This is a genomic window from Sulfuricella sp., from assembly GCF_035531155.1.
GTDB lineage: Bacteria > Pseudomonadota > Gammaproteobacteria > Burkholderiales > Sulfuricellaceae > Sulfuricella.
In genome coordinates, this window is the sequence record NZ_DATKTK010000055.1 from 1 (window position 1) to 57,671 (window position 57,671).

Genomic DNA, 57,671 nt, shown 5'->3' on the forward strand with positions numbered 1-57,671 from the left:
CTTGCCGTCCACCAGACGCCCCAGCTTGCCGAGGATCTTGGTAACGCGCTCGCGCAGTTCAGCGGATTCAACCAGGTATTTGCGGATTTCCTTGTAGTTGCCGAAGGAGGTGCCGCAATGCACCAGCGGGAAGAAGTGACCCGCCTCAAAGCCATGCTGCTTGCCGGAAATATAGGCCTGGTGGAAGTTGCGCAGGAACACGGCCGCCAGGGATTCGACGTTGCCGATGCCGGACCCGTGGTAATTCCAGGCGGTGCAGGAAGTCTGGTCGGTTTCGTCGAGGTAGTCTTTACCGGGCTCGAAACTGAACTTGTTCATGAGCCACATCAGGGAGGTGGGATAGCCGGGAATATTGCCGCACTGTCCGCACGATTTGTGGTGCCACAGTTGATTGGTGGGGATGCGTTTGGTCCAGCCGAACAGGGTCTGTACCTCAACCGGTTTGTGCGCATCGGTAATGCGATGAACGATGATCTGTCCATCCTTCTCCAGTTCCCACATGTGATCGCGGATGTCGTCCATCCGCTCACCGAGATCAACGGTGCGCTTGTCCACATGCTTGCGCACCCACTCGGTGGCTTTCTCGGCATCGCCGCGGGATAATCCCGCGTCCTGGAAAAACGAGCCGTGACCAGCAATACCTTGATTTACCTCAGTTACATCGTTACGCGTTTCCATGGATCGATCTCCTTGAGATAAAGGCCACGCCGCTTAAGCACGGTCAGCGATTTGACCTGTTCCATCCCCATATTGGGAGCATCTCTGACATTGCTTGCCGAATCCGACCGCACTATCGACCCTGCAGCATGTCGCTGTCAAAAATATAAGATGTACTATAGATACATATTTAAAGAGAGTCAAGAAACCGCCCGTAGCTTCGGCGGGTAACCCACAATATAGCCTAAATAACGGGTAGGTCTAGATTTGATAACCAGTCATGATGTCGTATGCAAAACAAATGCAATAGTACCTGCGGGCGAAATCAGCAAAACCGCACCGTCGACATCAAAAAAGAGGGCGGATGGAATTCAGAGGGTTTGATACAAGGGGGCTTGAGTTGACCTATGCCGGTGATGCATACCGGCCAAGTGCTCACCAAGATGAAGAGAGTGGCCAGATGCCAGAGGCCATTCCCACCGGACCTTCGGTCCGCAAAATCTAAGGGATGCCAATCAATTCAGCGCTGAGCAGGCTAAAACCGGCACCCGCCCGAGCTTCACTGGACAGGATTTATTGTATGGGTTTGTCCAGGCTTGCGCGACGGATATCGATCTTGGCCTTGCTTTCCAGGCTAGTGAGATAATTGGCAAAATCGACTTGTGCTGCCAATTGCGCAAGTTGATCTTGCACGGCTTTGACCTTGGCGGTATCTGCTGTCGGGGGGGCAATTACCCGAGTCACGCGCACCAGGGTGTAGCTACCATCGGCGCCAGTGGCACCGACATACGCAGGGAAGTGCTGTGCATCTGCGCTAAACACGGGTTCAAGCAAACCCTGCGGCAATACAGCGGGTTGCTGGCGTGTAACCGCCTGGAACGTACTCCATTGCACGCCCGGTTCCTTGCCCGCACGCAATTGGGCCAAATCCTGCTTGCCCTGTTTTTCGGCCAGCGCTATCGCCTGGCTGCGTTTGAGTTGTTGTTCAATGGCAGCGCGTACCGTATCCAGCGGTTGCAGCGCAGCGGGTTTGTATTCGAGCAGACGTGCCGAAACCAGGGTGTTGGGAGCAGCTTCGATGGCTTCGGTATTGCGCTTGTTTTTCAGTACATCGTCAGAAAACAGCGCTTGCAGCATTTTCGGATTTGCCAGCAGGCTGCTGCCCCCCTCCTTACGGCTTAGCCAGCCCGAGTCTGTAACTTGCAATTTCAACGCATCGGCCACCGGCTTGAGGCTGTCGGATTGTTCGTACACTTTATTACTGAACGTTTCCGCCACATCTGCAAAGCGTTTGGCTGCTTGCTGTGCCTGCAAATCCCGCACGATATCAGCCTTGACCTCATCCAGACTGCGTGTGCGTGCAGGCTTGATTCCAGTCAATTCGATGATGTGGTAACCGAATTCACTCTGCACGGGCCGGCTGATGTCACCGCTATGCATTGCGAATACAGCATCTGCAAAAGGTTTAACCATTGCATTGCGCGGAAACCAGCCCAAATCGCCGCCTTGCAAGGCTGAACCGGTATCACTGGATTCATGTTTGGCGACTGCAGCAAAACTGGCCGGATTAGCTTTGACTTGCTGGTAAATAGTCTCGGCGCGGGCTTTGGCTGCCGCACGCTGTTGGGCATTATCGCCAGAGTTGACGGCAATCAGGATATGGCTGGCACGGCGCTGCTCGGGCTCGCTGTATTTGGCGCTGTTCTGATCGTAATACTGCTTGACCTCGGCGTCGCTGATCTTGACCTGGCTGGCCAGCGCATCCTGTGACAGCACCACGTACTGAAAGCGTGCCTGTTCCGGCAAGGTGTAATCAGCCTTATGTGCGTTGTACCAGTTTTGTACATCCGCAGCACTCACCTGGACCTGGCCCAGGAATTGTTCGGGCGTAAGTTTAGCGGTACTGATTTCGCGTTGCTGCTCGTATGCCTGCAAAAAAAGCGCAGCGACGTTGGACGGCACGATAGCTGAAGCCTGGAAAACAGAACGCATATCGTTAATCAGCAATTCCTGGCGCAACTGATTTTCAAACTCGCTGATGCTCATGCCTTGTTGGCGCAGCACCTGATCATAACGGGTTTGCGAGAACTGGCCGCTTTCCTGAAACGCGGGCAGGCTGGCAATAATTCTGGCCATTTCTGCATCACTGACCACCATGCCCGCTTTGGCGGCCGCATTGATAATCAGGCGCTGGTTGATGACGCCATCCAGAACCGATTTGCGGATTTTCGGATCATTAAACATGGCCGGATCATATGCCGCCCCCATGGATGCGCGCATTTCCTGCTGCTGCGCCTTGAGGGCATGGTCGAATTCCTGGCGCGTCACCTTGTCGCCATTCACACTGGCAAGGACATCACCATCACTGCTCTTGTTAAAATAAGATTCCACCCCCCACAGCATGAAAGGAATAGTAATCAACCCCAAAATAACTTTGGCAAGCCAACCTTGGGCACGTTCGCGAATTGCATCAAGCATAGTAGTTATGTATAGAGCTCAGGCAAACAAAAAAAGGCGAACTTGCGTTCGCCTTTCGTATTGGCGGAGTGGACGGGACTCGAACCCGCGACCCCCGGCGTGACAAGCCGGTATTCTAACCAACTGAACTACCACTCCAGATACCGGTGTTGTCATACTGGTGGGTGCTGAGGGGTTCGAACCCCCGACATTCGCCTTGTAAGGGCGACGCTCTACCAACTGAGCTAAGCACCCGGAAAGGCGCTAGTTTACTGCATCTTTGAGCGCTTTTCCAGCGCGGAATTTGGGAACTTTAGCCGCTTTGATTTTAATTTCAGCACCTGTACGTGGATTGCGACCGGTGCGGGCTGCGCGTTTACCAACATAGAAAGAACCAAAACCAACCAGCGTCACCATATCGCCTTTTTTCAGGGCGACTTTAACTGCATCCACAGCAGCGTCCAATGCGCGGCCTGCTGCTGCCTTGGAAATATCGGCAGATTCGGCGATAGCATCTATCAATTCGGATTTGTTCACGTGTGTCCCCTTTCTCGTAGAGTCAGCCACAGGAATACCCTGCATCCGCTTTATAACAAGCTGGAAAACCTTGTGTCAAGCGGCTTCCAGCAATTTAGCATAAAAAAACCGCCCCGTGGGGCGGCGATTTTCTGATTAGGCAAAAAACCCTGCTAATGCTTGGTGATTACAGCCACAGCGTCGGCTTCAACTGCTGCCACAGGGGCCCCCTCAACGGCAGGTGTCGGTTCCACTGGCAATGCTTCGGGCATCCGCTCCAGCGCCATTTTCAGCACCTGATCTATCCATTTTACCGGCTGGATATCGAGCTTATTTTTGATGTTTTCCGGAATCTCCACCAGGTCACGCACATTTTCTTCAGGAATCAATACGGTCTTGATCCCACCTCGATGCGCGGCCAGCAGTTTTTCTTTCAAGCCACCAATGGGCAGGACCTCGCCACGCAGCGTGATCTCGCCAGTCATTGCCACATCCGCGCGTACCGGGATGCCAGTCAACACCGACACCATTGCGGTACAGATACCTACACCTGCACTCGGTCCATCCTTGGGTGTGGCGCCTTCGGGCAAGTGAATGTGGATATCATTTTTCTGGTAAAAGTCCTGCGGAATACCCAATACTGCAGAGCGACTACGCACTACCGACATCGCGGCCTGGATGGACTCCTGCATCACCTCGCCAAGCTGGCCGGTGGTAATCATTTTTCCCTTGCCGGGCAATAGTACGCCCTCGATGGTGAGCAGTTCGCCGCCCACCTCCGTCCATGCCAGGCCGGTCACCTGGCCAATCTTATTATTCTTTTCGGCAACACCGTAGCTGAAGCGGCGCACACCCAGATACTTGTCCAGATTGCGGGCAGTCACACTAATCTTGCTGGCTTTGCTCTGCTTCATGAGCAAGGCCTTGACCGCTTTGCGGCAGATTTTGGCGATATCGCGGTCCAGGCTGCGCACCCCGGCTTCACGCGTGTAGTAACGCACGATGTCGCGCAATGCACTCTCGGAAATCGCGAATTCCTCGGGTTTGAGCCCGTTCGCCTTCATCTGCTTGGTTACCAGATAACGCTCAGCAATATTAACCTTTTCGTCCTCGGTATAACCCGACAAACGGATAATTTCCATCCGATCCAGCAGTGGTGCCGGAATATTCAGGGTATTCGCGGTAGCCACGAACATCACATCGGAAAGATCGAATTCCACCTCCACATAGTGGTCCGCAAACGTATGATTTTGCTCCGGATCCAGGACTTCAAGCAGTGCTGAGGATGGATCTCCGCGGAAATCCTGCCCCATCTTGTCCACTTCGTCGAGCAGAAACAGCGGGTTACGAACACCTACCTTGCTCATGCTTTGCAGGATTTTGCCTGGCATGGAACCAATATAGGTACGCCGGTGACCGCGAATCTCGGACTCGTCACGCACGCCTCCCAAGGCCATGCGGATAAACTTGCGATTAGTGGCCTTGGCGATTGATTGCCCGAGCGAAGTTTTGCCCACCCCGGGCGGACCCACCAGGCACAGGATCGGGCCCTTGAGCTTGTCCACACGCTGCTGCACCGCAAGGTACTCGACGATGCGTTCCTTTACTTTGTCCAAACCATAGTGATCGAGATCAAGAACCGCCTCGGCCTTTTTCAAGTCCTTGCTGATCTTGGTTTTTTTCTTCCAGGGCAATCCCACCAGGGTTTCAATGTAGCTGCGTACAACCGTTGCTTCTGCTGACATTGGTGACATCAATTTGAGTTTTTTCAGTTCGGCCTCGGCCTTGGCGAGTCCTTCCTTGGACATGTGCGCTTCCTGGATGCGCTTCTCGAGGTCTTCGAGGTCGGCGCCCTCTTCCATATCGCCGAGCTCTTTCTGGATCGCTTTGACCTGCTCATTCAGATAATACTCGCGCTGGCTTTTCTCCATCTGGCGCTTGACGCGGCCACGGATACGTTTTTCCACCTGCAGAATATCAATTTCGCCTTCCATCAGGCTCATCAGATGTTCGAGTCGAGCACGCACCGGGAACATTTCCAGGATTTCCTGTTTCTGTTCCAGCTTCAGCGGTAAATGCGCCGCTACGGTATCCGCGAGGCGCCCGGCTTCGTCGATACCAACCAGCGAGGTAAGTATTTCAGGTGGGATTTTTTTGTTGAGCTTCACATACTGGTCGAACTGCGCAACCAGCGCGCGGCGCATCGCCTCTGCCTCATTGTCGGCACTGGTGTCGTCGGCAGGTACCAGCTCGGCACGCCCGACAAAATGGCTATCCACATCTGAATATTCGATAACCTTGGCGCGCTGGTTGCCCTCAACCAGTACTTTTACCGTACCGTCCGGCAATTTGAGCATCTGCAATATCGTGGCGACGGTGCCGATGGTGTACAAATCTTCCGGCGATGGCTCATCTTTGGCAGCAGATTTTTGCGCTACCAACAGGATGCTCTTGCCGGATTCCATTGCGGTTTCCAGCGCCTTGATGGATTTTGGCCGCCCGACAAATAGAGGAATAACCATATGCGGGAACACGACAACATCGCGCAAAGGCAAAAGCGGGAGCGTTAATTCTTCGGAATCTTGGAGTAAGGCCATGATGGTGTTTAACCTTATGTCAGTAAAAAAAGACTAGGACACCAAATGCAGGGCGGCTCAAGCAAATTCAAGTCGCACCTGCACCAATGTGCCACAAGCGATTGAATCCAAGCGAAAACTTTTTTACTCGCGGGCAAAATCAACATGCCCGCGGTGTTTCAGGAAGCCACTTTTGGCTGGTCAGAATAAATGAGCAATGGTTTACCTTCACCGGTGATGACCGATTCATCCACCACTACTTTAGTGACATTGTCCATGGAAGGAAGTTCGAACATGGTATCAAGCAGGGCGTGCTCAATAATGGAACGCAGTCCGCGCGCACCGGTTTTGCGTTCCAGCGCGCGTTTGGCGATCGCTGCCAACGCGCTGTCGCGAAACTCGAGTTCCGCACCTTCCATCTCGAACAGCTTGGCGTATTGCTTGGTCAGTGCGTTTTTAGGTTCGGTGAGGATAGTCATCAGCGCCGCTTCGTCCAACTCTTCGAGTGTGGCAACGACCGGCAGGCGCCCTACGAATTCAGGAATCAGGCCGAACTTGATCAAATCTTCCGGTTCCACATCGCGTAGCAACTGCGAAATATTGCGGCTGTTGTCCTTGCTTTTCACTTCCGCGCCAAAACCGATACCGCCTTTACTGGAGCGATTCTGAACCACTTTTTCCAAGCCCGAGAACGCACCACCGCAGATGAATAGAATATTGCCGGTATCTACCTGAACAAATTCCTGATTCGGGTGTTTGCGTCCGCCTTGGGGAGGGATGGAGGCAATCGTGCCCTCAATCAGCTTCAACAGCGCCTGTTGCACACCCTCGCCGGATACGTCACGGGTAATCGATGGATTATCTGATTTGCGCGAAATCTTGTCTATTTCGTCAATATAAACAATGCCGTTTTTTGCTTTTTCGACATCGTAATCGCATTTTTGCAGCAGCTTCTGGATGATGTTTTCCACATCCTCGCCCACATAACCGGCTTCGGTCAGCGTGGTTGCGTCGGCGATGACGAAGGGCACGTTCAATAGGCGTGCAAGGGTTTGCGCAAGCAAGGTCTTGCCCGATCCGGTGGGGCCAATCAGCAAAATATTGCTCTTTGACAACTCCACGTCGTCCTTGCCGCCCTGATGGCGCAGGCGTTTATAGTGGTTATATACCGCGACCGAAAGGATACGCTTGGCAGTTTCCTGACCGATCACGTATTCCCCCAGAATTTCCTGGATTTCGCGTGGCGTAGGCAAATCGGACTTGCCGGACTTGCCACCCTGCCCCTGCTGCACTTCCTCACGGATGATGTCGTTGCACAGTTCAACGCATTCATCGCAAATGAATACAGAAGGCCCTGCAATCAGCTTGCGGACTTCATGCTGGCTTTTGCCGCAAAATGAGCAATAGAGCAGCTTTTCTCCGCTTCCTTTATCTGATGACATAAAACTCTCCGTTGGCTGAGGTGGTCGGCGTTAACCGACGTTGTCCATGCGGCTGGTGATCACCTTGTCTACCAGACCATATTTCACGGCTTCGTCCGCACTCATGAAATTATCACGATCCGTGTCTTTCTCAATGGTTTCCTTGGATTGGCCGGTGTGAAGCGCCATCATGTCATTGAGCCGCCCGCGCAGATAAATGATTTCCTTGGCGTGAATCTCGATATCCGAAGCCTGCCCCTGGAAACCGCCGCTGGGCTGATGAATCATCATGCGTGAATTGGGCAGGCAAAAACGCTTGCCTTTGGCACCCGCTGTAAGCAGGAATGCTCCCATGCTGGCTGCCTGCCCCATGCACAAGGTGCTCACGTCCGGCTTGATGAACTGCATGGTGTCATAAACCGACAACCCGGCAGACACCGATCCGCCCGGCGAGTTGATATATAGATAAATATCCTTGTCCGGGTTTTCCGATTCCAGGAACAGCAACTGCGCGACTACCAGATTGGCTGAGACTTCGTTCACGGGGCCTACCAAAAATACAACGCGCTCCTTGAGCAGCCGTGAATAAATATCATAGGCACGCTCACCGCGGCCGCTTTGTTCGACCACCATGGGTACCAGACCCAAGCCTTGCGGCTCCCAACTACGGTTATCCATCATTCTGTTACGCCTTCCCCATCAATTCGTCGAAACTGATCGACTGGTCTTCAACCTGAACCCGCTCCAGCGCCCATTCCACAACATTGTTTTCCAACGCCAGGGACTCGATTTCCTGCATGCGCTCGAGGTTTTGATGATGCCACTTTATCACTTCCTGTGGATCTTCGTAACTTTGCGCAAAATCCTGAATCAGGGCTTTGATCTGCTCAGGCTTGGCAGTTAGTTCGTTGACGCGCACTGCTTCGGCAAGAATCAGTCCCAGGCTGACCCGGCGCACTGCCTGCTCAGCAAATATATCGGCAGGTAACGGCACATCATTAACATTCATGCCGCGCGCCTGCATGTCTTTAAGTGCGTTCTCCATCAGACGCTGGGTTTCCATTTCCAGCAGCGACTTGGGCACATCAATTTTGGTGCTGTCCAAAAGCGCCTGCATGATTTGCTCTTTGAGCCTGGCATGAATGCGATTCTTGACTTCACGTTCCAGATTGGCCTGAATTTCAGCGCGCATTTTTTGCACGTCGCCATCGGTGATACCCAGACTCCTGGCGAACTCGGCATCCACCTCCGGCAGTTGCGGCGCAGCCACATCCGTGACTGACACCTCGAACGTAGCCGTTTTGCCAGCCAGTTCCTTGGCTTGGTAATCGCCCGGGAAGGTCACGTTAAACGACTTGTTTTCACCCGCCTTCACGTCAACCAGCGCCGTTTCAAACTCCGCCAGGGTGCGGCCTTCGCCCAGCACCACGCGGAAACCCCTGGCTTCTCCGCCGGCAAATACGGCACCATCAATCTTTCCCACATAATCCAGCGTGACCACATCGCCGGTCTGCGAGGCGCGGTCAACAGTATTGAACTGCACGCGCTGTTTACGCAATACCTCCAGGGTTTTGTCCACATCGGCATCGCTCACCGTGACCACCGGACGAGTGATTTTAGCGGAGCCAATCTCCCCCAACATAATTTCAGGGTAGACCTCGAACGTGGCGGAAAATTCGATGGCTTCCTTGTCCGTCGCATCGGTTCTGGGTTCAATGCGCGGATAGCCTGCCACTTTGAGCTGGTGAGCTTGCACAGCATCCATGAAGCTCTTTTGCACCGCATCGCCCAATACCTCCTGATGAATCTGGCCGCCGTATTGCTTGGTGACCAGGCTCAACGGCACCTTGCCACGGCGGAAACCATCCAGTTTGGTATTGCGGGCGATGTCGCGGAGGCGATTGTTGACCTCGGTTTCGATCTGCTGCATTGGCACAACCAGGTTGATACGACGTTCCAGGGTGCTAATTTGCTCGAGGTTGGCTTGCATGAGGAAAATCCTTACAGATGGGTAAGTTATAAAGTCTGGTGCGAAAGGGGGGACTCGAACCCCCACACCTTGCGGCGCTGGAACCTAAATCCAGTGCGTCTACCAATTCCGCCACTTTCGCAAAAACCTATAGTGTAATATATTCGATGATCGGCTGTCAGCTTCCTTTTCCGCGTGCCATCCTACCTGAAATCCCTATGCCTCAACACTATGAAAATTTTCCGGTGGCATCCGTCTTGCTGCCAAAACGGCTGCGCCGCCCGGTTGGCGTCATTTACGCTTTCGCCCGTGCGGCTGACGATTTCGCGGATGAAGGCGATCTCGACGATAATGAGCGACTGGCTCTGCTCGGCGGCTTTCGTGCCGAACTGGACAGAATCGGAGCCGGCCTGCCCCCTGCGACTCCACTGTTTCACGAGCTAAAAGAGATCATCGACCGCCATCGCCTGCCGCTGCAACCTTTTTACGACCTGCTCGACGCCTTTTCCCAGGATGTCATCAAAAAACGTTACGCCCACTTTGGCGAGGTGATGGATTACTGCCAGCGCTCCGCCAATCCGGTCGGCCTGCTGCTGCTCCACCTTTACGACGCGGCGACGGAACGCAACATCAGCTACTCGAACGCCATTTGCTCCAGCCTGCAGCTGATCAACTTCCTCCAGGATATCGCCATCGACTACCACGACAAGGACAGGATTTACCTGCCGCAGGATGAACTGGCAAAATACCGCATTACCGAAACGCAAATCGCGCGCGGAGACAGCAGCGGCCTGTGGAAGCCCTTCATGCAGTTCCAGATCGAGCGCACGCGCAAGCTGCTGCAGGCGGGTGCGCCGCTCGGCAGCGTGCTGCGCGGCAGGATCGGCCTGGAAATGCGCATGATCATCATGGGCGGCGAAACCATCCTGCGCAAACTGCACAAATCCGGCGGCGATATCTTCAATGACCGTCCGCTGATCAAGCCCGGCGACTGGGTATTCATGCTATACCGGGCCCTGCGAAAAAAATGAAAGCAAACACCTTGACCCCTGACCAATACTGCCAGGAACGGGCCGCAAAAAGCGGCTCCAGCTTCTATTACAGCTTTCTTTTCCTGCCGCCGCTCAAGCGCCGGGCCATCACCGCCCTCTATGCCTTCTGCCGCGAAGTGGACGATGTCGCCGACGAATGCCACGATGTGGTCATCGCCCGCACCAAGCTCGCCTGGTGGCGCAATGAAGTCTCCCATATCTTCGCCGGCAACCCCGAACACCCCGTGGGGCAGGCCCTGGCCCCGCTGGTTCGGGAATTCGGCCTGCCCGCTACTGAATTCGATGAAATCATCGCCGGCATGGAAATGGATCTGACCCAGAACCGCTATGCCGATTTCGACCAGCTCCAGCTCTACTGTCACCGTGTGGCTGGAGTGGTGGGACTGCTTTCCGCACGCATTTTCGGTTACCAGGATGCGCGCACCGAAGCCTACGCCCACGACCTCGGACTGGCTTTCCAGCTCACCAACATCATCCGCGATGTCGGCGAAGATGCCCGGCGCAACCGCATCTATCTGCCGCTGGACGAGCTGACCCGGTTCGGCGTCAGCGAAGCCGACATTCTGCATGGCCGGGAAACCGAGAATTTCAGCCAGCTGATGGCGTTCCAGGGCGAGCGGGCAAATCAATACTATGCCCAGGCGTTTGCCGAGTTGCCCGCGGCGGATCGCAAGAATCAGCGCACCGGCCTGATCATGGCGGCAATTTACCATGCCGTACTGGATGAAGTCAGACAAGACGGCTACCACGTCCTGAATCAGCGCATCTCGCTGACGCCACTGCGCAAACTGTGGATTGCGTGCAGCACCTGGCTCAAGGAATGAAAGTCGCGGTCATCGGCGCCGGCTACGCCGGCCTGACGGCGGCGGTGGAGCTGGCCGCGCAAGGGGTATCCGTCACCGTCTTCGAGGCAGCCAGGCAGCTGGGTGGGCGTGCACGACGGGTAGATTACCGCAGCGTGGCACTGGATAACGGCCAGCACATTCTCCTCGGCGCCTACCGCGAAACCCTGCGCCTGATGCGCATGACCGGCGCCGACCCTGCTGCGCTGCTGCTGCGGCTGCCATTGCAACTGATCATTCCTGGCCGCTTCAGCCTGCAAGCAGCTCGGCTACCAGCCCCGCTACACTTGGCGCTAGGCCTGCTCACGGCGCGCGGCCTGGCTTGGGGCGAACGTCTCTCCGCCGCGCGCTTCATGAGCGCGATGCGGCGCCGGGATTTCCGCCTTGGAGCCGATATCGGCGCCGGCAAGATGCTGACGATACATGGTCAGACTGGCAATCTGCGCCGCTATTTATGGGAGCCGCTCTGCGTCGCCGCGCTCAATACCCCGCTTGAGACCGCCTCGGCCCAGGTATTCCTCAACGTCCTGCGCGACAGCCTGGCCGGCAGCCGGGAAGACAGCGACATGCTGCTGCCACTGGCCAATCTGACCCATCTCTTTCCTGAACACGCTACCGCGTTCATCGAAAACCATGGCGGCAAAATCATCCATTCCCAAACAGTGCTTGCAGTCAAAGCCGAGGCTGCCGGCTTCTCCCTCGAAATGCGACCAGGGTCGGAAAAGTTCGACCAGGTCATTTGCGCGGTGGCGCCATATCGCTTGGCCGCGCTTACCGCCAACCTGCCTGAACTGGCGGAAGCAAGAGCACAGGTTGACCGCTTCAGTTACCAGCCGATCTACAGCGTGTTCCTGCAATATCCCGCAGCAACCTGCCTGCCCCGGCCCATGATCGGCCTGTACGGAGGAGTCACTCAATGGGTGTTCGACCACGGCCAGCTCAACCGCGAAGCCGGCCTGCTGTGTGCCGTAATCAGCGCGGAAGGACCGCACCAGGCACTTGATCACGACGACCTGGCACAGCGTGTGAATGACGAACTACGTGCGGTCCTTCCCGACCTGCCGCAAGCTCTGTGGCACAAGGTGATTGCGGAAAAACGCGCCACCTTTGCCTGTAGTCCGGACCTGGAACGCCCCGGCCAAGCCACCCCGCTGCCGAATTTCTACCTCGCCGGCGACTACACCGCCGGCGATTACCCCGCCACTCTCGAAAGCGCGGTACGAAGTGGGGTAAAATGCGCACAACTTATTCTGGAATCGCCATGAAAAACTACCAAGCACCGCAAGATCTACTGAAGGGCCGCGTCATTCTCGTCACAGGGGCGGGCCAAGGCATCGGCAAAACCGCAGCATTGACCTTCGCTGCCCACGGCGCCACGGTCATCCTGCATGGCCGCTCGGTAAAAAAACTGGAAGCGGTATACGATGAAATCGAGACGGCAGGCCACCCGCAGCCGGCGATTTTCCCGCTTGACCTGAGCAAGGCGGAAGACAAGGATTTCGCCGCAATGGCTGCCGGCATCGGCGGACAGCTCGGACGGCTCGACGGCATTCTGCACAACGCCGCCAAGGTTGACCGTCCGCAGCCGCTGGAAGACCAAACCCTGGAGCAGTGGCTGCCACTGCTGCGCGTCAATCTGGCCGCGCCCTTCGCCCTCACCCGCGCTTGCCTGCCACTGCTGAAAGCTTCGCCGGATGCTTCGATCCTGATGACCTCGGAAACCCACGGCCACACCCCAACGGCCTTCTGGGGTGGCTTTGCCGTCGCCAAGAGCGGCGTGGAAACGCTGGTGAAGATCTGGGCACAGGAACTGGAGGTCTACCCCACGCTACGCATCAATACGGTGGTGCCCGGCCCGGTGCAGTCGCCACAGCGTCTCCGCACCTATCCCGGTGAGCGCAAGGATAGCCTGCCCAAGCCTGAAACACTGATGCCGCTCTACCTCTATCTCATGGGGCCGGACAGCCATGGGACGAGTGGCCAAATTATCGAGGCGAACCACTAGCAGCCTGTCGGACTTAAAGGAAATCGGCTGCAAAATGACCTGGCCGGTGCATATTTCCCCGCTTTCCTGCGCCAATATGAATAACTATTGGCTTGAAAATCGTGAAAATCTGCCCTCGACCAGCTCATTTTTCGCTTCGATTCTTCAAGTCCGACAGGCTGCTAGCCACTACTTCAGGAAAAATTCAAACTTTTCCTGTCCGACCTCGATCACATCACCGTCCTGCAGGGTATGGGGCTCGCTGCCGATGGCCTGACCGTTAACCCGCGCGGTTTTATTCCCTTCCACGTGGGTGATGAAGTAGCCGGGCGGCCGCCGCATGATCACCGCAACTTGCCCCCCCGTCGTTCCGAAGGTTTTAAGCGGCCGCTCCAACTCGATTGTCTGACCGGCAAACTCGCCCTTGATGCCTATCACCTCGCCCAACGGAAAACCCGCCCGGAGCGACGACCGCGCAGTCGACACCGAAGCATAGCTGCCCGCCTCCGTTCCAGCGGACTGCGGCACTGCGCCGACCTCCCGATCGACGGTACGTATCATCAGGGTCCGGTCGTAATCCATTTCCGGGTTGGCTTTGATGTTGGCATACTTGATCTGATAAGCGCCGATGTCTATCACCTCGCCATTTTGCAGAATATGTTTGGTAATACAACCGCCGTTCATGGTCGAGCCGTTGGTGCTGCCCATATCCTCGAAAATATGATCGTTGCCCACAGTCTGAATGACTGCATGTTCCTTGCTCACCCCCGGATCGTCGAGGCAAATGTCGTTGCCGTACCGACGACCAATGGTGATCCGCCCCTTATCGATAAAATGATTTCCTACCATCGCGCCATTCAAAATCACAACCAGTTTCGCCATTTCCTTATCTCCTGAACCAGCCGAACAGACTCTCAAGCAGGCCGCGCCTGGCGAGTTGTACCTGCACCCGAGCCAGAACCACGGAAACATTGTCGTGCCCGCCATTGTCGTTCGCCATCTGGACCAATAAATTCGCCGCCAGCGGCAAATTTGCCTTGAGTTCGCACAAGGCCAGCTCGATGTCGCTATCCTCCACCATATCATTCAGGCCGTCGGAGCAAAGCAGGTAGACATCCCCCGGCAGCACGTCCGCTTCGCGCACATCCACTTCTACCTTTTCCTCTTTGCCCAAAGCGCGAGTAACCAGGTTGCGGTTGTGTGAAAGCTTGGCGTCCCCGGAATCGATCAATCCGGCTGCAACCTGACCCTGCAGCAATGAGTGGTCCATGGTGAGTTGTTCAAGCCGGTCATAGCGCAAGCGATAAAGGCGCGAATCCCCGACATGGGCGATGGAAATGCGATCTTCGTGGAACAGGGCGAGCGTCAGCGTCGTTCCCATCCCCTCGCACTGCGAATTTTTTCGCGCCACCCTCAAGATCATCTGGTTGGCCTTTTCTGCCGCCCGCTTCACAGCCAGCGTCTGGGGCAAGTCTCTTTTAGCCGTGTCGTTCTCCACAGGCGCCAGGTTCCCCAGTGCAGTGCCCAACTCTTCTTTAACGACCGAAATCGCCAAGGCGCTGGCCACATCACCGGCCATATAGCCGCCCATACCGTCAGCCAGCACCATCAGACCGATCTCGCTGTCGGTGGCAATGCTGTCTTCATTGAATTTGCGCACTACGCCGGTATCCGTGGCGCTGGCGAATTCAACCATGCTTTGTACTGTCATGCGTTCAGTTCCCCCTGAAAATCAGCCGTCTCTGGTCGCGCCATCATAGCAATAATGGTTGAGCGCGTTAACCACATTGATACCCTTAAATTTTAACCATCATTTTTACACCCCGCCTAGCTGGCGCGAAAGAGCCGCTTACCTGGTGAATTCGGCTTGACAGAGAGCAGCTAAAAATCTACTGTTACGGGTCTTCGATGGGCGTCTCTTCACAACAAATTCAGCATCATAAATTCAGCATCGGTTATTCATGGAAATCGAAAAACTGGGCCGTTACGAAATCCTGTCCGAGTTAGGGCAAGGCGCCATGGGCGTAGTCTACAAAGCAGTCGATCCGCTCATAGGCCGCACCGTCGCCATCAAGACCATCAATCTCAACCTGTCCAGAGATGAACTTGCGGATTTCGAGGAGCGCTTCAACCGCGAAGCCAAATCTGCCGGCCGCCTGAACCACCCCAACATTGTCACGATCTACGATGTAGGCAGAGCCGATCACGTCGCCTTCATGGCGATGGAATATCTGGAAGGCCGCGAACTGAAGGAGATCATCGCTTCCGACGAGGTGCTGCAACCGGACAGGGTCGCCGAGATCATCGCCCAGGTCGCCGATGGCCTGGCATTCGCCCACGACCATGGCATTGTCCACCGCGACATAAAACCTGCCAACATCATGGTACTGCGTAATGGCAGTGTGAAAATCACCGACTTCGGCATCGCCAAAATGTCGTCCGGATCCCGTACCCAAATCGGCATCATTCTCGGCTCGCCCAAGTACATGTCTCCTGAGCAGGTGGCCGGCAAACCCGTGGATGGCCGCTCCGATATTTTTTCCCTTGGAGCAGTACTCTACGAATTACTCACCGGCAAATCCGCTTTTGGGGGTGAGGAATGCACCCTGACCACCATCATGTACCGGGTGCTGAATGAAATGCCGGCGTCGCCGGCAGACGTCAATCCCTCCATTCCCGTGGCGTTCGATTACATTGTCGCCAGGGCGCTGGCCAAGGAGCCGAAAAACCGCTATCAATCCGCACGGGAAATGGCCAACGACCTCAGAAATTTCAAGAATCTGACCGCCACTTCGCCATTGACCTCCGCTGACTCATCCGGGAAAAGATCTGCCGCAAAGACTGGAAGCGACGGGGATGCCACCGTTATATTGAATTCAAGTCAAATTTCCACAGTTCCCGGTTGGCGGAGCAGGAAAAAGTGGGCAGGCTTTATCGCCGTTGCAATTTTTGCCGCAGCCACAGTACTGTTCATCAGTTCCAGTCGCGAGCCCGCAGTGACGACACTGCCGGCAGTGACAGCCGTTGATGATACAAAGCCGACTACGCCCCAGACAACTTTGGAGGCTGCCGTAAAACCGCCTCCCCCTGCGGCAACTGAAAGCAAAATGGCAAATGGGCAGCCGAGCATTGCCGCCCCCACCCAGGCCACTCTCGGTTTCTCGGTACTCCCGTGGGGAGAAATTTTAATCGACGGCAAAAGCCAGGGAGCCTCGCCGCCGCTCAGGGAAATCAGGCTACCCCCCGGCAAACACCAGATAGAGATCAAGAACACCGACCTCCCTCCCTATCGCCAGACCGTCGAGCTGGAGGCCGGGGCAAACAAGACAATCCGGCATAAATTCAAATAAATTAGGGTCATATTATGATGCGCTCCCGCCTGCTTATTCTGATATCCGCTCTGCTCCTGCTGCTCAACACAGGCTGCTCTTCCGGTCCAGCCAGGGAAGTCGGGCTCGACAAGCTCTCTCCGCGCAAGGCGGAACAGGAACTTTCGACCGGGATAATAAACTACGAAGACGGCAACTACAAAGCTGCGGCAAAGAGCCTGCAAAGCGCGCTGGATTCGGGCTTAACCTTCGGCAGCGATGCAGCGCGGGCGCATAAATACCTGGCATTCATTCACTGCCTTTCGAACCGGGAGAAGCAATGCCGCGATGAATTCAGGAAAGCGCTGGAGAAGGATAACAAATTCGAACTGGAGCCGGCGGAGGCAGGACATCCCATCTGGGGTCCGGTATTCCGCGCGGTAAAGGCAGAACACAGAAAATAGGCTATTTGAGCGAGGCGGAAACGCCTTGCCGGCCGCTCGCTGGCATTGCAGCCTGCCTTTTCAGATAAAACTCCAGCTTGATCCCGGCAATTTCGATAATGTCATTGTCTCCCAGCACATGGGGCTGGCCGCTAATGGCAATGCCATTCAACAGGGGAGTATGAGCACCTTCCAGATGAGTCAGGGTATAACCTTCCAGATGACGCGTGATGACCGCCACCTGTATGCCGGGCTTACCCAGCGTGGTCAGGGTTCGATCCAGATCCATTTCTTTGCCAGCGCCAACCCCACTTAGAATCTGGAGACCCGCCACTGGCAATTCTCCAGAGGGGGATCTCCCAGCCGGTCTGCTACCAGAATGAGTTTTTACCTGAGTAATGGAAGAAAAGCTCTGAGTCTGGAGCATCATGTCTTCATGGGTTGCCAAGGTGTCGTCGGCGCTCTGGATCAGATTCTCGAGGTGACGCAGCTTCTCCGAGCGGCGACTGCCATCATCTTCCGGCTTGAGTTCAAGAGGCTCAAACACATATTTCAGCACATGTTTCGCCACCTTGATTTCGTCGCCATCGCGCAGCAGGCATTTCTTGATGCTTTTGCCGTTGACCTTGGTACCGTTGGTACTGTTCAGGTCTTCCAGAAAGGAGTCGTTACGGATCGTAATGACCATGGCATGGCTGCCGCTCACCGCATTGTGAGCCAGCTGCAAATCGTTGTTAGGCTTGCGCCCGATCATGATGCGCTCGCGATCGAGCTGCTGCTCCCCAACCAGTTCTCCATCGAAATAGACCAGCAATTTTGACATCTTGTAGCTCCGCCCAACCCGCTCACAGAGGTTAGATTAGTGTTTTCTCCGCAGGGCTATCATGTCACTTAATTTTAGCCCCTGCAATATGCCACCGCATCCTCGAGTCGATCCACCGCCACCACCTCCATGCCGGCAATACGCTGCTTCGGATTGTTAGCCTTGGGGATGACCGCATGGGTGAAGCCCAGCTTGGCTGCCTCTTTCAAGCGCTCCTGGCCACGCTGTACCGGGCGGACTTCACCCGCCAGGCCGACTTCTCCGAACACCACCAGCTTGGCCGGCAGCGGTTTGTTGCGCAGTGATGAAACGATCGCCAGCAGCACCGCCAAGTCGGCCGCCGGTTCGGTAATTTTGACTCCGCCCACGGCATTGACGAACACATCCTGATCGAAGCAGGCGATGCCTGCATGGCGGTGCAACACTGCCAGCAGCATCGCCAGCCGGTTCTGTTCCAGGCCCACGGACAATCTTCTCGGATTGGGCGCATGCGCCTCATCCACCAAGGCCTGCACTTCCACCAGCAGCGGCCGCGTACCTTCCTGCGTCACCATCACGCACGAACCCGCCACTTCCTGGCCGTGATGCGACAGAAACAGCGCCGAGGGATTACTCACCTCGCGCAGCCCCTTCTCGGTCATGGCGAATACGCCCAGCTCGTTGACCGCGCCGAAGCGGTTCTTGAAAGCGCGGATCAGGCGAAAACTGGAATTGCTATCACCCTCGAAATACAGCACCGTATCGACGATATGCTCGAGCACGCGCGGCCCGGCCAAAGCGCCTTCCTTGGTCACGTGACCGACCAGGATCACGGTGATGCCGGTCTGCTTCGCCAGGCGTGTCAGCTGCGCCGCACACTCGCGCACCTGCGCCACGCTACCGGGAGCGGATTGCAGCGCCTCGGAATAAACGGTCTGGATCGAATCGATCACCGCCACATGGGGCTTCTGCGCCAGCAAGGTGGCACTGATCTTCTCCAGCTGAATTTCCGCTAGCAGCTGCACCGGCCCGGCGTCAAGCGCCAGCCTCTTGGCGCGGAGCGCAATCTGCTGCGCAGACTCCTCGCCGCTGACGTACAACACCTTATTGCTCGCTCCGAGATGACACAAGGCCTGCAGCAACAGAGTGGACTTGCCGATACCCGGATCGCCGCCGATCAGGACCACCCCGCCCGGCACCAGGCCGCCGCCTAGCACGCGGTCGAATTCGGCGATGCCGGTGGTCTGGCGCGGCGTTTCCAGCGCTTCCACGTCGGACAGGCGCTGCAGCTGGCTGGGCTGGGCCAGCGCACTGTAGCGGTTGGCGGCCGGCGCGGCCTCGGCCACGGTTTCCACCAGCGTGTTCCACGCCATGCAGTGCGGGCACTGCCCCTGCCACTTGGGCACTTGCCCGCCGCATTCGGTGCAGGTGTAGACGGATTTGGGTTTAGCCATGGGTTTCTGTGACCGGCACCCGCGGCGCCAGCGCGCACAGCAATTCATAGCTGATGGTGCCTGCCGCCGCCGCCACTTCATCCACCGGCAAACCCTTGCCCCACAAGGTCACCGGACTGCCGATGCCGGCGTCGGAAACGTTGGTGAGATCGACGCACAGCATATCCATCGACACCCGACCCAAGGTGCGGCAGCGCTGGCCATTGACCAGCACCGGCGTGCCGGTCGGGGCATGACGCGGATAGCCGTCGGCATAACCGCAGGCGACGATGCCGACAAGGGTGGGCTGCTCTGCACAAAATGTGGCGCCGTAACCGACCGCTTCCCCCGCCTGTAGTGCCTGCAACCCGATGATGGCACTGGTCAGAGTCATCACCGGCCTGAGATCAAGGCTTTCCGCGCTCGCATCGGCAAAAGGCGACGAACCGTAAAGCATGATACCGGGTCGCACCCAGTCGCCGTGGGCTTCCGGATAGCGCAGGATGGCCGCGGAATTGGCCAGGCAGCGCGGCGCGTCCAGACCCGCAGCAAGGCTGTCAAAACAGGCGAGTTGAACAGCGATGCCCTGCGCCTCGTCGGCGCAGGCAAAATGGGTCATCAGCGTGATCCTGCCCGCCGCGCGCGCGGTCTGGAGGCGGTGCAGCGCGGCGCCGAAGGCTTCGGGCCTGAAGCCGAGCCGGTTCATGCCGCTGTTGAGCTTGAGAAACACGTCGATCTTGACCGGCAATCCGGCCATTTCGAGCATTTCGATCTGTTCCGGGCAGTGGATGACGCTGGCCAGGCGGTATTCCGCCAAGGTCGGCAGCTCTTCCGCGCTGAAAAATCCTTCCAGCAGCAGGATCGTCTGGTTGAACCCGGCCTCGCGCAGTGCCACGGCCTCTCCCACATTGAGCACGGCGAAACCATCGGCCGTTTCAAGCGCGTGGGCCACCCGCAACATGCCATGGCCATAGCCGTTGGCTTTGATCACGGCAATAGTTCTGGCTTGCGGCGCATGGCCGCGAGCCACGCCAAGATTATGCCTGAGTGCCGAGAGATCGATTTGAGCCTGCAGCGGACGCATGAGTCTAGTAACTACCCCCATGAGCATAATTCTCGAATCGGGTGTATTCGCCAAGGAAGGTCATGCGCACCGTGCCGATCGGCCCGTTACGCTGCTTGCCGATAATGATCTCGGCGATGCCCTTGTCCTGGGTATCGGAGTTGTAGACTTCGTCGCGGTAGATGAACAAGATCAGGTCGGCGTCCTGCTCGATGGCGCCGGATTCGCGCAGGTCCGACATCACCGGGCGCTTGTTGGGACGCTGTTCCAGGCTGCGGTTGAGCTGGGAAAGTGCGATCACCGGCACGTCCAGTTCCTTGGCCAGCGCCTTGAGGCCGCGCGAAATCTCGGAAATCTCGGTTGCGCGATTTTCGTTGCCCCCACCCTTGCCGCTTCCGCTCATCAGTTGCAGGTAATCGATCACGATCAGTCCCAGCTTGCCGCACTGACGATGCAGGCGACGAGCCCGCGCGCGCAGGTCAAGCGAAGTCAGCGCGGCACTTTCATCAATAAAAATGGGCGCGTCATTGAGCTTGCCCACCGCATAAGTGAGTTTTTGCCAGTCCTCGTCCAGCAGGCGACCGGTACGTATCCGATGCTGGTCGAGGCGACCGATCGAGCCGATCATCCGGGTCACCAGTTGCGACCCGCCCATTTCCATACTGAAGACCGCTACCGGCAGGCCGGTTTGCATCGCGACGTTTTCCGCAATATTCAGGGAAAATGCGGTCTTGCCCATACTCGGTCGGCCTGCGACGATGATCAGGTCGCCCCCCTGCAGGCCGGATGTTTTCTCGTCCAGGTCGGTGAAGCCGGTCGGGATGCCGGTGACATCGCTCGAATTGTCGCGCTGGAACAGCATGTCGATGCGTTCCACCACCTGGGTCAGCAGCGGCTGGATCTCGACGAACCCCTGCTTGCCGCGTGCCCCTGCCTCGGCAATCTCGAACACCTTCGCCTCGGCCTCGTCGAGCAGTTGCGCCATCGAGCGACCGGAGGGATTAAGGGCATCCTCGGCAATGCCGCTGCCGACTTCGACCAGTTTGCGCAATACCGCACGCTCCCGCACGATTTCGGCATAGCGGCGGATATTGGCGGCGCTCGGCGTGTTCTGCGCCAGTGCGCCCAGATAGGCCAGTCCGCCTGCATCGACCAGTTTGGCGCTATTCTCCAGCGATTCCGCGATGGTGATCACATCCGCCGGCTTGTTGTGCTCCACCAGCTTGCTGATATGGCGGTAAATCAGGCGGTGGTCATGACGATAAAAATCCCCTTCGGTGACCAGGTCGGCAATCTTTTCCCAGGCGCTGTTATCGAGCAACAGGCCGCCCAGTACGGACTGCTCTGCCTCAACCGAATGGGGAGGCAATTTTAGATTGTCAAGCTGTTGATCATTCATGGGAATTTATATCTGAGGAACCTGATGGCAAGGAATAAAATCAAGTTGAAAGTATACCCAAATAACCTTGAAACAGACACAAAGAAAAAGGGGCTGCAAGCAGCCCCTTTTTGCCGGAACAACCTAAATCTCAGCTTTCACCAATCACGGTAACCGTGATGTTGGCAACCGCATCGTGATGCAGCGCAACAGCAATCGGGTAATCACCGATCTGCTTGAGGTGACCAGTAGGCATGCGGATATCCGCCTTGGCAACTTCGAAACCCATGGCTTTCAGCGCTTCGGCAATATCGGTGTTGGTAACAGAACCAAACAGCCTGCCATCCACACCGGCCTTCTGGGAAATCTTTACCAACTGACCCTCCAGCTTCTCGGCGCGGGACTGGGCATCGGCAAGAACTGCGGCTTGCTGTTTTTCCAGTTCGGCGCGACGCACCTCGAATTCAGCCTTATTTTTTTCCGTGGCGCGCTTGGCTTTACCTTGCGGGATCAGGAAATTGCGGCCATAGCCGTCCTTGACTTTGACGATGTCGCCCAGTTGACCGAGGTTGACAACCTTTTCCAATAAAATTAATTGCATCTGGTCTCTCCTTAGTGCTGGTCAGTGTAGGGAATCAGGGCCAGGAAACGGGCGCGCTTGATTGCCGTACCCAGCTGGCGCTGGTAGCGGGTTTTCGTGCCGGTAATACGGCACGGGATGATCTTGCCGTTTTCCGCGATGAAATCCTTCAGGATTTCGGTATCCTTGTAATCGACTTCCTTGATACCTTCAGCGGTAAATTTGCAAAACTTGCGACGCTTGAACATGCCGCCCCGATTGCTCGGCCGGGTCGGTTTTTTCGTGGTAGGACGTGCCATTTTTAACCTCTCTCAATCAATTCTATTCTATTCAAGTGCAACACCAGTTGCTGACTGTGCTGGCTCTTGCGTGCCAGGAAACCCGCTGCCTTGATACTGTCACCGGCTTTCCAGCCGGCAACGACCTGGGCGGGATCACCCATCGCGATCGCGGGTATTTCACATTCAACTTTGCGCTTGAACCCCGCCTCGATCTGCTCGGAAACATGACCTATTCTAAAGGCCATCAGGGGCAAACCGGCTGGGGTATAACGCAAGGCATCCATCTCGGCGATACGGCCAGTCAGGACAACCTGGTTGCAATCCACTTAGGCTGCAGCTTCCTGGGCGGCGGGCGCCTCGGCCGGGGTTTCCACGGCCACGGGAGCTACGGGAGCCACAGGAGTTTCCGTGAAACGGGCCCGGTCTTCCCTCATCATCGGCGAAGGCGTGGTTACGGCTTCCTTCACTTTGATGGTCAGGTGGCGCAGGACCGCATCGTTGAACTTGAAAGCATGATCGAGCTCGTCCAGGGTTTCCTGGTCACACTCGATGTTCATCAGCACGTAGTGCGCCTTGTGCATTTTCTGGATCGGGTAGGCCATCTGGCGGCGTCCCCAGTCTTCGAGACGGTGAATCTGGCCGCTCTTGGAGGTGATCAGGGTACGGTAGCGTTCGATCATGGCGGGCACCTGCTCGCTCTGATCGGGGTGAACGATGAAAACAATTTCGTAATGTCGCATGAATACTCCTTACGGGTTAAAGCCTCCCGCCATGCGGGACGGTGAGGCAAGGTGAAAAGCCGGCTAGTTTAATGAAAATCGGCTGAAAAATCAACTACGATTGCGCTGGCGTCGGGTTTCATACAGGCAAATACCGCTGGCCACCGAAACGTTCAGGCTTTCCACACTGCCGAACATCGGGATGCGCACCAACTGATCGCAGGTTTCGCGGGTGAGGCGGCGCAGGCCTTCATCCTCGGCGCCCAGAACCCAGGCGGTCGGGCCGTCGAGCTTGGCGGAAAACAGGTCGCTTTGCGCCTCCCCCGCCGCGCCGACCACCCAGACGCCCGCTTCCTTGATCTCGCGCAAACTGCGCGCGAGGTTGGTGACAGTAACCAGGGGCACGGTTTCTGCCGCGCCGCTGGCGACCTTGCGCACCGTGGCATTGAGCCCGGCGGCGCGGTCTTTCGGCACGACAACGGCATGCGCGCCCATCGCGTCCGCCACGCGCAAACAGGCACCCAGGTTGTGGGGGTCCTGCACGCCGTCCAGCACCAGCAACAACGCCGGCTCGCTCAAACCCTCCAGAATGTCGAACACGTCATGGTACTGGTGCACCGCTTCGACTTTGGCCACCACGCCCTGGTGCTTGTCGTTGCCGACCATGCCGTCAAGGCGATGACGTTCCATGAAAATGACGCGCACACCCTGTTCTTCGGCCAGTTGCAGCAGCTCGCGCGAACGCGGGTCTTGCCGCTCCCGGTGCAGATAGATTTCGGTGACGCCCTTCGGGGTTTGCCGAATGCGGCTGACCACGGCATGAAAGCCGTAAATAAAGCTGTCAGCCATCAGCCCCGGGCTTTCCGTTTACGGCTGGGCTTCTTGCCACTATCCGCTTCCTTGGGCGCGGGCCGCCTGCCGCCTTCTTTTGCCTTGGCAGGGCGGCGCTCGGCAGGCCCGGAGCGCTTAGGCTCCTTGGGTTCGGCCATCACGAAGTCGATCTTGATGGTTTCGAGATCGACCCGCGCCACCTTGACCTTCAGCCTGTCGCCCAGGCGGAAGCGCTGGCCGCTGCGCTCGCCCAGCAACTGGTGCTTGGCGGCATCGAAATGGAAATAATCGCTGCCCAGCTCGGTCACATGCACCAGGCCTTCCACATAGATATTGTCGAGCGCGACAAACACGCCGAAGCCGGTGACGCTGGCGACGGTGCCGTCGAAGGTTTCGCCCACCTTGTCCTGCATGTAGAAGCACTTGAGCCAGTCGTTGACATCGCGCGTCGCCTCGTCGGCACGGCGTTCGGTCTGGGAGCAGTGGATACCCAGCTCCGCCCATTTGCCAGGCGTGTATTTCACACCCTTCAGCACGGCCTTGATGGCACGGTGCACCAGCAAATCCGGGTAGCGGCGGATCGGAGAGGTGAAATGGGTGTAAGACTCATAGGCCAGACCGAAATGCCCAACGTTGTCAGGACTGTAAACTGCCTGGCGTAGCGAACGCAGCATGACCGTTTGCAGCAACTGCTCGTCCGGCCGCCCTTTAACCTTGGACAGCAGCTTGGCGTAGTCCTTGGCGTGGGGATCGTCGCCACCGGCCAGAGGCAGGCCGAACTCCTTGAGGAATTCGCGCAGCCCTTCCAGCTTCTCCGGCGTCGGCCCCTCGTGGATGCGGTACAGGGTAGGATGCTCGTTCATCTTCAGGAAATCCGAAGCACACACGTTGGCAGCCAGCATGCACTCCTCGATCACGCGGTGGGCATCGTTGCGGTACACCGGCACGATGCGCTCGATCTTGCCCTGGTCGTTGAAGAGCATCTGCGTCTCGATGGTCTCAAAATCGATTGCGCCGCGCTTCTCGCGCGCCTTGCCCAATACCTTGAACAGCTTGTGCAGCTCCTGGACATGAGGCAACTGATCCTTGTGTTCCTTGGCTTCCTTGCCCTTGGGGTCGGCCAGCATCGCCGCCACCGTGGTGTAGGTGAAGCGCATGTGGGAATTCATCACTGCGGGGTAGAAACGGTATTTCTTCACCTCTCCATTGCCGCTGATATCCATCTCGCACACCATGCACAGCCGCTCCACGTGCGGATTTAGCGAGCACAGGCCGTTGGACAACTCCTCCGGCAGCATCGGAATAACACGGCGCGGAAAGTACACCGAATTGCCGCGGTCGAACGCCTCCACATCCAGCGCATCCTTGGGCTCAACGTAATGGCTGACGTCGGCGATCGCCACGTACAGCTTCCAGCCGCCCTTGCTGAGTATCTTCCAGCCCTTGTCCAGCGGGCGGCAAAACACGGCATCGTCGAAATCTCGGGCGGTCTCGCCGTCAATGGTCACCAGCGGCAGCTCGCGCAAATCCTCTCGCCCTGCCAAATCCTTTTTCAACACTTTCGGCGAGAACTTCTTCGCCAGGCTTTCCACCTCGGGCGGAAACACATGCGGCAAATCGTGCTTGCGCAATGCGATTTCGATTTCCATGCCGGGGTCGGTGTAATTACCGAGGATCTCTACCACCGTCCCAACCGGCTTGGCATTCTTGCTCGGCTGCTCAATGATTTCTATCATCACCACCTGGCCGGGCTGGGCGCCCATGTCACCACCGGGTGGAATCAGGAAGTCCTGGCTGATACGCTTGTTTTCAGCCACCGCAAACAGAATGCCATGCTCGTTGAACAGACGGCCCACGATGCGTGTGTTGACGCGCTCCAGCACCTCGACGATGCTGCCTTCAGGACGGCCGCGCCTATCCTCGCCGATGATCCGTGCCATCACTCGGTCGCCGTGCAGCACTTTCTGCATCTGGCTCGGGCCCAGGAACAAATCCTCGCCACCATCGTCAGGCACCAGGAAGCCGAAACCGTCTTTGTGTCCCTGCACCTTGCCCTTGATCAGGTCAAGCTTGTCCACCACGCAAACTTCATGCTTGCGGTTGCGCATGATCTGGCCGTCACGTTCCATCGCCCTGAGACGACGACTGAAGACCTCCACCTCGTCTTCCTGGATTTCCAGGATCTTCGCCAGTTTATTCTCGGCGACAGGAACGCCCTGCTCGGTGAGGAGTTGCAGAATATATTCCCGGCTTGGCAACGGATGCTCATACTGAGCACGTTCACGCTCGAGGAAGGGGTCTTTGGATCTTATTTTCTTCGTTGACAAAATATCGCTTTCCTATTAAAGTTCGGGCTTCTTGATTTGCCCAGATGGCGGAATTGGTAGACGCGCACGGTTCAGGTCCGTGTGCCGCAAGGTGTGGAGGTTCGAGTCCTCTTCTGGGCACCAAATATAAAAGGGCGGGTTCTGCGAACCCGCCCTTTTTCTTTTACTCAAACGGATGACGCAGCACGATGGTCTCATCCCGATCCGGACCGGTCGAAATGATATCGATCGGTACGCCGCAGATTTCTTCCATGCGCTTGAGGTAGCTCTTCGCTGCGGCCGGCAGGCCGTCGTAGCTCTTCACGCCTACGGTGCTGTCCTTCCAGCCCGGCATCTCCTCGTAGATCGGCTCGCACCTGGCCAGCGTTTCGGCACCGGACGGCAGGATATCGAGTGTGCCTCCGTCCACCTTGTAGCCGACGCAGAGGCGCACGGCATCCATGCCATCCATCACATCCAGCTTGGTGACGCACAGCCCGCTCACGCCATTGATCTGGATCGAGCGTTTCAGCGCTGCCGCGTCGAACCAGCCGCAGCGCCGTGCACGACCTGTGGTGGAGCCGAACTCGTGCCCGCGTTCAGCCAGACCCTGACCAATCGGGTCAAGTTTGTCCACCGCGTCGTACAACTCGGTAGGAAACGGCCCTGCGCCAACGCGGGTGGTATAGGCCTTGGTGATGCCCAGCACGTAATGCAGCATCTGCGGCCCCACCCCACTGCCGGTGGCGGCATTGGAGGCGATGCAGTTGGAGGAGGTCACGAACGGGTAGGTGCCGTGGTCGATATCCAGCAGCGCGCCCTGCGCACCTTCGAACAGCAGGCTGCTTCCCCCCTTGTGGGCTTCGAACAGCAAGCGCGGCACGTCGGCAACCATCGGCTTGATGCGCTCCGCCACCTTCAGGGTCTCGTCCAGGGTTTTCTGGAAATCCACGATATCGGCGTGGAAGTAGTTCTTCAGCACGAAGTTGTGGTAGTCGAGAACCTCTCCCAGCTTGGCCGCCAGGCGTTCACGGTGGAACAGATCCTGGATGCGGATGCCGCGGCGCGACACCTTATCCTCGTAGGCCGGCCCGATTCCGCGACCGGTGGTGCCGATCTTGCCGGCGCCCTTGGCGATCTCGCGGGCTTGATCCAGCGCAACGTGATGGGGCATGATCACCGGGCAGGCTTCGGAGATTTTCAGCCGGTTGCGCACTGCCACGCCGGCAGCCTCCAGCATGTCCACCTCTTCCAGCAGCGCCTGGGGTGACACCACCACGCCGTTGCCGATGTAGCACAGCACGTTGCCGCGCAGGATGCCGGACGGAATCAGATGCAATACGGTTTTCTTGCCGTCGATCACCAGGGTGTGTCCCGCATTGTGGCCTCCCTGAAAACGCACCACGCCCTGGGCATGGTCGGTCAACCAGTCGACGATTTTGCCCTTGCCTTCATCCCCCCACTGGGTGCCGATTACTACCACATTCTTTGCCATGCTGACTCTATCCTTCAACGAATTTTTATTTAAACTTTGACTACGGCCCAGCCCACATCGCCCTGCACCAAAACGCGGTCGTAATTCAGATCTTCCCTGCTCATCTCGTGTCCAGGCAAATCCACTACCACCACTTCACCCTGAACGCGTAAAAGCGTGATTTTATCCTGTAACATGGGGTCCTGAACATAGGGCGCAAGAATCGCCTTGGGCAACGGCGGCGTCGGCTGCGCACCGAGCACGGCGCGCAAATCCATGCTAAAGCCGGTAGCCGGCCGGGAGCGGCCGAAGGTCTTGCCCACTTTGTCGTAGCGTCCGCCCAGTGCGACTGCGTTGGCCCAGCCTGAAGCATAGGCAGCGAACACCACTCCGCTGTGATAGTGATAGCCGCGCAGCTCGGCCAGGTCGTAACAGAGATTGGGGACACTGTCCTGTACCTGGCTACCGATGGTACGAAGATCGTCCAGCGCCTTGCCGATTTCCGGGTAGTCAGGCAGATGCCGCTGCGCAGCTTCCAGTGTCTCAGCGCCGCCATACAGCCGGGGCAACAATCGCAGCGCCTCCCTGGAAACCTCATCCAGGGAAGCGGTCAGCTCGGCGATTCCGGGAACGTCCTTGCCCTGCATGGCCTGAAACAACTCCACCTCCAGCTCCGGGGACACCGCTGCACGCTCGACCAGGCTGTGAAAAATCGCCACATGGCCGAGGTCGAGCTGTACCGATCCGACCCCGGCAAGCTGCAGTGCCTTGATCATCAGCAACTGGATCTCCACGTCGCTTTCGATACCGCCGTGGCCGAACAACTCGGCGCCGATCTGCAACGGTTCGCGGGTCTGCATCAGGCCATCGGGCAGTGCGTGCAGCACACTGCCGGCATAGCAAAGCCTGACCACACCCTGGCGATTCAACAGGTGGGCGTCGATCCGCGCCGCCTGCGGCGTGATATCGGCGCGCAGCCCCATCAGATGGCCGGAAAGCTGGTCCACCACCTTGAAGGTCTTGAGATCCATATCGCTACCCGTGCCGGAAAGCAGGGAAGGCAGATATTCCAGCAACGGCGGAACCACCAGTTGGTAGCCGCAGCCATGGAACCAGTCGAGCAACTGCCGCCGCACCCGTTCAAAACGCAGCGCCTGGGCCGGCAGCATGTCCTCAATATATTCGGGAAGTAACCAGTTATGCATGGATCAATTCATCAGATATAGCAGCAGCAAGCCGCCCAACATCGAAGTCAGCCCGACGAAGCGCAACTGCCCGTCGGACATTTCAGTCATTTTGCGAAAAGTTTCACGCCACAGGGCTGGCGCCAGAAAAGGCAAAACCCCTTCCAGCACGAACATCAGCGCCAAGGCCGCAAGCAGGCTGGTTTTCACAGCTCAAGCATCTTCTGGCGCTTTATTTGCCAGAAGACTTCAAGTATTTAAAGAACTCCGAACTGGGATCCAGCACCATCACGTCGCTCTTGCTCTTGAAACTCTGCCGGTAGGCTTCCATGCTCCGATAAAAGGCATAAAACTCGGGATTCTGGCCGAACGCTTCGGCATAGATCGCGGACGCCTTGGCATCGCCCTCGCCCTTGGTGCGCTGCGCATCGCGGTAGGCTTCGGCGAGGATGATCTCACGCTGGCGGTCGGCATCGGCCTTGATCTTTTCCGCCTCGCCGGCACCGGTTGAACGCAGTTCGTTGGCCACCCGCTTGCGTTCGGCCTCCATGCGCTGGTAGACCGACTCGCTCACTTCCTGCGGCAGGTCCACCCGTTTAATCCGCACGTCGAGCACCTGAACGCCGATTGTACGCGCATCGGCATCAGCCTTCTGACGCAAGATCTCCATGATCTGGTCGCGCTGCCCGGAAACCACGTCATGCACCGTGCGCTTGCCGAACTCGGCGCGCAGGCCGTCGTTGATGGTCTGCGACAGACGCAGGTGGGCGCGTGTCTCATCGCCGCCGACGCTGACGTAGTACTGCTTGACGTCAACCACGCGCCACTTGACGAAAGAATCCACCAGCACGTTCTTCTTCTCCGAGGTAATGAAGCGCTCCGGTTCGGACGAGGTCAGAGTGAGCACGCGGGTATCGAAATAGCGCACGTTTTGCAACAGCGGCACCTTGAAGTATAGGCCCGGCTGTTTTTTAACGTCGATAATCTCGCCCAGCTGAAAAACAATGGCATTCTGGCGCTGATCGACGGTGAACACGGTCAGGCTGAGCAGAATAAAGACTGCGATCAGTCCGGTCATGATGGCATTAAGATGTTTCATGGACGCACCTCCCGCTCACGGCTGCGGAATGCTTCGCGCGAGCGCGTCGTGCTTTCAGTTGCAGGCACGGCGGCCTCTGGCGCCCTGACCGGTGGTGCATCCGCCAATCCGGGCCCGGCCCCTGTGCTCTGGATCAGCTTGTCCAGCGGCAAATAGAGCAAGTTATTGCCCCCCTTCTGGTCCACCAGCACCTTGCTGGAATTGGTCATCATTTGCTGGATCGTGTCCAGATACATGCGGTCACGCGTCACTTTCGGCGCCTTACTGTACTCCACAAGGATCTGCTTGAAACGGCTGGCATCACCCTGAGCGTTGGCGATCACTCGCTGCTTGTAACCATCGGCTTCCTGCAACAGGCGCGAGGCGGCACCACGCGCTCTCGGAATCACATCGTTGGCGTAGGCCTGCCCTTCGTTCTTGGCGCGCTCCCGGTCCTGGCCCGCCTTTACCGCATCGTCGAACGACGCCTGCACTTGCTCCGGCGGTTGGGCATTCTGCATCGTCACCTTGCTGATATTGATGCCGGTCTTGTAGCGATCCAGAATATCCTGCATCAGTTTGGCAGCGCGAGTCGCGATTTCGGCGCGCCCTTCATACAACACAAAGTCCATTTTGCTCTTGCCCACAATTTCACGAATTGCTGTTTCCGCGGCCTGGTGCACCGCCTCATCGGGATGGCGGTTGTTGAACAGGAAATCTTCCGGGCTTTTCAGGATGTACTGCACGGCGAACTGGATGTCGATAATATTTTCGTCGTCAGTCAACATCAGCGACTCTTTCAGCATCTTGCTCTTGACGTTGGCGCGGTAGCCCACTTCGACTGTGCGCACCTGCTGCAGATTCACGATTTCGGCACTTTCAATCGGATAAGGCAGATGCCAGCGCGGACCCGGTTGCGTAGTCTCGAGAAATTTGCCGAAGCGTAACACCACGCCGCGTTCGCCTTCATTGACGATGTAAAAGCCGCTGCCCAGCCAGATCAGTATCACCAGCATCGGAACAAGCCCCAGCCCGGCAGCCATCTTGCCGCCCGACAGGGGGCTACCGCCGGTTGGACCACCGCTACCGCCCTTGCCACCGAACAGCGTATTCAGCTTCTGGTTGAAGCGACGCCACAATTCATCGAGGTCAGGTGGCCCGCCGCTGTTTTTCTTGCCCCAATCGGGATCATTCCATGCCATATTGTTTTTTCCAAAAAACTGATTCGTAAGGTCAAATTCCAGCGCCTGCGGCGGCCTGAGCCACTGCCCGTACTGCTTCAGCCTGGTGCTGGCGGCTGCATTCCGCCAGCGCCTCTCTCAACAGATCAAAGCCCTCGCCAGTGCGCGCACTGACCCAAATGCGGCCAATTCTACCATACTCATCCCGCTCAAGACCGGGTGCCAACCCGTTGACATCGATTTTATTCAGCACCATCAGCTGCGGAATGTGATCGGCGCCGATCTCCGCCAGGACCTTGTTCACCTCCTCGATTTGCTGGTCGCGGCTGGGGCTGGAAGCATCCACCACATGCAGCAGTAGATCGGCCGCCACCGCCTCTTCCAGAGTGGCACGAAAAGCCGCCACCAGGGTATGGGGCAAATGTTTGATGAAGCCGACCGTGTCGGACAGCACTACGGAGCCGCCGTCGGCGACGAAAAACTTGCGGCTGGTGGTATCGAGGGTAGCGAATAACTGATCCGCCACGTAGGCCTTGGCATGAGTGAGGCGGTTGAATAAAGTGGATTTGCCCGCGTTGGTATAGCCGACGATAGACACCGACAGCACGTTGGCGCGAACCCTGGCGCGGCGTTGCACACTGCGCTGGCGGCCCAGCTTGGCAAGTTTTTCCTTGAGCAGCTTGACCCGCTTGCCGAGCAGGCGGCGGTCAGTTTCGAGCTGGGTCTCGCCCGGTCCGCGCAGGCCGATACCCCCCTTTTGACGTTCAAGATGGGTCCAGCCGCGCACTAATCTGGTAGCCAGATGCTCCAGCTGCGCCAGTTCCACTTGCAGTTTGCCCTCGTGGCTTTGGGCGCGCTGCGCGAAAATGTCGAGAATCAGGCTGGTGCGGTCGATCACGCGGCAGTCTAGCCGCCGCTCCAGATTGCGCTGCTGCGCAGGGGAAAGTTCGTGGTTGAAAATCACCAGATTGGCTTCGTTGGCCACCACCGTCTCGGCGATCTCGTCCGCCTTGCCGGAACCGGCGAACAGCGCCGCATCGGGTCTGGAGCGTTTTCCCCGGACGATGGCCAGAATACCGACACCCGCGCTTTCGGTGAGGCGCTGCAGCTCTTCCAGACTTTCCTCGTAATCCGTGTCGCCAAAATCCAGGCTGACCAATACGGCCGCGTCACCGCTACCCGGGCGTTCAATCATTAAGCGTTCTAATCCTCAGCGGGAGGCTCAAAGGACATGCTCACGGGACGCACCGGCACTACCGTTGAAATCGCGTGTTTATAGACCATCTGGGTAATCGTATTTTTCAACAGCACGACGTACTGGTCGAATGACTCGATCTGGCCCTGAAGCTTGATACCGTTTACCAGATAGATGGAAACAGGCACATGCTCTTTACGCAAGGCATTTAAAAATGGGTCTTGTAATAGCTGCCCTTTCGCGCTCATGATTTCTCCAATACGTTGTTATGGTTGATTTTGGATGGCTACTTTACTTGATTTTTCAAAAGGCTGCCAGCAACATCCGCTTTATATTACTATATGGGAAAATCAGCGCATTTCAAGATGGCGGACCGCTTATATCTCGGGTCGGCCAAAATAATTGCCCTGCCCCCAGTCCACCCCCATGTCACGCAGCATATCTGCCGTTTCACGATCTTCGATACACTCCGCGATGGTGGTGATTTTCAATTTCTTCGATAGTACGATCGTGCTTTCCACCATCGCGCGCACCCGTTCGTTGCTGGTCATGTTGCGCACCATCCAGCCTTCGATCTTGAGGAAGCTGACCGGCAGTTCCGCCAGGTAGAGAAAAGAAGAATAGCCGCTACCAAAATCATCGAGCGCCAGGCGGAAGCCGAAATCGAGCAGGGGCTGCAATTCACTGCGTATACGCTCAAAATCCGTCAATAACTGGCGCTCGGTAATCTCGAACACCACCGGTTTGTAGCTGGGAAAATCGATATTGCAGGTGGCACAAAACTGCATGGCCCCGTCCAGAAGCTCATCCACATAATCCTTGCGCGCAAGAAACTGGGGCGAGAGGTTGATGAAATGAGCAAAACCGGGATCGTGGCCGGCCGTCAGGTTGACCGCGCAACGAGACATTGCATGACGGGTAATGTTGCGATCCACTTCGTGGATGAGGTTAATCCCTTCCGCCGCCTCGATGAATTCGCCGGCGGCAAGAACGGAACCATCGGGCTGGAGCATGCGTGCCAGCGCTTCATCTGCCACCGGCTTGCGGGTAGTCAGGTCCACCATGATCTGATAGGCGGCGACGATGCGCTCCTCCTTTAGTGCGCGCTGCAGCATACCGGCGCGCCACAGCGTGCCCGTACCTCCAGATTCGCTGGTGACCACGCAATCGCGGCCCTTGCGCTTGGCCTCGTAAAGGCAGCTATCCGATTCAGACAGCGCATGAGAGATACTCTCATCACCAGCCTGGCACACGCCAATGCCGAAGCTGGCGGTAATTTCGATACTACCCTGGCTGGTCTTCGGCGGATGATCCTTGATCGCCAAGCGGACCCGTTCCGCTGCAGTTACGGCATCGGCACTATCGGAATGATGCAGGAACAGAATAAATTCCTCTCCACCCCACCGCGCCAGCCAGTCACCCTCGCGCAACGTCTGACGCATGATGCGCGAAACCTGCTGCAGCACCTCATCGCCTACGCCATGCCCATAGTGGTCGTTGATCAACTTGAATCGATCCAGATCGCAGGTAGCGATGGAAAATCCGATGCCATCGCGCTTGGCACGCGCGATTTCTTCGTCGAAACGCAGTTCCGCAGCACGCCGGTTTGGCAATCCGGTGAGTTCGTCGGTGAGCGCCTGTGTTTCCAGCTTCTGTCGCTGCTTGAGCTGCAGCAACATCTGGCTGAACCAGGCCGCAAGCAACTCCATGAACGGCTCGTCACCCTGGGAAAATTTTCCCTCTGCTAACGGCTGCTTCCGCAAGAAAACCAAGGTTCCATAGAATTGCTCCCCGACCCAGAGCGGGATACCGGCGTAGGCATGAATGCCAAAACTGACCGCCTCCTCCACCAACTCCGGTCTTTCACTTACCCCCATGTCTGCGATGAAGAGGCCGCGATTCTCATCGGCGACATGCTGGCACAGCTTCCCCAGCGGACAAGCTTCCTCTGCCTTGAACATGCCAAGCGTGTCCACCAAATACGCCAGCACAAAATGCTCGCCGACCTTCTCGCTCAGCAGCGCCGCATCCATATCCAGAGTATCCATCCCCAGCCGGAGCATCATCCTGACCTTCTCGCCTTCGGAACGGGTGCGGCTGGTGGCGATCTGCCACAGCACCTGCAGGCGCGCGGATTGATCCCTAACCGTCATCAGCAGTCGTTCCCGCTCGCTCACATCGATCGCCAGGCCATGACGAATGACCTCGCCGGTTTCGTCCATCTGCTCGAATTCAGCGAGCGACAGCCACAGTGGCCGGCCCTTGCGATTTACGAATTTCCGAACCAGCTGTGCCACTTCGCTGATTTTGAGTTGCTGGGTGGTACCGGGAAGGGCTCCACGTTCCGCCAGAAGATTGCTCCAGGGATGGCCCACCACCTCGCCTTCCTCCATGCCCAGCATATCAAGGAAAGACCTGTCGGCCGCCATGACCACATGATCCCGCGCACGCACCGAATAGGTGCCCGCATGCGCCGCCGTCAACAGCAATCTTTCACGGTTCTGCGCTAAAGCCCCCAGCCTCTGCTGAGCATCAGACAGGGATGCGCACAAATTGTCGATCTCGCTCACGCCGCTGCTCGGCAGCTCTGTCTTCTTCTCAAGCCCCTCTCCACTCAAGCTCTGGCGTAACGCCAGCATGCGATGTGCGAAGCGCCGTGTCAGCCCTGCATAGATCAACCCACCCAGCACCATCAACCCGAGCAGCATATAAATCGGAGCCTGCACGCTGCGCCACCAAATCTGCCGATGCAGGTCCGTCGCCACGGAAATAAGTGCATACAGCGGATAATTATTCAAGTGGTGAACAGCACCAAACCGCTCCACGCCATCCATGCTGGCCCCGGTGAAATAACCCGCATTCACGCCGGACTGTAATAACTCAAGCAGATTCCCGTTGGGATGCCTGGTACTGTAAAGTCTGACTGGATCACCCATAGGCAACCTGCTGATCGGGTACCCGTCGTCACGCAGCAGGCTGATCACCACGCCATCAGGCAGATTCAGATTGGCCCATAAGGTCTGCTGTTTATCCAAAGGGATTGCGGCCTGCAGGACATACAGCACCTTGCCGCCACTGTCCCGTACGGTATAGCGCAGGGGAATGACCCAGGATTGGGTGGCATCACAGATCTGTGGACGATTAACACTGAGCCCTGTAATAGCCAGATTGAGTTGAAAGTCTTCGTACCAGGGAGAGTTGGACAGAGTCTGAGTAGGCTTTCCGACCCGTTTTTTCAGAGCCTCCGCTACCACTCTGCCGTCCGGCATCACCAAAGCCGCGCCGCCCAACTCCGGATATTTACCCATAAATTCCTGCAGCAACGGCAGAACAGTCTGTGGCTGGCGAACCACATCAACGTGACGCAGCTTGATGGCAAGTTCTTCCAGATGGTTACCGATAAAACCGAAATAGTTCTGCGCATGTCCCGCGGTGAGCGCAGCAGCCACGCGCAAACGCTGCAGGTGTGCCTGTTCGGATTCTTCCCAGGAATACCATAGCCACAGGCCGATCAACAGCAGATAGGAAGTCCCCAGGATGAGAAACACCCTGGCGCCGAGGCGCGCAAGGGAAGGAGCCTTGCGGGGGTTTGAACGGCCCGAAAAAAAAGTCATCGACGAGCCGTCGAACTAGTAATCATTTGCGTAGCATAGCAAATTTGCGGCAAACGCCCTAGCCAGACGTTGCGCCTGTTTCCCGTATCGATGCGGACATTTTCAGGCAACCTATCGCAAGCTGCTATTCTTCAGGCCAGTAATCGGTAGCAATACCCTCGCCCAGATCGGCTTCGATCAGGCGGCGCCGCACTTCGAGCAATCGTTCGATTAGCCTGGGCTCCCGCTTTTCGTAGCCTTCAGCATCGGCAACACGGTTAACCACTACGCCTAGCAGTTCGGTGATCGCGTTGCCAATCGAATTCTGGCTGATTGTAACGATCAGTTTGCCTTCGTCATTACGATAGATGAGTTGCTTGAACGCAGGCTGCCAGCGTATGGCATTGGCGTATTTTGCATCAACAATGCAGTGATCGCGCACCTTCTTCGCCGTCTTCAGAAAATCATTGTTGAACAGCAGCACGCTCTCGACTTCATCCGGGTAATAGACATCCGTCGGGACCGGCGCGTTACGAGTGGAGACCTGCGAAAAGAAGGTGCGGTAGAAATCGATAAACCCCTTCAGTACCTCATCGTACTCTTTCCAGAAACGCACATCTTTCAGCGCCGCCGCGCCACCCTGAATCTCCCAGCTGGGCAGACCCTGCGGGTAACCCGTCAGCGCGATGCATGCGTCAGCTTCGCTGGTGGGCTTGAGAATTTCCAGATCCAGCGCCTTGTCGAAAAACTCGCGATAAACATCATGCATATAGGCCTGAAAAAGGCTGTGCTGACCGCCATCGGTAAGATTGGGATTTTTCAGATCGGCCAGCTTGGCGTTGCGCAGTTCTTCCTTGGGAAAAACGATGAAGTGGTTGTGCAGCATGCGGATGCTGGGCACACCCGGCGAGGTCAGCGGCCAGGTGGCATCCAGACTCGCCTCGCCCGCCAGGATCAGCGCCTCATCCGGATCGGGATATTGCTCCAGCATGTAGTCGATGATGATCTGATTCATCCGGTTCCACACATGCTTCACATTGTCCGGCACCTGAGTGCGACGCACCGGTCGTCCCAGCGGGTTCAGGACGCATTGAGAGGTGTTGTAGATAATCGAGGTATCGAACTCGTTGCTGTGCCCCAAAGCCTTGCGATACAGCAGCAGATTTTCCTCGTTCATCAACAATCCATTGTTATGCATCAGATCGTTGAGATTTTCGGTACTGTTGAAAAATTCGTTGTGCTTCATCCCCTCCGGCACTTCCAGAGGGATGGGACGGAAGGGAGTGGTAATTTCGCGGGGGCCGGATTGCGTCATACTGGTTCCAGGTTTAGGTGCTGTAATGGGTAATGAGTGATGGGTGAGGCGAAAAAGCGAGGTTGGCGCGGTTTTGACTTTCCGCATCCCACATCACCCATCACCCATCACCCATCACCCTCAGCCGTACAGCTTCCGGCCGCGCCGGCGCTGGCGGTGGGCGCGCTTCTCATCGGCTTCGGTCTTGGGTGCAGGCACCCTGTCGGCAAAGGGGTTATGCCCCTGCTTGAACTGTACCCTGAGCGGCGTGCCCGTCAACTCGAACGCCTTGCGGAAGGTGCTTTCCAAATAGCGTTTGTAGCTGTCGGACAGACTCGCCAGCGAGGTGCCGTGAATAATCACCAGCGGCGGATTGGAGCCACCCTGGTGGGCGTAGCGCAGCTTGGGGCGGAACGGGCCGGACTTGGGCGGTTGGTGCTGAGTAGTGGCTTCGAGGAGGATGCGGGTCAATCTAGGCGTTGGCATCTTGATCATGGCCGACTCATAGGCTCCGTCGATGGACTTGAACAGGCCGCCCACGCCACTGCCCTGCAGGGCGGAAATATAGTGGAACTTGGCAAAATCAAGAAACTGCAGCTTGCGTGCGATGTCGTTCTTGACCACCTCGCGCCGGTCGGCGGAAAGATCGTCCCATTTGTTGACCGCCACCACCAGCGCACGGCCGCTTTCCAGAATGAAGCCGGCGATATGGGCATCCTGCTCGGACACGTCCTGGCGGGCGTCCAGCACCAGCACCACCACGTTGGCATCTTCCACCGCCTGCAGGGTTTTCACCACGGAAAACTTCTCGATTGCCTCGAACACCTTGCCGCGCTTGCGGATGCCGGCGGTATCGATCAGGGTGTAACGCTTGCTATCGCGCTCGAAATCGATGTAGATACTGTCGCGCGTCGTACCCGGCTGGTCGAAGGCGATGACCCGTTCCTCGCCGAGCAGGCTGTTGACCAGCGTAGACTTGCCCACGTTGGGGCGGCCGACGATGGCGATCTTGGGGTGATCGTCCTCCTCCTCGTCAACCTCATCCAGCGGGAAGCTCTCCAGCGCCAGCTCCACCAGGTCATGCACGCCTTCGCCATGCGCACCCGAGATCACCAGCGGGTCGCCCAGTCCGAGTTCGTAGAATTCGGCGGCAACTACATCGCGCCGCATGCCCTCAGCCTTGTTCACCGCCAGGAATAATGGCCGGCCCAGTTTTCGCAACTGGTCGGCGATGATCTTGTCCTGGGCGGTCAAGCCCTGGCGCGCATCGACCAGAAACACGATAGCATCGGCCTCGTCCACCGCCTGCAGGGTCTGCCGTGCCATTTCGTGAAGAATGCCGTCCTTCGCCACCGGCTCGAAACCGCCGGTATCCACCACCAGATAGGGCCTGTCTCCCACCCGGCCATGGCCGTAATGACGGTCGCGCGTCAACCCCGGCAGGTCCGCAACGAGCGCGTCGCGGCTTCGGGTTAACCGGTTGAACAAAGTGGATTTGCCGACATTGGGACGGCCGACCAGTACGAGTGTGGGTTTCATAATTCAGGTGTAATGGTTATGGGTGATGGGTGATGGGTTATTCGTGATGGGTTATGGGTGAGGAGGAAGGAGCAACAGCCAATGCCATTACCCATTACTCATTACCCATTACTCGTCGCTCATTACCCATCGCTCCTCACCCGTTACTGCACAGTTAACGCGTACAAACCGCCATTGCGAGTCTGCACCAGGAAACCTCGGCTCAGCGCCACGGGAGGTGCGCCGATCTGGCTGCCATCGGTGGCAATGCGTGCTGCAAAGCTGCCATCCTCCCGCGCCAGCAGATGGACATAGCCCTGTACATCGGCCACCGCGATGTAGCGTCCAAGAGCCAGTGGCGCAGTAGCTTGGCGGGCAAGCAGCTTGTCCTGCTTCCACAGGCTCGCACCGCTGTTCTTGTCGAGGGCATGGATCGCGCCGCGAGTATCGCTGACGTAAATGCTGCGATCATCCATCGCCAGACCGGCGGAACTGGAGACATCACGCGCCCAGAGCAGGTTGCCGCTGGCAATATCGAAGCAGGCTGTACGCCCCTGATAGGCGGTGGCGCAGATCATGCGGTCATCCACCACCGGCAGGCTGCTGACATCGGTCACACGCTCCAGCTCGGTGGCGCCACGCGGCAGAGCTACGGTCGCTTCCCAACCCATGTTGCCGTTCGCCAGGTTGAGCGCCACCAGCTTGCCACCAGCAAAACCGGCGAACACCGCACCGTGCGTCACCACCACGCCGGCATTGCTGCGCAGGGCAAGCGCCGGCATGGCGCGCTGGTATACCCACTTGCGCTTGCCATCCCTGGCATCCAGCCCGAAAATGCGGCCGTCGCCGGCGCGCACCACGACGATGTCATTGGCCACCTGCGGCGCACTCAATATTTCGCTCGAAAGACGTGCCTGCCAGAGCGGCTGGCCCTTGGCGTTGAAGGCCAGCACCTCGCCCTTGGCAGTTCCCACTGCCACCAGACCGCTGTCCGCACCGACGCCACCGGAAATCTTGCGCCCGGAATCGATGTTCCACTGTTGCTTGCCAGTCTCCGCACTAAAACGAACGATCTTCCCATCCATGCTCGCCGCGTAAACGCTGTCGCTCACCACAGCGGGAAACAACACCGTATCCCCGGCCCCACCGACGCGCTCCTGCCAACTCGACTTGAGTTCCACCGAAGGCTTGAATTCGACCAGCGTTGCCGGCTTCTCACCGGCATCCTTGCCACCCCAGAGACCAAAACCGGTAGTAACCTTCTCCCCCATGCCGCTGCAACCAGCCAGCTGGAAAATGGTTGCCAGCACTAGCAGCCATCTTATTGGCTCATTGCGCCTCATCCGCGTTCTCCCAGGCCATCCAGCTTCATTTCCACGACTTGGCGATAAGCGCTTTTTTCGTCGATTTTTTTCAGTGCGGCCTGGTAGGCAACACGGGCATCCGCCATCTTGCCCTGAGCCATCAGCACGTCTCCTTTAAGATCGGAAAAGAGGCCGTCAAACGCCTTTTCATGCGGCGCTTCCAGCGTTTTCATGGCTTCCTCGTAAGCTTTCTCATCCAGCAGGATACCGGCCAGGCGCAACCGGGCGATGTCGCGCGCACCCTCTTCCTTGGCATGTTCGATCACCCATTGCAGCTGTGCCTTGGCGCTCTTGGCATCGCCCGCTTCATAGTTAACCCCGGCCGCAAGCAGCGCGGCTCTCGAGGCATAAGGCGTGCCCGGATATTTTTCGATAAGCTGGCCAGCCGCATCACGGATGCGCTTGGTATCCTTGCTCTGCACCCCGCTTTGCACCGCTTCGTAAGCCAGCGCCGCCTGGCGCTGCTGGTTATTCTGGTAGACACGCCAACCCTGCATGCCGGCCGCCACCGCGGCGAACACCGCGACCGCCAGCATCACGGTCGTCCCGTTCTTTTTCCACCAGTCTTTCAGCTCGTCTACTTTTTCCTGTTCTTCAAGATCGTAAGCCATGTTTTTCCCCGTTTAAATAAAGTTAGCGCTGTCCAATACCGATCAGACTCGCCGCCGAATCCACCGTCATCCGCATCTGCTCTCCCAGATCGCGCAGCGGCTTGAGGCTGACTTCCCCTGCCCCAGCCTCATCGTCACCGACGATCAGCGCATAGCGCGCTCCGCTGGCATCTGCCTTTTTCATCTGCGACTTGAAGCTGCCGCCACCGCAATGCAGGAGCACGTGCAATCCCTGGTCGCGCAGCTGTTCAGCCGCCACCATGGCAAATTTGTTTGCCGCATCACCCTGGTGCACCAGATAAACATCGGGGGCGACCCGAGGCGCCTGAAATGCGTATTCCTCCAGCAGTGCCAGCAGCCTCTCTACGCCCATGGCGAAACCGCAAGCCGGTGCCGGTTTGCCGCCGATCTGCTCGATCAGACCGTCGTAACGTCCCCCCGCGCACACCGTACCCTGCGCGCCGAGTTTGGTGGTTACCCATTCGAATACAGTAAAGTTGTAATAATCCAGCCCACGCACCAGACGTGGGTTGATCTGGTATTCGATGCCGGCATCGCGCAGCATCACCTGTAAATCCTCGAAATGCTTGAGCGACGCTTCGTCAAGATCATCCAGCAGCCTCGGTGCCGCCTCGATGATCTCCTGCAGAGCCGGATTCTTGCTGTCAAGCACCCGTAGCGGGTTGGTGTGCAGGCGCCGGCGCGAATCCTCGTCGAGGATATCGACACGCTGCTCCAGGTAATGCACCAAGCGAGCACGGTGGCGCGCACGGTCTGCACTGTTGCCCAGCGTGTTGATCTGCAGGGCAATATCGGGCAGGCCGAGCCGCTTCCACAGCCGCGCCGTCATGATGATATGTTCGGCATCCATGTCCGGCCCGGCGTAGCCCAGCGACTCCACTCCGACCTGGTGAAACTGGCGGTAGCGTCCCTTCTGCGGGCGCTCGTGGCGGAACATCGGCCCGGTGTAATAAAGGCGTTGCGGGGCATTGTACAGCAGGTTGTGCTGGATCGCCGCGCGCACGCAAGAGGCGGTGCCTTCCGGTCGCAGCGTCAAGCTGTCGCCGTTGAGTGCATCGACGAAGGTGTACATTTCCTTCTCGACGATGTCCGTGACCTCGCCGATGGCGCGCTTGAACAGCGCGGTCTGCTCGACGATCGGCATGCGGATGCTGCGGTAGCCGTAGCTGCGCAGCCAATCCTCCACGGTTTCCTCGAAAAAGGTCCAAACATCGGAGTGTTCCGGCAGGATATCGTTCATCCCGCGTATGGCTTGAATTTGGCTCATTACTGTTGCGACTCTTGTTTCATCCGGGCGATACGTTCGCGAACCTGCCGCTCCAGTTGGTCCACGATCTCATTTTCCGTCACTTTGTAGGCAGGCTTGCCCTCAACATAGAGCATGTTGGGTGAGCCGCCGGCGATGCCGAAATCCGCCTCACGCGCTTCGCCCGGCCCGTTCACCACACAGCCCATCACCGCCACATCCATGTGCTCGAGCACATCCTCAAGGCGCGCTTCCAGCGCGTTGACGGTCTTGATCACGTCGAACTCCTGGCGCGAGCAGGACGGGCAGGCAATGATGTTTATCCCCTTGCTGCGGATATGCAGGCTCTTCAGGATGTCGAAGCCGACCTTGACCTCTTCGATCGGATCAGCTGCCAATGAAACCCGGATGGTGTCGCCGATGCCGGCAGCCAGCAACATGCCGAGGCCAATCGCCGACTTGACGCTACCGGAACGCAACCCACCCGCTTCGGTAATGCCGAGGTGCAGCGGTTGCTCGATCTGGCCGGCCAGCAATTTATAGGCCTCGACCGTGGTGAACACGTCGGAGGCCTTGAGGCTCACCTTGAAATCCGGGAAATTCAGGCGGTCGAGGATCTCGATGTGGCGCATCGCCGATTCCACCAGGGCCTCGGGAGTGGGTTCGCCGTATTTCTTTTGCAGATCCTTTTCCAGCGAGCCGGCGTTGACACCGATGCGGATCGAAATGCCGTGGTCTTTCGCCGACTGTACCACCGCCTGCACGCGATCCTCGCGCCCGATATTGCCGGGGTTGATGCGCAAACAGTCAGCGCCCAGTTCAGCGACGCGCAGGGCGATTTTATAATCGAAATGAATGTCGGTGATCAAGGGCACCGGCGAACGTTTTTTGATCTCGCCGAAAGCTTCCGCAGCCTCCATGCTGGGAACGGAAACCCGTACGATATCCACACCCGCCTTCGCTGCGCGACTGATCTGGGCGAGCGTCGCCTCGATGTCGCAGGTTTCGGTGTTGGTCATGGTTTGTACGCTGATCGGCGCATCGCCGCCGACGGCGACCGAACCGACCATGATCTGCCGGCTCTTGCGGCGGGGTATTTCAGGTTTAAACATGGTTTACTCGATGGTCAGCCGCGCCACATCCACCTTGATGTGGGGCGCAAGGTCGACCGGCTTGTCGTTGTAAGTCAGTCTGACGTGGGCGGCATTGCCAATCACCAGGGAAAACGGCGGGTTGCCGCGCACCGACTGCTGGCTGCCTTTCGGGTTCAACTGATAAAAAATGACCTTACCGTTTTTATCCTTCACCTCGACCCAGGAATCGCCGTCGAACACAAACTGCAGGAGCCGGCCACCGACTTCCGCCACAGGAGGAGCTGAGGGAATCAGGGCCTCGGCAGTAGCCGGAGCAACCGGGGCAGCGACGGGTGCAGTTGTAGTTGCAGGAGCCGGCTCGGCAGCTTGATTCGTGACGGGCGCAGTCTGAACCGGTGCCTCAGCTTGCGGCAACGACAGAACCATCGTGGCTTCTCCAGCGGACTTCAACGGTATATCCTGGGGCGATGGTTGCCTCTGGAGCAATTCGACCATTCCCCAGGACAAGACCAACACTGCCACACCGATGATTGCGGCATATTTCGCCCATGGCTTGCCGGAGTGATCGCCAAATGGCATCAGCCTGCGCTTGCCGCCAAATTCAATCCTGCTCGTTGGCACTGCAATCGTCTGGGCTTGAGGTGGCTCAGGCTGGCAGAGTGCCAGCAACGGTTCGGGATCGAGCTGCAGCAGCTTCGCATAATTACGAAGAAAGCCACGCAGAAATGTCTTGCCCGGCAGGCTGGCAGGGTCATCCGCCTCCAGCGCCTCGACCTGGCGCGGAGCAAGCCTGAGTTGTCGTGCCACTTCAGCCACGCTCAAGCCAAGCCGCTCGCGTGCTTCGGTAAGCACCTCGCCCGCGCTCGGCCTAACCTCTGTCTGCTGCTCAGCGGCATAACCCCCAAATTCTTCAGTCTCTTCAGTCACTCAATACCTCACGCTATTAGGGCCTGCAAACGAATAACCAGAACATTCTGGCTGCGCTGGTGGGGCGCGCTGCTGCGTTGCCGGTCGCTTGCAGGGAATGGCCATGCGGCGCGCCCGGCGTCTTGCATCGCATCCCACCAGCACACCCATAATTGTCCAGGTTATTCATTTACAGGCCCTTACTCATATTTCCCGCTGCGCAACGCCTGGGCTTCAGGCGAATCGGGGAAGGTTTTCCTCAGTTGCAGGCCATAACTGGCTTCGTCGCTGCGGTTGCCCAACCTGCGCTCGATGCGCATCCCCAGCCACAAGCTTTCCGGGGTCGGAGCGGCAATCTGGGAAAACTGATTAATAAATTTCTTGGACTCGCCGTAGTTTCCACGCTTGAAGTTAATATCGGCCAAGTGGAATAGTGCCTGAGGCTGACGGGGTTGAAGACTGATCGCTTTCAGCAGAAACTCCTCAGATTCGACGTCGTCATTTTTCTTGCGCGCACAAATCCCGGCGTTGAGATAAGACTTCTCGGGTGTGGCGTACAGGGGATTCTTCAGCGCCGCCATGAAATACCGGATGGAATCGTCGATCTTGCCGCGCTGACACAGAAACCAGCCGTAATTGTTGTTGGTGTCGGAATCGGTGCTGCTCAGGCTGAGCGAGCGGCGAAAACTCTCTTCCGCCCGGTCATCCTCCCGCAACGTCATGTAAACCAGGCCCAACATGTTATAGGCAGGCGCAAAGTCGGAATCCGCCCGGATCGCCAAATTCAGCTCATCCAGCGCCACGCCTAACTGACCGGAACTAAAATAGGCCGCGCCCAGATCGGTGTGGATCTGGGCACGCTGGCGCGCTTCGGTCTGCTCTTCCGCAGAGGCATAGCCCCCCGCCAGAAAGCCGGCTCCGAGCACCGTCAGAAATAATAGTTGCTTCAGGTTTTGCCTAATGCTCATGCAGCTACCTCATCAATCGCCATAGCGTTTCCCACCGAGTCATGTCGGTGGCCGGCTGCATACGATCCCACACGGGCTTTAGCCCGTAGTGGGTCGGAGTCCCCTTGTGGGGCAATCGCGGTCGGTCGCATCCAGCCTGCGGCCGGAACCTGCTCCCTGCTCATGCAGCCGCCTCATCAATCACCATAGGGTTTTTCCCCGAGTCCTGTCGGTGGCCGGCGGCAATCGCGGCCGGTCGCATCCGGCCTACGGCCAGAACCTGCTTCCTGCTCATGCCGCCACCTCAATTTTTATCGTGCGCCTGGTTTTATCCTGCACTTTGCCTGCCAGCTGGCCGCAGGCGGCGTCGATGTCGTCGCCGCGAGTCTTGCGTGTCGTCACCACGCGTCCGGCTTCGATCAAAATCGCTCCAAAACGGCGAATGACATCGGCGGGCGAACGCTTGTATTCAGAATCCGGAAACGGATTGAATGGGATCAGGTTGAACTTGCACGGCACGTCACGCGTCAGGGCGACCAGCTCACGCGCATGCGCAGGGCTATCGTTGACGCCGTCCAGCATGACGTATTCGAAAGTAATGAAATCCCGCGGCGCATCGACGACATAACGACGGCAGGCCGCCATCAGCTCGCTCAGCGGGTATTTTTTGTTGACCGGCACCAGTATGTCGCGCAATGCGTCGTTCGGTGCATGCAGCGAAACCGCCAGTGCCACCGGGCACTGCTCGCGCAGACGATCCATGGCAGGGACGATGCCGGAAGTGCTGACGGTCACGCGGCGACGTGACAAGCCATAGGCGTTGTCGTCCAGCATCAGGTGCAACGCGGTCACAGTATTGTCGAAATTGAGCAGGGGCTCGCCCATGCCCATCAGCACCACGTTGCTGATCACTCGTTCATTTCTTGGTGTGCATCCTAGCGCCTTGTTCGCCCACCACAACTGGCCGATGATCTCGGCCACGCTGAGGTTGCGGTTAAAACCCTGCTTTCCGGTAGAGCAAAAACTGCAATCCAGGGCACAACCCACCTGTGAGGAAACGCACAGAGTGCCGCGATCACCCTCGGGAATGAAGACGGTTTCAACGCCCTGCCCTGCACCCACGTCGAGCAGCCACTTGCGTGTGCCGTCGTCGGAAATCTGCTCCTGCATCAAGCGCGGCGGTTCGACTACCGCCAGCCCGCCCAACTTCTCCCGCAATGCCTTGGACAGATCGCTCATCCGGGAGAAATCGCTTTCCCCGAACTGATGCATCCAGCGCAGCAGCTGCTTGGCGCGGAACGGCTTTTCGCCGCTTTCCGCGAAGAAAGCAGCAAGCTTCTCTTGGTCGAAGTCGAGCAGGTTAATAGTCATCGAACCCTCTCCCCAACCCTCTCCCGTCTCGCCGGCTTGAGCCGCTTGCGGGGGATACTCCTTGCGGGTGCAAGGGAGAGGGGGGGGCGAACGAGAAAAGCGCTTGCTTTGATTGGGTCATTAACTTGAATAGACTTCCATCGACGGGAAGAAATAGGCAATTTCTGTCCTGGCATTATCCAGGCTATCGGAGCCGTGCACTGCATTAGCATCGATGCTCTCGGCGAAATCGGCGCGGATGGTGCCCTTGTCGGCCTTCTTCGGGTCGGTGGCGCCCATCAGCTCGCGGTTCTTGGCAACAGCGTTCTCGCCTTCCAGCGCCTGCACCATCACCGGGCCGGACATCATGAATTCGACCAGATCCTTGAAGAAAGGACGCTCGCGATGAACGGCGTAGAAGCCCTCGGCTTCGGTACGGCTCAAATGGATCATGCGCGAGGCGACGATTTTCAGGCCATTGCTTTCGAAGCGGGAATAAATTTTGCCGATCACATTTTTTGCCACTGCGTCGGGTTTGATGATTGAGAGGGTGCGTTCAACAGCCATTCGTTTTCTCCAGATTGCTTAAATTTAAAACGTGTAAAAATACCACATTTATCACTTAAAATAAACGTCTTATGTGACCTTGACCCCCTGCGCTGTTGTGGCCGGGGATATCGTGCTACCATGCAGCGCAGCCGGATTTTCCATTAAAACAAGGACAATACCATGCCGGAGCAACCGTCACTCGACGAACAAAACGAGATCAAGAAACGCGCTATCCGACGCGTTATTGTCGCTTCTGTCCTGGTGGCAGCCGCCATCGCAGCACTCACCGTCCTGACCCGCTATAAATCGGAAGCACCCGTCACCCGGACCACCACGCCGGGCACCGTACTTCCCCCCATCACACAACCCGAACCTACCGCGCCGGCCCCGGAAGAAGTGGCCGCCCCGCCGACCACCCCGCCAGAGCAGGAAGCTCAACCCACCACGCCACCACCGCCACCTCCAGAGGTCGTGAACGCACCCACGCCAGTCACGCCGGCCGGACCGGCGCCAAAAGCCGCCAAACCAACGTCCATCAGACCCGGCACTGAGGCCGAAATTTCAGCCCACCCCGCCCCGGCCAAGCCTGCCGCCGCACAGCCTCAAGCCGCTACACGCGCCGCCCAGGAAATGCAGCCTGCGCAACCGGCAAAAGCCGTCGCCGAGAAAGCCTCGCCACCCGCCAAGGCCGCCGAGCCCGCACCCAAGGGTTATACCGTGCAGCTCGGCGTCTTCTCCAACCCGACCAATGCCCTCCAACTGCAAGAAAAACTGGCGCAGAACGGCATCAAATCCTACACCGAAACCAAACTCAACGTCGGTCCGTTCCAGAGCAAGGCCGAAGCCGACCAGGCACTGGCAAAGATCCGTTCGCTGGGCGTCAGCGCAGTAGTCGTGCCGGTTAAGTAAATCCAGCCATGTGGCAGTACGCACTGAAAATCGCACTCACTACGGCCATCATCGTGGCCGTCTCCGAAATTGCAAAGCGCAGCTCGTTCTGGGCCGCAGCACTGGCGTCATTGCCGCTCACGTCGCTACTTGCACTCATATGGCTCTATGTTGAAACCGGCAACACACAAAAGGTCGCCGCGCTTTCGGAAGGCATTTTTTGGCTGGTTATCCCATCGCTGCTGCTGTTCGTCTTGCTCCCACTGCTCTTGCGTGCCGGTTGGGGTTTTTGGGCCAGCCTCAGCACCTCCTCGGTGGCTACCGCCGCGGCATATTTCGGCATGGTATGGATATTGGGACGACTTCACATCAACCTATAAAAAGCAGTTCAGCCACGGATTAACACAGATGTACACAGATTATCAATGAGTTACCTTTCTGATCCCAAGCACCTTCCGGATGAATGGCAATATTCGCGCAAGGCATTGTTTTATCTGTGTTAATCCGTGTTAATCTGTGGCTAATAGCCGTTTTTAGGATCAATCTATAGTCGCTAAAACCCCATCAGCAGCAACCACATCGGCAACGTCACCATCGCCAGCAGCGTGGTCACCATCACCTGGGCGGCGCTGATGCTGCCGTCCCCGCCCATGCGCATCGCCAGCACGTAAGACACCGTCGAGACCGGTAGCGCGGCCATCAGCACGGCGATGTGGAAATACACCCCGGTCAGACCAAAGGCCGATGCCAGCCCCCAAGCAATGGCGGGCAGCATCAGCAGCTTCACGATCACGCCGTACCACAGGGTTCCCCGGTGGTGGTTCAAACTCTGTAGCTTCAAGCCGGCGCCGACGGCGATCAGTCCCATCGGCAGCGAGGCCTGGGAGAGAAGCGCGATGGGGCGCTGCAATAAATCCGGCAAATGCAGCCCGGCCAGACTAAAAGCAATCCCGCCTGCGGTTGCCATGATCAGTGGGTTGAACAGGATTTCCTTCAGCCATTTTCCCTCGCCGTGGCGCGCCAGCGCCCACACCGAGGCCACATTGGCCATCGGCACCAGAAAACCCATCAGCAATCCGATCGCCGCCAGCCCATCCTGACCATGAATAGACCCCGCCACGGCCAATCCCACGTAGCTGTTGAAGCGGAAGGACGACTGGAACGATGCAGAAAACACCTTGGGCGGCGCGTGAAACAGGGGTTTCGCCACATAGCCGAGGACCATGCCAGCCAGCATGTAAAGGCTGGCCACCTCCAGCATCGGCGTGGCCGCGCCCAGATCGATCTGGAAACCGGACAGGGAATGGAACAGCAGCGCGGGGAAAAACACGTAGTAAACCAGCCTGTCCAATTGCGGCCAGAAATCGTCGCGCAAACGGAACCATCGGCGCAGCCCATAGCCGAGCAGTATCAAGGCAAAGATCGGAATGATGGCCTGTGCAACGGACATGTCGCCTCAACAAGGTCGTAATCAGGGGTTAAACAAGAACGCCCCACAATCAGGCGGGGCGTTCCACGGAGAGCAAAACGGCCTACTTATACAGCAGGTGCGGCAGCCACAAGGAGATTTCCGGCACGTAGGTGATCAGGCCCAGATAGAGCAGCATGACACCCACCCAGGGCAGCGCCGCGATCGACACCTCGGTCAGCCCCATCTTCGCCAGATGGCTGGCGACAAACAGGTTCAGCCCGACTGGCGGGTGGATCATGCCGATTTCCATGTTCACCACCATGATGATGCCGAGATGGATCGGGTCGACCCCCAAGGTTTTGGCAATCGGCAGGAACAGCGGCGCCAGGATCAGAACGATGGAGCTGGGCTCCATGAATTGCCCCGCCGCGATCAGGGCGAGATTCACCACCAGCAGGAACATCCAGGGTTGGAGGTGCTGCGCCACCACCCAGGAAGACATCGCCTGCGGGATCTGTTCTGAAGTCATCAGGAAGGAGAACAGGATGGCGTTGGTGATGATGTACAGCAGCATGGCGCTGGTATTGGCCGCACTCAGCAGCACCTTGGGGACTTCCTTCCACTTCAGGTCACCATAGAAGAACATCGCCGCGATAAAAGCATAGACGGCGGCAACCGCCGCGGCTTCAGTCGGCGTGAAAATCCCGCCGTAAATGCCCCCGATCACGATGACGACGAGGAGCATTCCGCCCCAGGCATCCTTGAACGAATCCCAAAACTCCTTGGAAGTGGGTTTGGGCTGGGTGGGAAAGCCGTGCCGTTTGGCCTGGATGAATACCAGCCCCATCATGATGATCGCAAGCAGGATGCCCGGCACGATGCCGGCAATAAACATCTTGCCGGCACTCTCGGACGTGGCGACCGCATAGATGATCATCACGATGGAAGGCGGGATCAGGATGCCGAGCGACCCGGCACTGGTGATCACACCGACGCTGAACCTTTTCGGATACCCGGCCTTCACCATCGCTGGCAGCATCACCGAACCGATCGCCATCACTGTGGCCGGGCTGGAACCGGAGATCGTGGCAAAAAAGGCACTCGCCAACACCGCGGCCATCGCCATACCCCCCGGCATCCACCCCACCAGGTTGTTGGCGAAGCGGATGATGCGCGACGCGATTTTCCCATCGATCAGGAACTGCCCGGACAGCACGAAGAACGGCACCGCCATGATGGCGTAGCTTTCCAAGCCGGTGAACAGTCGCTGCGAGATGATATTGACCGTATCGAACGAAAACGAGGAAAAGCCGAGCAGGAATACCAGCACGGTCATGCCGAGCGCGATGGAAATCGGCGTGCTGGTGATGAGGAGCAGCAGGAGGATGGAGATGATCAGGAGGAAAGTCATGGCAGCGCCTCCTTCTCGTGAACCACATCGACTTCACGGTCTTCCTCTTCGCCATAGGTATGGGTATGGACGTGGCCGGTCTTGAGGAAGAGCAGCATCGCCTGGATGAAACGGTAGCACATCAGACCGGAACCGAAAGGGATCGCCAGGTAGATCACCCACATCGGCCATTCCAGGTCAGGTGAAATCTGGCCAGTACCGTAGATGAAGATCACCCAGCGCGCACCGAAAAAGGCGATGACGCCGGTGAAAATCACGCCCAGAGACATGGCGGCAATAATCAACAGACGCTTGATCGAAGGACGCGCCGCGTTAACCACGAAATCCACGCCGATATGAATGCCGGTGCGCACGCCATAAGCCGCACCGAATTTTGCCATCCAGATGAACAGGTAAATCGTCAACTCCTGCGCCCAGCTGATACCGGTGCCACCCAGATAGCGCATCGTCACGGCGGCGAACGTAACCAGCGTGGCGCTGGCCATGAAGGTGGTGATCAGGATTTCTTCAAGACGATCCAGAATGCGGTTAATCATATCGGCCTGGCCTTTAATGATAATACCCGGATAAAAAGATCCCGGCTTGGAGCCGGGGTAATCAGTGAAAGGCAATCCGGTTATTTCATGGCGTGGTGCTCTTTTGCCACCTGGGCGGCTATGCCATACACCGCCTGGATGATGTCCTTGCCAATCACGTCCTCGAACTCCTTGTGCACCGGCAACAGCGCTTTATGCCACTCGATCCGTTCCTTCAGAGAAAGAACGTAGATCTCCGTAGTCTTGGCCGCCTTCACCTTGGCCAGCGCTTCGTCGTTTTCCTTCTGGGCGATATCGCGCTCGAAAACGGTCGCTTCCTTCATTGCCGACTCCAGAGCGGTGCGAACATCGGCCGGCAGTCCATCCCAGAACTTTTTGTTGACCACTACTGCGTAACCCAGATAGTTGTGGTCGGAAATCGTCATATGTTTCTGCACTTCATGCATCTTCTGTGTGTAGAAGTTGGATACGGGGTTCTCGGTGCCATCCACCACGCCCTGCTGCAGGCCGGTGTACACTTCGCTGAACGCCATCACTTGCGGGTTCGCACCAAGAGCTTTCATTGTCGCATCCAGCACCTTGGAAGACTGAATACGCATCTTCAGCCCCTTGAAATCCGCCACGGTGCGCATCGGCTTGTTCGCGCTCATCTCCTTGAAGCCGTTGTCCCAGAAGGTCAACCCCGTGACGCCCTTGGTTTCCAGCTTGGCGAACAGCTTCTTGCCAACTTCGCCATCCATCACCCGATACAGCACTTCCTTGCTGGGAAAAATGTAAGGCAGGTCGAACACTTCGAATTCGCGTGCACCCATCGGACCAAACTTGGAAAGAGACGGTGCCAGCATCTGCACTGCGCCGAGCTGCAGCGCCTCCATTTCCTCGCGATCCTTGTAAAGCTGGCTGTTGGGATAAACCTCGACCTTGACCTTGCCTTTGGTCTTTTCCTCGGCCAGCTGCTTAAATTTCTCTGCCGCCCGGCCCTTGGGCGTATCGGGCGCCACCACATGACTGAACTTGATGATAATTTCCCCTGCGGCATTGGCAAACCCGCTCACACCAAGGGCCAGAACGAACATCATTGCTGTGCTAAATTTCATGGTGGCATCTCCTAGTAAATCCTGATTATATGTACCGGTAACCGGCATTGACTCACAACGGACAGCAAACTCCTCTATAAGATACACAACCCGTGAACGAAGATACTATACGGGTGTTTCGAATTTTACAACAACCCCAATTTCGCCTTCATCGGCCCGGTACTCACATGCTGCTCCGATGCCCGGCACGAACACCAGCTTTTCCCCGCTGAACAGCAACGGTAGCCTTTTCCGCTGCCACGGGGGGATGCCGGCTTCCTGCAACAAATTCTTCAAGCTCCGGCTGGGCCGGCGGCAATCCGGGCGCAGCCGCTCGCCGCCGCGGCGCAGCCTGACCGTAACCGGTTCGGCGCTCAGCCTGGCCAGGCTCAACCCCTGCCCCACCGTCCGCTCGAATACAAGCCTGCCGCCTGAATCGGGCAGTTTCAGTTCGTCCTGGAATGTCCAGGTCAATGCCAGTTCGGGTTGCGACACAAGCGACTTTTTCTTGCCCTCGGGTGATTTGGCCGAGGGTTCCAGGTAAACCTCGCCGCGGTAACGCCGGATTACGTTATCGCCGAGATGTACGAGAACCTGGGCGTCGTCGCGGGAGCCGCACAGCTGCTGCAGGACATTTTCCAGCCGCCCGGCCGAGGGCATGGGTACGCCCAGTTGCGCCAGCCAGTAGCGCAGCAGGTTCTTGGCGCGCGCCGCAGACAGGCCGCGCAGCACCTCCACCTTTAGCCTGCCGCCGCTTGCTGCCGCCGCGCAATCCAGCCGCGCCAGATCGTTCATCAATTGCGCGCTTTCTGCCAGATTCCGGCTGGCACGGGCAAAGGTTTCGCGGTATCCGGGAAAGCGCCGCTCCAGCAAAGGCATTACCCGATGACGCAAGTAGTTGCGATCGTAAGCAATGTCGGCGTTACTCTCGTCCTCAATCCAATGCAGGCCGCGCAGGACGGCGTAGTCGAGAATAACTCGCCTCGGCACATCGAGCATGGGACGAACGTAGTGAGGAGCATCCTCCATCAACCCCTCACGCCTCACGCCCATCGCGCTCATTCCCTTCGCTCCGGCGCCACGAAGCAACTGGAGCAGCAACGTTTCCGCCTGATCGTCAAGATGTTGTGCCAGCACGATAAAATCAGCTTGCTGTTCGGCAAACACCCGATAGCGGGCGTCCCGGGCCAGTGCCTCCAGGCTCTCGCCCGGCTGGTGCTTGAGATCGACCTTAACGACATGGAAAGGAATGTTGTACCCGGCACACAGCCGGGCGCAAAACTCGGCCCAATCGGCCGCATTCGGGCTGATCTGATGGTTGACGTGAACAACGGAAAGAGGGAAATGCAGACTGGTGCGAAGTTGTGCAAGGATGTCGAGCAGGGCCACGGAATCCGCCCCGCCGCTCAGGGCCAGCGCGAGATGCCGGCCCGGTTGAACCCAATTTTTTAGTTTGGCTTCGACAAACGCGGGCAGATCACTTGGTAGCAGTTTCTTTGAACTTGCCATAGCCCATCAGCCGCTCGAAACGCGATTTGAGCAGATCGTCCAGCGACTGGTCCTGAAGCCGGCGCAGGCTTTCCTGCAATGCTTTTTTCAGACTTTGCATGACCGCATCCGGATCGCGGTGAGCGCCGCCGAGCGGCTCGCTCACGATCTTGTCCACCAGGCCCAGGGTTTTCAGACGGTTGGCGGTGATTCCCAGCGTTTCCGCGGCTTCCGGCGCCTTGCTCGCGCTCTTCCACAGAATCGAGGCGCAGCCCTCCGGCGAAATCACGGAATAGCTCGAATATTGCAGCATCAGCATGACATCGCCGACGCCGATGGCCAGCGCACCGCCCGAACCGCCTTCGCCGATGATGGTGCAGACGATCGGGGTTCTGAGTTCGGCCATGACATACAGGTTGCGCGCAATCGCCTCGGACTGGCCGCGCTCCTCCGCGCCGATGCCGGGATAGGCGCCCGGCGTATCGATGAAGGTCATGATCGGCAGGCCGAATTTTTCCGCCTGACGCATCAAACGCATTGCCTTGCGGTAGCCTTCGGGACGCGGCATGCCGAAATTGCGGTAGATTTTCTCCTTGGTATCTCGACCCTTCTGCTGGCCGATTACCATCACCGGCTGACCGTTGAAGCGCGCCAGGCCGCCCACGATGGCCGGATCGTCGGAGAAGGCACGGTCGCCGTGCAGTTCCTCGAAATCGGTGAAAATATTTTGAATGTAGTCGAGCGTATACGGCCGCTGCGGGTGCCGGGAAACCTGCGAAACCTGCCAGGCTGAAAGCTTGGCGTAAAGATCCTTGGTCAACGCCTGATTCTTTTTCTGTAGCCGCCCGATTTCCTCGGAGATATCCACGGCGGAGTCATCCTGCACGAAGCGGAGCTCCTCGATCCTGGCCTCAAGTTCGGCGATCGGCTGTTCAAAATCAAGAAAAGTGGTTTTCATAGACAAGCAGTTCAAATTCATGAAAGCGTAATGATACAGGATTTCCCTCCAGCCCAAACAGGTCTGACTCAACCTTCCATCGGGGTATAATCGCCGCCATGCCCAACATAGCCTCCCGCCCCTATTCACAACCTGACGCCAGCCGCCTGACAGCAAGCGGCCTTCATCCGGTACTCGCCCGCATCTACGCCGCCCGCGGCATTCAGGAAATGCGGCAGCTCGAACATGAGTTGAGCGCCCTGCTCCCTTTCACGGCATACGATCTTTCATCCCCCCCGGGGGATAGAAAGTCGGAGTCCCCTTGTGGGGAAATGAAAAACGCCGAGGAAATGGCGCGCCTGCTGGCGGATGCGATAGAGGCCGGCAAGCGCCTGCTGATCATCGCCGATTATGACTCCGATGGCGCCACGGCATGCACCGTGGCAATGCGTGCACTGCGCGAGTTCGGCGCAACCGTGGACTACCTCGTCCCCAACCGCTTCGAATACGGCTATGGGCTGACGCCGGAGATCGTTCAATTAGCGAAGGCGCGAAAACCCGACATCCTGATCACTGTGGACAACGGCATCAGCAGCGTAGCAGGCGTCGAGGAAGCCAACCTGTTGGGCATGCAGGTACTGGTCACCGACCACCACCTGCCCGGTGATGAACTGCCGGATGCCGCCTGCATCGTCAACCCGAACCAGCTTGGCTGCGGCTTTCCAAGCAAGAACCTGGCCGGCGTGGGGGTAATCTTCTACGTCATGCTGGCGCTACGTGCAGAGTTACGGAATCGGGGAAGGTACACGACCAAGCCCGAACCCAACCTGGCGAAGTGGCTCGATCTGGTAGCGCTGGGCACGGTGGCCGACGTGGTAAAGCTGGACGACAACAACCGCATCCTGGTGCACCAGGGACTCAAGCGTATCTGTGCCGGGCGAGCCTGCCCCGGCATCAATGCATTACTGAAAGTGGCAAGCAGAAAACCTGAGAAAGCTTCGACTTACGACCTCGGCTTCGTCGTCGGCCCCCGCCTGAATGCCGCCGGACGCCTGGATGACATGGCGCTGGGCATCGAATGCCTGCTCGCCGAAAACGAGGAACAGGCATTCGCCATGGCGCAACAGCTCGACGCCCTCAACCGCGAACGGCGCGAAATCGAGGCGGACATGCAGGAGCAGGCGCTGTCCGCGCTGGAGCAGGTCGAAGTGAGTGAAAACCACTCACTCAGCCTCTACGATCCGAATTGGCACCAGGGCGTGATCGGCATCCTCGCCTCGCGACTCAAGGACAAATACCACCGCCCGGTGATCGCCTTCGCCCGTAGCAACAACGGCGAGCTGAAAGGTTCCGGGCGCTCGATCCGCGGCCTGCACCTGCGCGACGCGCTGGACCTGGTCGCCAAACGGAAACCCCATCTGCTGCAAAAATTCGGCGGCCACGCCTTCGCCGCCGGCTTGACCATCCAGGAATGTCATTTCGAGGAATTCACCGCCACCTTCGAAGAAATCGCCCAGTCCCTGCTCACCCCGGCAGACCTGGAACGCATCATCGAAAGCGACGGCAGCCTGGAAACCCCGGCCATGAACCTGAACCTGGCCAAGACACTGGCGGAGCAGGTTTGGGGACAGGGCTTTCCGCAACCGGCCTTCCAGGAAAGATTTGCCGTTAAAAGCCAGCGGGTGGTAGGCGAAAAACACTTGCGGCTCAAGCTCGGCAAGACCGGCCAGATTTTCGACGGCATCCTGTTTTTTCACAATGAGCCGCTACCGGACTGGATCAACGCTGTTTACCGGCTGGACGTAAACGAGTACAACGGTTCGCAAAGCCTGCAATTGATGATCGAATATTGGGAAGAAGCCAGCGAAGGGTAAGAGGTGAACGGACAGTTCTCACCAATACCTTGAAAAAGGTGCACCATCGCTTTGCCGGGATGGGGGCCGGTCTGGCCTGGCTGCTCTGAATTCGGCTGAAGTCATTCTCTCTCCTTGCCCAGCCCTCTGGACAGCGAGGTGAGGAGGTCAATCGGTAGTGGAAATACAATAGTCGAAGACTTGTCGCCGGCAATAGCGGACAGCGTCTGCATATAGCGCAGCTGCATGGCCTCGGGCTGGCGTGAGAGTATCTGTGCCGCCTGCAACAGCTTTTCCGACGCCTGCAGTTCGCCCTCGGCATGAATCACCTTGGCGCGGCGTTCGCGCTCGGCTTCGGCCTGACGGGCAATGGCCCGCACCATCGTCTCGTCGATATCCACATGCTTGATTTCCACCATCGAGACCTTGATCCCCCAGGCATCGGTCTGCGCATCGAGCACTTGCTGGATGTCGACATTGAGCCGCTCGCGCTCGGCCAGCATCTCGTCCAGCTCGTGCTTGCCGAGCACAGAACGCAGGGTGGTCTGGGCCAACTGGCTGGTAGCGTTGATGAAGTCTTCCACCTGGATGATGGCGCGCTGCGGGTCCACCACGCGGAAATACACCACGGCGTTGACCTTGACCGAAACATTGTCGCGCGAAATCACGTCCTGGGTTGGCACGTCGAACACCACCGTGCGCAGGTCAACCCGAACCATCTGCTGGATGCCCGGAACGAGGATGATCAGGCCCGGCCCCTTGACCTTCCAGAAACGCCCCAACTGGAACACCACGCCGCGCTCGTATTCGCGCAGGATGCGGAATGATGAAAACAACAGCAGGACAAT

Annotated in this window: 53 protein-coding genes and 4 tRNA genes (1 of these 57 running past the window's edge); 10 read left to right on the forward strand and 47 right to left on the reverse strand. The window is 57.8% G+C overall.

The features are described from left to right. The 10 genes from VMV64_RS11595 to VMV64_RS11640 form a co-directional block, all read right to left on the reverse strand. Positions 1 to 678, reverse strand: a 678-nt coding sequence (locus VMV64_RS11595; protein WP_325330453.1) for a hypothetical protein, incomplete at its 3' end; no start/stop codon positions are given. Positions 679 to 1,230: 552 nt separating this feature from the next. Continuing rightward, positions 1,231 to 3,135: a SurA N-terminal domain-containing protein gene (locus VMV64_RS11600; protein ID WP_325330455.1), complete on the reverse strand. Its 1,905-nt coding sequence runs from the start codon at positions 3,133 to 3,135 to the stop codon at positions 1,231 to 1,233. Between the two features lie 61 nt (positions 3,136 to 3,196). Beyond that, positions 3,197 to 3,273, reverse strand: a tRNA-Asp gene (locus tag VMV64_RS11605). A gap of 20 nt (positions 3,274 to 3,293) precedes the next feature. Further along, positions 3,294 to 3,369 (reverse strand) — tRNA-Val (locus VMV64_RS11610). A gap of 9 nt (positions 3,370 to 3,378) precedes the next feature. Further along, positions 3,379 to 3,651, reverse strand: a complete 273-nt coding sequence (locus VMV64_RS11615; RefSeq protein WP_325330457.1) for an HU family DNA-binding protein — start codon at positions 3,649 to 3,651, stop codon at positions 3,379 to 3,381. A 152-nt stretch (positions 3,652 to 3,803) separates the two neighbouring features. Beyond that, positions 3,804 to 6,227, reverse strand: a complete 2,424-nt coding sequence (gene lon / locus VMV64_RS11620; protein ID WP_325330460.1) for an endopeptidase La — start codon at positions 6,225 to 6,227, stop codon at positions 3,804 to 3,806. 158 nt (positions 6,228 to 6,385) lie between these two features. Next, positions 6,386 to 7,648 (reverse strand): ATP-dependent Clp protease ATP-binding subunit ClpX, encoded by a 1,263-nt coding sequence (gene clpX, locus VMV64_RS11625; RefSeq protein WP_325330462.1) that lies wholly within the window; start codon positions 7,646 to 7,648, stop codon positions 6,386 to 6,388. Positions 7,649 to 7,678: 30 nt separating this feature from the next. Further along, on the reverse strand, positions 7,679 to 8,308 hold the full coding sequence (clpP, locus tag VMV64_RS11630) for an ATP-dependent Clp endopeptidase proteolytic subunit ClpP (RefSeq protein ID WP_325330464.1): 630 nt from the start codon (positions 8,306 to 8,308) through the stop codon (positions 7,679 to 7,681). A gap of 4 nt (positions 8,309 to 8,312) precedes the next feature. After that, positions 8,313 to 9,617 carry a trigger factor gene (tig, locus tag VMV64_RS11635; RefSeq protein WP_325330466.1) on the reverse strand — a complete coding sequence of 435 codons (1,305 nt, stop codon included), beginning with the start codon at positions 9,615 to 9,617 and terminating at the stop codon, positions 8,313 to 8,315. A gap of 36 nt (positions 9,618 to 9,653) precedes the next feature. Further along, positions 9,654 to 9,738, reverse strand: a tRNA-Leu gene (locus tag VMV64_RS11640). 76 nt (positions 9,739 to 9,814) lie between these two features. Between VMV64_RS11640 and hpnC the strand changes: the two genes are divergently transcribed. From hpnC to VMV64_RS11660, 4 genes are read left to right on the forward strand one after another with little or no spacing between them, the layout of a single operon-like run. Continuing rightward, positions 9,815 to 10,627, forward strand: coding sequence for a squalene synthase HpnC (gene hpnC / locus VMV64_RS11645; RefSeq protein WP_325330468.1), 813 nt, complete (start codon positions 9,815 to 9,817; stop codon positions 10,625 to 10,627). 11 nt (positions 10,628 to 10,638) lie between these two features. Further along, positions 10,639 to 11,472 (forward strand): presqualene diphosphate synthase HpnD, encoded by an 834-nt coding sequence (gene hpnD / locus VMV64_RS11650; RefSeq protein ID WP_325330470.1) that lies wholly within the window; start codon positions 10,639 to 10,641, stop codon positions 11,470 to 11,472. Beyond that, entirely contained in the window at positions 11,469 to 12,755 is a 1,287-nt protein-coding gene (gene hpnE, locus VMV64_RS11655) for a hydroxysqualene dehydroxylase HpnE (protein ID WP_325330472.1), read from the forward strand. Before hpnD ends, hpnE begins: the two co-directional genes overlap by 4 nt. Beyond that, complete coding sequence (locus VMV64_RS11660; RefSeq protein WP_325330474.1) at positions 12,752 to 13,495, forward strand: YciK family oxidoreductase; 744 nt, start codon at positions 12,752 to 12,754, stop codon at positions 13,493 to 13,495. The genes hpnE and VMV64_RS11660 overlap by 4 nt, the downstream gene beginning before the upstream one ends. A 168-nt stretch (positions 13,496 to 13,663) precedes the next feature. On the opposite strand, the gene VMV64_RS11665 is transcribed toward VMV64_RS11660, so the two are convergent. Together VMV64_RS11665 and VMV64_RS11670 are read right to left on the reverse strand one after the other, a co-directional pair. Next, on the reverse strand, positions 13,664 to 14,356 hold the full coding sequence (locus tag VMV64_RS11665; RefSeq protein ID WP_325330476.1) for an FHA domain-containing protein: 693 nt from the start codon (positions 14,354 to 14,356) through the stop codon (positions 13,664 to 13,666). Positions 14,357 to 14,360: 4 nt separating this feature from the next. Continuing rightward, positions 14,361 to 15,185: a Stp1/IreP family PP2C-type Ser/Thr phosphatase gene (locus tag VMV64_RS11670; RefSeq protein ID WP_325330478.1), complete on the reverse strand. Its 825-nt coding sequence runs from the start codon at positions 15,183 to 15,185 to the stop codon at positions 14,361 to 14,363. 250 nt (positions 15,186 to 15,435) lie between these two features. Between VMV64_RS11670 and VMV64_RS11675 the strand changes: the two genes are divergently transcribed. Then, positions 15,436 to 16,824: a serine/threonine-protein kinase gene (locus tag VMV64_RS11675; RefSeq protein ID WP_325330480.1), complete on the forward strand. Its 1,389-nt coding sequence runs from the start codon at positions 15,436 to 15,438 to the stop codon at positions 16,822 to 16,824. A gap of 14 nt (positions 16,825 to 16,838) precedes the next feature. Continuing rightward, complete coding sequence (locus VMV64_RS11680) at positions 16,839 to 17,246, forward strand: TssQ family T6SS-associated lipoprotein (RefSeq protein WP_325330482.1); 408 nt, start codon at positions 16,839 to 16,841, stop codon at positions 17,244 to 17,246. A gap of 1 nt (position 17,247) precedes the next feature. Here VMV64_RS11680 and VMV64_RS11685 read toward each other — a convergent pair whose 3' ends face one another. From VMV64_RS11685 to rnr, 10 genes are all read right to left on the reverse strand, one after another. Next, a complete protein-coding gene (locus VMV64_RS11685; protein WP_325330484.1) occupies positions 17,248 to 18,048 on the reverse strand; it encodes an FHA domain-containing protein in 801 nt (266 codons plus the stop codon). A 74-nt stretch (positions 18,049 to 18,122) separates the two neighbouring features. Next, positions 18,123 to 19,481 (reverse strand): DNA repair protein RadA, encoded by a 1,359-nt coding sequence (gene radA / locus VMV64_RS11690; RefSeq protein ID WP_325330486.1) that lies wholly within the window; start codon positions 19,479 to 19,481, stop codon positions 18,123 to 18,125. Then, a complete protein-coding gene (gene alr, locus VMV64_RS11695) occupies positions 19,474 to 20,544 on the reverse strand; it encodes an alanine racemase (protein ID WP_325330762.1) in 1,071 nt (356 codons plus the stop codon). The genes radA and alr overlap by 8 nt, the downstream gene beginning before the upstream one ends. A 4-nt stretch (positions 20,545 to 20,548) precedes the next feature. Continuing rightward, positions 20,549 to 21,922 carry a replicative DNA helicase gene (locus VMV64_RS11700; RefSeq protein WP_325330488.1) on the reverse strand — a complete coding sequence of 458 codons (1,374 nt, stop codon included), beginning with the start codon at positions 21,920 to 21,922 and terminating at the stop codon, positions 20,549 to 20,551. A gap of 130 nt (positions 21,923 to 22,052) precedes the next feature. After that, a complete protein-coding gene (rplI, locus tag VMV64_RS11705; RefSeq protein ID WP_325330490.1) occupies positions 22,053 to 22,502 on the reverse strand; it encodes a 50S ribosomal protein L9 in 450 nt (149 codons plus the stop codon). A gap of 11 nt (positions 22,503 to 22,513) precedes the next feature. After that, positions 22,514 to 22,780, reverse strand: a complete 267-nt coding sequence (gene rpsR / locus VMV64_RS11710; protein ID WP_325330492.1) for a 30S ribosomal protein S18 — start codon at positions 22,778 to 22,780, stop codon at positions 22,514 to 22,516. A 2-nt stretch (positions 22,781 to 22,782) separates the two neighbouring features. After that, positions 22,783 to 23,088, reverse strand: a complete 306-nt coding sequence (gene priB, locus VMV64_RS11715) for a primosomal replication protein N (RefSeq protein ID WP_325330494.1) — start codon at positions 23,086 to 23,088, stop codon at positions 22,783 to 22,785. After that, complete coding sequence (rpsF, locus tag VMV64_RS11720) at positions 23,089 to 23,502, reverse strand: 30S ribosomal protein S6 (RefSeq protein ID WP_325330496.1); 414 nt, start codon at positions 23,500 to 23,502, stop codon at positions 23,089 to 23,091. It lies immediately after the preceding gene. 90 nt (positions 23,503 to 23,592) lie between these two features. After that, entirely contained in the window at positions 23,593 to 24,330 is a 738-nt protein-coding gene (rlmB, locus tag VMV64_RS11725) for a 23S rRNA (guanosine(2251)-2'-O)-methyltransferase RlmB (RefSeq protein WP_325330498.1), read from the reverse strand. Continuing rightward, a complete protein-coding gene (gene rnr / locus VMV64_RS11730) occupies positions 24,330 to 26,639 on the reverse strand; it encodes a ribonuclease R (protein WP_325330500.1) in 2,310 nt (769 codons plus the stop codon). The genes rlmB and rnr overlap by 1 nt, the downstream gene beginning before the upstream one ends. Positions 26,640 to 26,677: 38 nt before the next feature. Between rnr and VMV64_RS11735 the strand changes: the two genes are divergently transcribed. Beyond that, a tRNA-Leu gene (locus VMV64_RS11735) sits at positions 26,678 to 26,762 on the forward strand. A 40-nt stretch (positions 26,763 to 26,802) separates the two neighbouring features. On the opposite strand, the gene VMV64_RS11740 is transcribed toward VMV64_RS11735, so the two are convergent. The 18 genes from VMV64_RS11740 to ndk all read right to left on the reverse strand — a co-directional run bounded on the left by VMV64_RS11740 (position 26,803) and on the right by ndk (position 47,241). Further along, positions 26,803 to 28,113: an adenylosuccinate synthase gene (locus tag VMV64_RS11740; protein ID WP_325330502.1), complete on the reverse strand. Its 1,311-nt coding sequence runs from the start codon at positions 28,111 to 28,113 to the stop codon at positions 26,803 to 26,805. 29 nt (positions 28,114 to 28,142) lie between these two features. Next, entirely contained in the window at positions 28,143 to 29,297 is a 1,155-nt protein-coding gene (locus VMV64_RS11745) for an ATP phosphoribosyltransferase regulatory subunit (protein ID WP_325330504.1), read from the reverse strand. Positions 29,298 to 29,300: 3 nt separating this feature from the next. Beyond that, positions 29,301 to 29,486, reverse strand: coding sequence for a DUF2065 domain-containing protein (locus tag VMV64_RS11750; RefSeq protein ID WP_325330506.1), 186 nt, complete (start codon positions 29,484 to 29,486; stop codon positions 29,301 to 29,303). Between the two features lie 22 nt (positions 29,487 to 29,508). Next, positions 29,509 to 30,375 (reverse strand): protease modulator HflC, encoded by an 867-nt coding sequence (gene hflC / locus VMV64_RS11755; protein WP_325330508.1) that lies wholly within the window; start codon positions 30,373 to 30,375, stop codon positions 29,509 to 29,511. Further along, positions 30,372 to 31,556 (reverse strand): FtsH protease activity modulator HflK, encoded by a 1,185-nt coding sequence (gene hflK / locus VMV64_RS11760; RefSeq protein WP_325330510.1) that lies wholly within the window; start codon positions 31,554 to 31,556, stop codon positions 30,372 to 30,374. The genes hflC and hflK overlap by 4 nt, the downstream gene beginning before the upstream one ends. A 31-nt stretch (positions 31,557 to 31,587) precedes the next feature. Then, the gene (gene hflX, locus VMV64_RS11765) at positions 31,588 to 32,730 is read right to left on the reverse strand and encodes a ribosome rescue GTPase HflX (RefSeq protein WP_325330512.1); all 1,143 of its coding nucleotides are present in this window, start codon (positions 32,728 to 32,730) and stop codon (positions 31,588 to 31,590) included. Positions 32,731 to 32,738: 8 nt separating this feature from the next. Next, on the reverse strand, positions 32,739 to 32,978 hold the full coding sequence (gene hfq, locus VMV64_RS11770; RefSeq protein ID WP_325330514.1) for an RNA chaperone Hfq: 240 nt from the start codon (positions 32,976 to 32,978) through the stop codon (positions 32,739 to 32,741). Between the two features lie 129 nt (positions 32,979 to 33,107). Continuing rightward, positions 33,108 to 36,344, reverse strand: coding sequence for an EAL domain-containing protein (locus VMV64_RS11775; protein ID WP_325330516.1), 3,237 nt, complete (start codon positions 36,342 to 36,344; stop codon positions 33,108 to 33,110). Positions 36,345 to 36,468: 124 nt separating this feature from the next. Next, positions 36,469 to 37,638, reverse strand: a complete 1,170-nt coding sequence (locus VMV64_RS11780; RefSeq protein ID WP_325330518.1) for a hypothetical protein — start codon at positions 37,636 to 37,638, stop codon at positions 36,469 to 36,471. 120 nt (positions 37,639 to 37,758) lie between these two features. Beyond that, entirely contained in the window at positions 37,759 to 39,156 is a 1,398-nt protein-coding gene (gene der / locus VMV64_RS11785) for a ribosome biogenesis GTPase Der (RefSeq protein WP_325330520.1), read from the reverse strand. Between the two features lie 143 nt (positions 39,157 to 39,299). After that, on the reverse strand, positions 39,300 to 40,478 hold the full coding sequence (gene bamB / locus VMV64_RS11790) for an outer membrane protein assembly factor BamB (protein ID WP_325330522.1): 1,179 nt from the start codon (positions 40,476 to 40,478) through the stop codon (positions 39,300 to 39,302). Further along, positions 40,475 to 41,110, reverse strand: coding sequence for a tetratricopeptide repeat protein (locus VMV64_RS11795; protein ID WP_325330524.1), 636 nt, complete (start codon positions 41,108 to 41,110; stop codon positions 40,475 to 40,477). The genes bamB and VMV64_RS11795 overlap by 4 nt, the downstream gene beginning before the upstream one ends. A gap of 22 nt (positions 41,111 to 41,132) precedes the next feature. Beyond that, entirely contained in the window at positions 41,133 to 42,398 is a 1,266-nt protein-coding gene (hisS, locus tag VMV64_RS11800; RefSeq protein WP_325330526.1) for a histidine--tRNA ligase, read from the reverse strand. Then, complete coding sequence (ispG, locus tag VMV64_RS11805) at positions 42,398 to 43,489, reverse strand: flavodoxin-dependent (E)-4-hydroxy-3-methylbut-2-enyl-diphosphate synthase (RefSeq protein ID WP_325330528.1); 1,092 nt, start codon at positions 43,487 to 43,489, stop codon at positions 42,398 to 42,400. The genes hisS and ispG overlap by 1 nt, the downstream gene beginning before the upstream one ends. A gap of 3 nt (positions 43,490 to 43,492) precedes the next feature. Beyond that, positions 43,493 to 44,398, reverse strand: a complete 906-nt coding sequence (locus tag VMV64_RS11810; protein ID WP_325330530.1) for a RodZ domain-containing protein — start codon at positions 44,396 to 44,398, stop codon at positions 43,493 to 43,495. A gap of 179 nt (positions 44,399 to 44,577) precedes the next feature. Beyond that, positions 44,578 to 45,345 (reverse strand): type IV pilus biogenesis/stability protein PilW, encoded by a 768-nt coding sequence (gene pilW / locus VMV64_RS11815; protein ID WP_325330532.1) that lies wholly within the window; start codon positions 45,343 to 45,345, stop codon positions 44,578 to 44,580. Positions 45,346 to 45,615: 270 nt separating this feature from the next. Further along, a complete protein-coding gene (gene rlmN / locus VMV64_RS11820; RefSeq protein WP_325330534.1) occupies positions 45,616 to 46,695 on the reverse strand; it encodes a 23S rRNA (adenine(2503)-C(2))-methyltransferase RlmN in 1,080 nt (359 codons plus the stop codon). A gap of 120 nt (positions 46,696 to 46,815) precedes the next feature. After that, entirely contained in the window at positions 46,816 to 47,241 is a 426-nt protein-coding gene (gene ndk, locus VMV64_RS11825; protein WP_325330536.1) for a nucleoside-diphosphate kinase, read from the reverse strand. Positions 47,242 to 47,403: 162 nt separating this feature from the next. On the opposite strand from ndk, the gene VMV64_RS11830 reads away from it, so the two are divergent. Next, on the forward strand, positions 47,404 to 48,132 hold the full coding sequence (locus VMV64_RS11830; RefSeq protein WP_325330538.1) for an SPOR domain-containing protein: 729 nt from the start codon (positions 47,404 to 47,406) through the stop codon (positions 48,130 to 48,132). An 8-nt stretch (positions 48,133 to 48,140) separates the two neighbouring features. Beyond that, positions 48,141 to 48,491, forward strand: a complete 351-nt coding sequence (locus VMV64_RS11835) for a DUF3147 family protein (protein WP_325330540.1) — start codon at positions 48,141 to 48,143, stop codon at positions 48,489 to 48,491. Between the two features lie 173 nt (positions 48,492 to 48,664). On the opposite strand, the gene VMV64_RS11840 is transcribed toward VMV64_RS11835, so the two are convergent. The 6 genes from VMV64_RS11840 to VMV64_RS11865 form a co-directional block, all read right to left on the reverse strand. Continuing rightward, positions 48,665 to 49,561: an AEC family transporter gene (locus VMV64_RS11840; RefSeq protein ID WP_325330542.1), complete on the reverse strand. Its 897-nt coding sequence runs from the start codon at positions 49,559 to 49,561 to the stop codon at positions 48,665 to 48,667. Between the two features lie 82 nt (positions 49,562 to 49,643). Then, a complete protein-coding gene (locus tag VMV64_RS11845; RefSeq protein WP_325330544.1) occupies positions 49,644 to 50,933 on the reverse strand; it encodes a TRAP transporter large permease subunit in 1,290 nt (429 codons plus the stop codon). Then, the gene (locus VMV64_RS11850) at positions 50,930 to 51,469 is read right to left on the reverse strand and encodes a TRAP transporter small permease (RefSeq protein WP_325330546.1); all 540 of its coding nucleotides are present in this window, start codon (positions 51,467 to 51,469) and stop codon (positions 50,930 to 50,932) included. Before VMV64_RS11850 ends, VMV64_RS11845 begins: the two co-directional genes overlap by 4 nt. A gap of 80 nt (positions 51,470 to 51,549) precedes the next feature. After that, a complete protein-coding gene (locus tag VMV64_RS11855) occupies positions 51,550 to 52,566 on the reverse strand; it encodes a TRAP transporter substrate-binding protein (protein ID WP_325330548.1) in 1,017 nt (338 codons plus the stop codon). Positions 52,567 to 52,671: 105 nt separating this feature from the next. Then, a complete protein-coding gene (tilS, locus tag VMV64_RS11860) occupies positions 52,672 to 54,054 on the reverse strand; it encodes a tRNA lysidine(34) synthetase TilS (protein ID WP_325330550.1) in 1,383 nt (460 codons plus the stop codon). Continuing rightward, a complete protein-coding gene (locus tag VMV64_RS11865) occupies positions 54,023 to 54,991 on the reverse strand; it encodes an acetyl-CoA carboxylase carboxyltransferase subunit alpha (protein WP_325330552.1) in 969 nt (322 codons plus the stop codon). The genes tilS and VMV64_RS11865 overlap by 32 nt, the downstream gene beginning before the upstream one ends. A 98-nt stretch (positions 54,992 to 55,089) precedes the next feature. Between VMV64_RS11865 and recJ the strand changes: the two genes are divergently transcribed. Then, positions 55,090 to 56,844, forward strand: a complete 1,755-nt coding sequence (gene recJ / locus VMV64_RS11870) for a single-stranded-DNA-specific exonuclease RecJ (protein ID WP_325330554.1) — start codon at positions 55,090 to 55,092, stop codon at positions 56,842 to 56,844. Between the two features lie 101 nt (positions 56,845 to 56,945). Here the strand turns inward: recJ and VMV64_RS11875 are convergent, their stop codons facing one another. Further along, a protein-coding gene (locus VMV64_RS11875; RefSeq protein WP_325330556.1) for a slipin family protein crosses the window boundary here: on the reverse strand, positions 56,946 to 57,671 show its 3' portion. 39 nt of this gene lie beyond the right edge of the window; 726 of the gene's 765 nt are visible here — the last part of the coding sequence; its start codon lies beyond the right edge, outside the window; its stop codon occupies positions 56,946 to 56,948.

Bases quoted from the DNA above. Each gene is read 5' to 3' on its own strand.
- VMV64_RS11795 (WP_325330524.1), bottom strand. From the start codon at position 41,110: ATGGCTTACGATCTTGAAGAACAGGAAAAAGTAGACGAGCTGAAAGAC.
- hfq (WP_325330514.1), bottom strand. From the start codon at position 32,978: ATGAGCGCGAAAGGGCAGCTATTACAAGACCCATTTTTAAATGCCTTG.
- recJ (WP_325330554.1), top strand. From the start codon at position 55,090: ATGCCCAACATAGCCTCCCGCCCCTATTCACAACCTGACGCCAGCCGC.
- clpP (WP_325330464.1), bottom strand. From the start codon at position 8,308: ATGATGGATAACCGTAGTTGGGAGCCGCAAGGCTTGGGTCTGGTACCC.
- hflC (WP_325330508.1), bottom strand. From the start codon at position 30,375: ATGAAACATCTTAATGCCATCATGACCGGACTGATCGCAGTCTTTATT.
- rlmN (WP_325330534.1), bottom strand. From the start codon at position 46,695: ATGACTATTAACCTGCTCGACTTCGACCAAGAGAAGCTTGCTGCTTTC.
- VMV64_RS11740 (WP_325330502.1), bottom strand. From the start codon at position 28,113: ATGGCAAAGAATGTGGTAGTAATCGGCACCCAGTGGGGGGATGAAGGC.
- tilS (WP_325330550.1), bottom strand. From the start codon at position 54,054: ATGGCAAGTTCAAAGAAACTGCTACCAAGTGATCTGCCCGCGTTTGTC.
- radA (WP_325330486.1), bottom strand. From the start codon at position 19,481: ATGGCTAAACCCAAATCCGTCTACACCTGCACCGAATGCGGCGGGCAA.
- rpsF (WP_325330496.1), bottom strand. From the start codon at position 23,502: ATGCGACATTACGAAATTGTTTTCATCGTTCACCCCGATCAGAGCGAG.
- der (WP_325330520.1), bottom strand. From the start codon at position 39,156: ATGAAACCCACACTCGTACTGGTCGGCCGTCCCAATGTCGGCAAATCC.
- VMV64_RS11850 (WP_325330546.1), bottom strand. From the start codon at position 51,469: ATGATTAACCGCATTCTGGATCGTCTTGAAGAAATCCTGATCACCACC.
- hflK (WP_325330510.1), bottom strand. From the start codon at position 31,556: ATGGCATGGAATGATCCCGATTGGGGCAAGAAAAACAGCGGCGGGCCA.
- pilW (WP_325330532.1), bottom strand. From the start codon at position 45,345: ATGAGCATTAGGCAAAACCTGAAGCAACTATTATTTCTGACGGTGCTC.
- ispG (WP_325330528.1), bottom strand. From the start codon at position 43,489: ATGTTTAAACCTGAAATACCCCGCCGCAAGAGCCGGCAGATCATGGTC.
- VMV64_RS11675 (WP_325330480.1), top strand. From the start codon at position 15,436: ATGGAAATCGAAAAACTGGGCCGTTACGAAATCCTGTCCGAGTTAGGG.
- VMV64_RS11685 (WP_325330484.1), bottom strand. From the start codon at position 18,048: ATGTCAAAATTGCTGGTCTATTTCGATGGAGAACTGGTTGGGGAGCAG.
- VMV64_RS11700 (WP_325330488.1), bottom strand. From the start codon at position 21,922: ATGAATGATCAACAGCTTGACAATCTAAAATTGCCTCCCCATTCGGTT.
- VMV64_RS11680 (WP_325330482.1), top strand. From the start codon at position 16,839: ATGATGCGCTCCCGCCTGCTTATTCTGATATCCGCTCTGCTCCTGCTG.
- hpnC (WP_325330468.1), top strand. From the start codon at position 9,815: ATGCCTCAACACTATGAAAATTTTCCGGTGGCATCCGTCTTGCTGCCA.
- VMV64_RS11600 (WP_325330455.1), bottom strand. From the start codon at position 3,135: ATGCTTGATGCAATTCGCGAACGTGCCCAAGGTTGGCTTGCCAAAGTT.
- alr (WP_325330762.1), bottom strand. From the start codon at position 20,544: ATGCGTCCGCTGCAGGCTCAAATCGATCTCTCGGCACTCAGGCATAAT.
- hisS (WP_325330526.1), bottom strand. From the start codon at position 42,398: ATGAGCCAAATTCAAGCCATACGCGGGATGAACGATATCCTGCCGGAA.
- ndk (WP_325330536.1), bottom strand. From the start codon at position 47,241: ATGGCTGTTGAACGCACCCTCTCAATCATCAAACCCGACGCAGTGGCA.
- tig (WP_325330466.1), bottom strand. From the start codon at position 9,617: ATGCAAGCCAACCTCGAGCAAATTAGCACCCTGGAACGTCGTATCAAC.
- VMV64_RS11845 (WP_325330544.1), bottom strand. From the start codon at position 50,933: ATGACTTTCCTCCTGATCATCTCCATCCTCCTGCTGCTCCTCATCACC.
- rlmB (WP_325330498.1), bottom strand. From the start codon at position 24,330: ATGGCTGACAGCTTTATTTACGGCTTTCATGCCGTGGTCAGCCGCATT.
- VMV64_RS11830 (WP_325330538.1), top strand. From the start codon at position 47,404: ATGCCGGAGCAACCGTCACTCGACGAACAAAACGAGATCAAGAAACGC.
- VMV64_RS11855 (WP_325330548.1), bottom strand. From the start codon at position 52,566: ATGAAATTTAGCACAGCAATGATGTTCGTTCTGGCCCTTGGTGTGAGC.
- VMV64_RS11745 (WP_325330504.1), bottom strand. From the start codon at position 29,297: ATGCATAACTGGTTACTTCCCGAATATATTGAGGACATGCTGCCGGCC.
- VMV64_RS11835 (WP_325330540.1), top strand. From the start codon at position 48,141: ATGTGGCAGTACGCACTGAAAATCGCACTCACTACGGCCATCATCGTG.
- VMV64_RS11780 (WP_325330518.1), bottom strand. From the start codon at position 37,638: ATGACGCAATCCGGCCCCCGCGAAATTACCACTCCCTTCCGTCCCATC.
- clpX (WP_325330462.1), bottom strand. From the start codon at position 7,648: ATGTCATCAGATAAAGGAAGCGGAGAAAAGCTGCTCTATTGCTCATTT.
- VMV64_RS11660 (WP_325330474.1), top strand. From the start codon at position 12,752: ATGAAAAACTACCAAGCACCGCAAGATCTACTGAAGGGCCGCGTCATT.
- VMV64_RS11840 (WP_325330542.1), bottom strand. From the start codon at position 49,561: ATGTCCGTTGCACAGGCCATCATTCCGATCTTTGCCTTGATACTGCTC.
- hflX (WP_325330512.1), bottom strand. From the start codon at position 32,730: ATGATTGAACGCCCGGGTAGCGGTGACGCGGCCGTATTGGTCAGCCTG.
- hpnE (WP_325330472.1), top strand. From the start codon at position 11,469: ATGAAAGTCGCGGTCATCGGCGCCGGCTACGCCGGCCTGACGGCGGCG.
- VMV64_RS11865 (WP_325330552.1), bottom strand. From the start codon at position 54,991: ATGAAAACCACTTTTCTTGATTTTGAACAGCCGATCGCCGAACTTGAG.
- VMV64_RS11665 (WP_325330476.1), bottom strand. From the start codon at position 14,356: ATGGCGAAACTGGTTGTGATTTTGAATGGCGCGATGGTAGGAAATCAT.
- bamB (WP_325330522.1), bottom strand. From the start codon at position 40,478: ATGAGGCGCAATGAGCCAATAAGATGGCTGCTAGTGCTGGCAACCATT.
- VMV64_RS11670 (WP_325330478.1), bottom strand. From the start codon at position 15,185: ATGACAGTACAAAGCATGGTTGAATTCGCCAGCGCCACGGATACCGGC.
- rplI (WP_325330490.1), bottom strand. From the start codon at position 22,502: ATGCAATTAATTTTATTGGAAAAGGTTGTCAACCTCGGTCAACTGGGC.
- rpsR (WP_325330492.1), bottom strand. From the start codon at position 22,780: ATGGCACGTCCTACCACGAAAAAACCGACCCGGCCGAGCAATCGGGGC.
- VMV64_RS11775 (WP_325330516.1), bottom strand. From the start codon at position 36,344: ATGACTTTTTTTTCGGGCCGTTCAAACCCCCGCAAGGCTCCTTCCCTT.
- lon (WP_325330460.1), bottom strand. From the start codon at position 6,227: ATGGCCTTACTCCAAGATTCCGAAGAATTAACGCTCCCGCTTTTGCCT.